Annotated in this window: 54 protein-coding genes (2 of these 54 only partly in view); 33 read left to right on the top strand and 21 right to left on the bottom strand. The window is 68.9% G+C overall.

Annotated elements, in window-relative coordinates:
- Both mreC and LRR16_RS13275 read right to left on the bottom strand, forming a co-directional pair.
- Positions 1-956: the 5' portion of a rod shape-determining protein MreC gene (mreC, locus tag LRR16_RS13280; RefSeq protein WP_064574865.1), read on the bottom strand. The gene continues 94 nt to the left of window position 1, outside the view; the window shows 956 of its 1050 coding nt (coding positions 1-956); its start codon is at positions 954-956; its stop codon lies beyond the left edge, outside the window.
- A gap of 214 nt (positions 957-1170) precedes the next feature.
- The gene (locus LRR16_RS13275; protein WP_023264573.1) at positions 1171-2214 is read right to left on the bottom strand and encodes a rod shape-determining protein; all 1044 of its coding nucleotides are present in this window, start codon (positions 2212-2214) and stop codon (positions 1171-1173) included.
- Between the two features lie 709 nt (positions 2215-2923).
- On the opposite strand from LRR16_RS13275, the gene gatC reads away from it, so the two are divergent.
- From gatC to LRR16_RS13245, 6 genes are all read left to right on the top strand, one after another.
- Entirely contained in the window at positions 2924-3223 is a 300-nt protein-coding gene (gene gatC / locus LRR16_RS13270; RefSeq protein ID WP_006580203.1) for an Asp-tRNA(Asn)/Glu-tRNA(Gln) amidotransferase subunit GatC, read from the top strand.
- A gap of 138 nt (positions 3224-3361) precedes the next feature.
- Positions 3362-4885 carry an Asp-tRNA(Asn)/Glu-tRNA(Gln) amidotransferase subunit GatA gene (gene gatA / locus LRR16_RS13265; protein ID WP_232206204.1) on the top strand — a complete coding sequence of 508 codons (1524 nt, stop codon included), beginning with the start codon at positions 3362-3364 and terminating at the stop codon, positions 4883-4885.
- Positions 4882-5382, top strand: coding sequence for a hypothetical protein (locus LRR16_RS13260; RefSeq protein WP_232206203.1), 501 nt, complete (start codon positions 4882-4884; stop codon positions 5380-5382). Before gatA ends, LRR16_RS13260 begins: the two co-directional genes overlap by 4 nt.
- Positions 5383-5496: 114 nt before the next feature.
- Positions 5497-6954, top strand: coding sequence for an Asp-tRNA(Asn)/Glu-tRNA(Gln) amidotransferase subunit GatB (gatB, locus tag LRR16_RS13255; protein ID WP_006577809.1), 1458 nt, complete (start codon positions 5497-5499; stop codon positions 6952-6954).
- Positions 6955-7260: 306 nt separating this feature from the next.
- A complete protein-coding gene (locus LRR16_RS13250; protein WP_232206202.1) occupies positions 7261-8019 on the top strand; it encodes a DUF484 family protein in 759 nt (252 codons plus the stop codon).
- A 23-nt stretch (positions 8020-8042) separates the two neighbouring features.
- A complete protein-coding gene (locus LRR16_RS13245; protein ID WP_232206201.1) occupies positions 8043-9104 on the top strand; it encodes a tyrosine recombinase XerC in 1062 nt (353 codons plus the stop codon).
- Positions 9105-9149: 45 nt separating this feature from the next.
- Here the strand turns inward: LRR16_RS13245 and LRR16_RS13240 are convergent, their stop codons facing one another.
- Positions 9150-10103: a transcriptional regulator GcvA gene (locus tag LRR16_RS13240; protein ID WP_023263526.1), complete on the bottom strand. Its 954-nt coding sequence runs from the start codon at positions 10101-10103 to the stop codon at positions 9150-9152.
- Between the two features lie 210 nt (positions 10104-10313).
- On the opposite strand from LRR16_RS13240, the gene LRR16_RS13235 reads away from it, so the two are divergent.
- The 4 genes from LRR16_RS13235 to LRR16_RS13220 all read left to right on the top strand — a co-directional run bounded on the left by LRR16_RS13235 (position 10314) and on the right by LRR16_RS13220 (position 13377).
- The gene (locus tag LRR16_RS13235; protein ID WP_006577813.1) at positions 10314-10676 is read left to right on the top strand and encodes a DUF2917 domain-containing protein; all 363 of its coding nucleotides are present in this window, start codon (positions 10314-10316) and stop codon (positions 10674-10676) included.
- A 189-nt stretch (positions 10677-10865) separates the two neighbouring features.
- Complete coding sequence (gene lipB / locus LRR16_RS13230; protein ID WP_232206200.1) at positions 10866-11681, top strand: lipoyl(octanoyl) transferase LipB; 816 nt, start codon at positions 10866-10868, stop codon at positions 11679-11681.
- Between the two features lie 36 nt (positions 11682-11717).
- Positions 11718-12716, top strand: a complete 999-nt coding sequence (gene lipA, locus LRR16_RS13225; RefSeq protein WP_006577815.1) for a lipoyl synthase — start codon at positions 11718-11720, stop codon at positions 12714-12716.
- Positions 12717-12771: 55 nt separating this feature from the next.
- Entirely contained in the window at positions 12772-13377 is a 606-nt protein-coding gene (locus LRR16_RS13220) for a MarR family transcriptional regulator (RefSeq protein WP_232206199.1), read from the top strand.
- Here the strand turns inward: LRR16_RS13220 and LRR16_RS13215 are convergent.
- The gene (locus tag LRR16_RS13215; protein WP_232206198.1) at positions 13374-15020 is read right to left on the bottom strand and encodes an alkaline phosphatase family protein; all 1647 of its coding nucleotides are present in this window, start codon (positions 15018-15020) and stop codon (positions 13374-13376) included. The two genes, LRR16_RS13220 and LRR16_RS13215, sit on opposite strands and share 4 nt — an antisense overlap.
- Before the next feature lie 35 nt (positions 15021-15055).
- The gene (locus LRR16_RS13210; protein WP_064574873.1) at positions 15056-16045 is read right to left on the bottom strand and encodes a tripartite tricarboxylate transporter substrate-binding protein; all 990 of its coding nucleotides are present in this window, start codon (positions 16043-16045) and stop codon (positions 15056-15058) included.
- A 284-nt stretch (positions 16046-16329) separates the two neighbouring features.
- Here LRR16_RS13210 and pxpB point away from each other — a divergent pair, with 284 nt between their 5' ends.
- The 3 genes from pxpB to pxpA are packed head-to-tail and all read left to right on the top strand — an operon-like array spanning position 16330 to position 18856.
- On the top strand, positions 16330-17028 hold the full coding sequence (gene pxpB / locus LRR16_RS13205; protein WP_006580169.1) for a 5-oxoprolinase subunit PxpB: 699 nt from the start codon (positions 16330-16332) through the stop codon (positions 17026-17028).
- A complete protein-coding gene (locus LRR16_RS13200; RefSeq protein WP_232206197.1) occupies positions 17025-18083 on the top strand; it encodes a biotin-dependent carboxyltransferase family protein in 1059 nt (352 codons plus the stop codon). The genes pxpB and LRR16_RS13200 overlap by 4 nt, the downstream gene beginning before the upstream one ends.
- Positions 18084-18121: 38 nt before the next feature.
- Positions 18122-18856 carry a 5-oxoprolinase subunit PxpA gene (pxpA, locus tag LRR16_RS13195; RefSeq protein ID WP_006580167.1) on the top strand — a complete coding sequence of 245 codons (735 nt, stop codon included), beginning with the start codon at positions 18122-18124 and terminating at the stop codon, positions 18854-18856.
- A 359-nt stretch (positions 18857-19215) separates the two neighbouring features.
- On the opposite strand, the gene LRR16_RS13190 is transcribed toward pxpA, so the two are convergent.
- The 5 genes from LRR16_RS13190 to LRR16_RS13170 all read right to left on the bottom strand — a co-directional run bounded on the left by LRR16_RS13190 (position 19216) and on the right by LRR16_RS13170 (position 24130).
- The gene (locus LRR16_RS13190) at positions 19216-20466 is read right to left on the bottom strand and encodes a VanZ family protein (RefSeq protein WP_043438033.1); all 1251 of its coding nucleotides are present in this window, start codon (positions 20464-20466) and stop codon (positions 19216-19218) included.
- A gap of 61 nt (positions 20467-20527) precedes the next feature.
- Positions 20528-21154 (bottom strand): ABC-type transport auxiliary lipoprotein family protein, encoded by a 627-nt coding sequence (locus LRR16_RS13185; protein WP_023263811.1) that lies wholly within the window; start codon positions 21152-21154, stop codon positions 20528-20530.
- Positions 21155-21183: 29 nt separating this feature from the next.
- Positions 21184-22143, bottom strand: a complete 960-nt coding sequence (locus LRR16_RS13180; RefSeq protein ID WP_006579623.1) for an MlaD family protein — start codon at positions 22141-22143, stop codon at positions 21184-21186.
- A complete protein-coding gene (locus tag LRR16_RS13175) occupies positions 22143-23009 on the bottom strand; it encodes an ABC transporter ATP-binding protein (RefSeq protein WP_232206196.1) in 867 nt (288 codons plus the stop codon). The genes LRR16_RS13180 and LRR16_RS13175 overlap by 1 nt, the downstream gene beginning before the upstream one ends.
- Complete coding sequence (locus LRR16_RS13170) at positions 23006-24130, bottom strand: ABC transporter permease (protein ID WP_006579621.1); 1125 nt, start codon at positions 24128-24130, stop codon at positions 23006-23008. The genes LRR16_RS13175 and LRR16_RS13170 overlap by 4 nt, the downstream gene beginning before the upstream one ends.
- 129 nt (positions 24131-24259) lie before the next feature.
- Here LRR16_RS13170 and LRR16_RS13165 point away from each other — a divergent pair, with 129 nt between their 5' ends.
- Entirely contained in the window at positions 24260-25174 is a 915-nt protein-coding gene (locus tag LRR16_RS13165; protein ID WP_052511289.1) for a biotin--[acetyl-CoA-carboxylase] ligase, read from the top strand.
- Entirely contained in the window at positions 25171-26046 is an 876-nt protein-coding gene (locus LRR16_RS13160) for a type III pantothenate kinase (protein ID WP_232206195.1), read from the top strand. Before LRR16_RS13165 ends, LRR16_RS13160 begins: the two co-directional genes overlap by 4 nt.
- A gap of 44 nt (positions 26047-26090) precedes the next feature.
- On the opposite strand, the gene rfaE2 is transcribed toward LRR16_RS13160, so the two are convergent.
- The 7 genes from rfaE2 to LRR16_RS13125 form a co-directional block, all read right to left on the bottom strand.
- Positions 26091-26585, bottom strand: a complete 495-nt coding sequence (rfaE2, locus tag LRR16_RS13155; protein ID WP_043440088.1) for a D-glycero-beta-D-manno-heptose 1-phosphate adenylyltransferase — start codon at positions 26583-26585, stop codon at positions 26091-26093.
- 25 nt (positions 26586-26610) lie between these two features.
- A complete protein-coding gene (locus tag LRR16_RS13150) occupies positions 26611-27474 on the bottom strand; it encodes a hypothetical protein (RefSeq protein WP_006579757.1) in 864 nt (287 codons plus the stop codon).
- Between the two features lie 174 nt (positions 27475-27648).
- On the bottom strand, positions 27649-28851 hold the full coding sequence (locus LRR16_RS13145) for a patatin-like phospholipase family protein (protein WP_232206213.1): 1203 nt from the start codon (positions 28849-28851) through the stop codon (positions 27649-27651).
- A gap of 47 nt (positions 28852-28898) precedes the next feature.
- A complete protein-coding gene (locus LRR16_RS13140; protein WP_232206194.1) occupies positions 28899-29927 on the bottom strand; it encodes a PhaM family polyhydroxyalkanoate granule multifunctional regulatory protein in 1029 nt (342 codons plus the stop codon).
- A gap of 67 nt (positions 29928-29994) precedes the next feature.
- Positions 29995-30870, bottom strand: a complete 876-nt coding sequence (locus LRR16_RS13135) for an enoyl-CoA hydratase/isomerase family protein (RefSeq protein ID WP_232206193.1) — start codon at positions 30868-30870, stop codon at positions 29995-29997.
- Between the two features lie 188 nt (positions 30871-31058).
- Positions 31059-32042: a fumarylacetoacetate hydrolase family protein gene (locus LRR16_RS13130; RefSeq protein ID WP_006579914.1), complete on the bottom strand. Its 984-nt coding sequence runs from the start codon at positions 32040-32042 to the stop codon at positions 31059-31061.
- 87 nt (positions 32043-32129) lie between these two features.
- The gene (locus tag LRR16_RS13125; RefSeq protein ID WP_232206192.1) at positions 32130-33170 is read right to left on the bottom strand and encodes a tripartite tricarboxylate transporter substrate binding protein; all 1041 of its coding nucleotides are present in this window, start codon (positions 33168-33170) and stop codon (positions 32130-32132) included.
- 256 nt (positions 33171-33426) lie between these two features.
- On the opposite strand from LRR16_RS13125, the gene LRR16_RS13120 reads away from it, so the two are divergent.
- The 4 genes from LRR16_RS13120 to LRR16_RS13105 all read left to right on the top strand — a co-directional run bounded on the left by LRR16_RS13120 (position 33427) and on the right by LRR16_RS13105 (position 36893).
- Entirely contained in the window at positions 33427-34260 is an 834-nt protein-coding gene (locus LRR16_RS13120; RefSeq protein WP_006580140.1) for an IclR family transcriptional regulator, read from the top strand.
- On the top strand, positions 34220-35314 hold the full coding sequence (locus tag LRR16_RS13115; protein ID WP_370646804.1) for a DUF3108 domain-containing protein: 1095 nt from the start codon (positions 34220-34222) through the stop codon (positions 35312-35314). The genes LRR16_RS13120 and LRR16_RS13115 overlap by 41 nt, the downstream gene beginning before the upstream one ends.
- Before the next feature lie 214 nt (positions 35315-35528).
- Positions 35529-36335 (top strand): 3-oxoadipate enol-lactonase, encoded by an 807-nt coding sequence (pcaD, locus tag LRR16_RS13110; protein ID WP_064574892.1) that lies wholly within the window; start codon positions 35529-35531, stop codon positions 36333-36335.
- A 300-nt stretch (positions 36336-36635) separates the two neighbouring features.
- Positions 36636-36893 (top strand): DUF3567 domain-containing protein, encoded by a 258-nt coding sequence (locus LRR16_RS13105; RefSeq protein ID WP_006579976.1) that lies wholly within the window; start codon positions 36636-36638, stop codon positions 36891-36893.
- A 105-nt stretch (positions 36894-36998) separates the two neighbouring features.
- Here LRR16_RS13105 and LRR16_RS13100 read toward each other — a convergent pair whose 3' ends face one another.
- Entirely contained in the window at positions 36999-37391 is a 393-nt protein-coding gene (locus LRR16_RS13100) for a rhodanese-like domain-containing protein (RefSeq protein ID WP_006579975.1), read from the bottom strand.
- Positions 37392-37558: 167 nt separating this feature from the next.
- Here LRR16_RS13100 and LRR16_RS13095 point away from each other — a divergent pair, with 167 nt between their 5' ends.
- The 3 genes from LRR16_RS13095 to LRR16_RS13085 all read left to right on the top strand — a co-directional run bounded on the left by LRR16_RS13095 (position 37559) and on the right by LRR16_RS13085 (position 42255).
- Positions 37559-38653, top strand: coding sequence for a homocysteine S-methyltransferase family protein (locus LRR16_RS13095; protein ID WP_023263508.1), 1095 nt, complete (start codon positions 37559-37561; stop codon positions 38651-38653).
- A 100-nt stretch (positions 38654-38753) separates the two neighbouring features.
- Entirely contained in the window at positions 38754-41501 is a 2748-nt protein-coding gene (metH, locus tag LRR16_RS13090) for a methionine synthase (protein ID WP_082928413.1), read from the top strand.
- Positions 41502-41751: 250 nt separating this feature from the next.
- The gene (locus LRR16_RS13085) at positions 41752-42255 is read left to right on the top strand and encodes a hypothetical protein (protein ID WP_023263509.1); all 504 of its coding nucleotides are present in this window, start codon (positions 41752-41754) and stop codon (positions 42253-42255) included.
- A gap of 113 nt (positions 42256-42368) precedes the next feature.
- Here LRR16_RS13085 and LRR16_RS13080 read toward each other — a convergent pair whose 3' ends face one another.
- Positions 42369-45197 (bottom strand): pentapeptide repeat-containing protein, encoded by a 2829-nt coding sequence (locus tag LRR16_RS13080; RefSeq protein ID WP_232206191.1) that lies wholly within the window; start codon positions 45195-45197, stop codon positions 42369-42371.
- 364 nt (positions 45198-45561) lie between these two features.
- Here LRR16_RS13080 and LRR16_RS13075 point away from each other — a divergent pair, with 364 nt between their 5' ends.
- The 3 genes from LRR16_RS13075 to LRR16_RS13065 all read left to right on the top strand — a co-directional run bounded on the left by LRR16_RS13075 (position 45562) and on the right by LRR16_RS13065 (position 46978).
- Positions 45562-46194, top strand: a complete 633-nt coding sequence (locus tag LRR16_RS13075) for a response regulator transcription factor (protein ID WP_006579377.1) — start codon at positions 45562-45564, stop codon at positions 46192-46194.
- Between the two features lie 97 nt (positions 46195-46291).
- Positions 46292-46699 (top strand): response regulator, encoded by a 408-nt coding sequence (locus tag LRR16_RS13070; protein ID WP_023263511.1) that lies wholly within the window; start codon positions 46292-46294, stop codon positions 46697-46699.
- Positions 46700-46834: 135 nt separating this feature from the next.
- Entirely contained in the window at positions 46835-46978 is a 144-nt protein-coding gene (locus tag LRR16_RS13065; protein ID WP_006579379.1) for an entericidin A/B family lipoprotein, read from the top strand.
- A gap of 48 nt (positions 46979-47026) precedes the next feature.
- Here LRR16_RS13065 and LRR16_RS13060 read toward each other — a convergent pair whose 3' ends face one another.
- Positions 47027-48550, bottom strand: coding sequence for a CHASE3 domain-containing protein (locus tag LRR16_RS13060; protein WP_232206190.1), 1524 nt, complete (start codon positions 48548-48550; stop codon positions 47027-47029).
- A gap of 272 nt (positions 48551-48822) precedes the next feature.
- Between LRR16_RS13060 and LRR16_RS13055 the strand changes: the two genes are divergently transcribed.
- From LRR16_RS13055 to LRR16_RS13040, 4 genes are all read left to right on the top strand, one after another.
- Positions 48823-48996 carry a DUF1328 family protein gene (locus tag LRR16_RS13055; RefSeq protein ID WP_006579617.1) on the top strand — a complete coding sequence of 58 codons (174 nt, stop codon included), beginning with the start codon at positions 48823-48825 and terminating at the stop codon, positions 48994-48996.
- 81 nt (positions 48997-49077) lie between these two features.
- Entirely contained in the window at positions 49078-49245 is a 168-nt protein-coding gene (locus tag LRR16_RS13050; protein WP_006579618.1) for a DUF1328 domain-containing protein, read from the top strand.
- A gap of 142 nt (positions 49246-49387) precedes the next feature.
- Positions 49388-49849 carry a DUF883 family protein gene (locus tag LRR16_RS13045; protein ID WP_023264146.1) on the top strand — a complete coding sequence of 154 codons (462 nt, stop codon included), beginning with the start codon at positions 49388-49390 and terminating at the stop codon, positions 49847-49849.
- A gap of 108 nt (positions 49850-49957) precedes the next feature.
- Positions 49958-50551 (top strand): bacterioferritin, encoded by a 594-nt coding sequence (locus LRR16_RS13040; RefSeq protein WP_006579440.1) that lies wholly within the window; start codon positions 49958-49960, stop codon positions 50549-50551.
- A gap of 212 nt (positions 50552-50763) precedes the next feature.
- Here the strand turns inward: LRR16_RS13040 and LRR16_RS13035 are convergent, their stop codons facing one another.
- Positions 50764-51099, bottom strand: coding sequence for a DUF1840 domain-containing protein (locus tag LRR16_RS13035; protein WP_232206189.1), 336 nt, complete (start codon positions 51097-51099; stop codon positions 50764-50766).
- Between the two features lie 225 nt (positions 51100-51324).
- Between LRR16_RS13035 and argS the strand changes: the two genes are divergently transcribed.
- The 4 genes from argS to LRR16_RS13015 all read left to right on the top strand — a co-directional run.
- Positions 51325-53112: an arginine--tRNA ligase gene (gene argS, locus LRR16_RS13030; RefSeq protein WP_064575139.1), complete on the top strand. Its 1788-nt coding sequence runs from the start codon at positions 51325-51327 to the stop codon at positions 53110-53112.
- 109 nt (positions 53113-53221) lie between these two features.
- Positions 53222-53926: an SPOR domain-containing protein gene (locus tag LRR16_RS13025; RefSeq protein WP_064574896.1), complete on the top strand. Its 705-nt coding sequence runs from the start codon at positions 53222-53224 to the stop codon at positions 53924-53926.
- A gap of 85 nt (positions 53927-54011) precedes the next feature.
- Complete coding sequence (locus tag LRR16_RS13020) at positions 54012-54647, top strand: thiol:disulfide interchange protein DsbA/DsbL (protein WP_053820872.1); 636 nt, start codon at positions 54012-54014, stop codon at positions 54645-54647.
- A gap of 95 nt (positions 54648-54742) precedes the next feature.
- A protein-coding gene (locus tag LRR16_RS13015) for an SDR family oxidoreductase (protein WP_232206188.1) crosses the window boundary here: on the top strand, positions 54743-55164 show its 5' portion. 418 nt of this gene lie beyond the right edge of the window; only the first 422 of its 840 coding nucleotides appear in the window; the start codon lies at positions 54743-54745; its stop codon lies beyond the right edge, outside the window.

Here is a 55164-nt window from a genome sequence, read left to right as displayed (position 1 = left end):
TCGGGCTTATCGGCCTGATCGGCCTTATCCGTCCTGGCGGCCTTGCCCGCCTTGTCCGTCTTGCTGGCCTTGCCGCCGGCGTTCTTGCCGTCGGCCCCGGCCGGCAGGTCGCGCGAGGGCTTCTCGGCCTCGTAGCGCACCACCAGCAGTTGCCGATGCGAACGCACGCCCGCGACCGGCTCGCAGTAGACGCGCGAGAACGCGGTATCGGCCTTGCGTTCGATCTGCACGATGCGCGCGACCGGCAGCCCGGCCGGATAGACGCCGTCCAGGCCGGAGGTCACCAGCAGGTCGCCCTGCTGCAGATCGGCGGACGCCGCCATGAAGCGCAGATCCAGCATGCCCGCCTTGCCGCCGCCGAAGGCGATGCTGCGCAGGCCGTTGCGTACCACCTGCACCGGGATCGCCTGGTCCTTGTCGGTCAGCAGCGTGACTTCGGACTGGAACGGCGTCACGCGCGTGACCTGGCCGACCACGCCGCGATCGTCGATCACCGGATAGCCGGCCCGCACGTCGTGCTGGCTGCCGCGGTCGATCACGATGCGCTGGCTGTACGGATCGCGCGCGTCGTACAGCACCTCGGCCGCGGTGACCGGCGTGGCCGATTGCTCCTTCAGGTCAAGCAGCTTGCGCAGCTGGCGGTTCTCGGCCTCGAGCTGGGCCTGGCGCAGCGCGTCATCGGCCTGGGCCACCGCGCGCCGGCGCAGCTCGCGGTTCTCGCTGGCCAGCGCGGCGGACGACTGCAGATAGTCGAACGCGGTGCGCGCCATGTCGCGCGGCACCAGCACCGCGCGCTCGACCGGCATCAGCACGGTGGCGGCGACCTGCCGGACCGTGGACAGCGCATCGAAGCGGGCGTCGACGACCAGCAGCACCAGCGCCATCGTGACGAAGATGACCAGGCGCGCGAACGCGGACGTGCCCTGCTTGAATAGCGGTGGCGGCGTGTAATCCATTTAGCCGTACGCAGGCGGTGGCGGTCCGCGTCGCCGGCACGCCGCGCGCGGGCGTCCGGGGGCGGACCGGAATTGGCAAAGTCGCACGGGCCGCCGGTGGGCGGCGGCCGGCTTGGCCAGGGTGGCGCGGCGGCGGACCTGCCCGTGGCCGGCGTCGGCCAGCGGTGCGGGCAGGGCGCGCTTCGCCACGGGAACGATCCTTTGCCGGACCGGCTTACTCGTAGGCGAAGATGCTGCCCAGCTTGTCCATGCGCTCCAGGGCCATGCCCGAGCCGCGCACCACGCAGGTCAACGGATCCTCGGCGACCAGCACCGGCAGGCCGGTTTCCTCGGCCAGCAGGCGGTCCAGGTCGCGCAGCAGCGCGCCGCCGCCGGTCAGCGTGATGCCACGCTCGGCGATGTCCGCGCCCAGTTCGGGCGGGGTCTGCTCCAGGCCGATCTTGACGGTGGAGACGATCTGGTTCAGCGGATCGGTCAGCGCTTCGAGGATCTCGTTGGACGAGACCGTGAACGCGCGCGGGATGCCCTCGGACAGGTTGCGGCCCTTGACCTCCATCTCGCGCACTTCCGAACCCGGGAAGGCGGAGCCGATTTCCTTCTTGATCGCTTCGGCGGTCTGCTCGCCGATCAGCATGCCGTAGTTGCGGCGGATGTAATTGACGATGGCCTCGTCGAACTTGTCGCCGCCGACGCGCACCGAGCCCTTGTAGACCATGCCGCCCAGCGAGATGATGCCGACTTCGGTGGTGCCGCCGCCGATATCGACGACCATCGAGCCCGACGGCTCGGACACCGGCAGGCCGGCGCCGATCGCGGCGGCCATCGGTTCCTCGATCAGGTAGACCTGCGAGGCGCCGGCGCCCAGCGCCGACTCGCGGATCGCGCGGCGCTCGACCTGGGTCGAACCGCACGGCACGCAGATGATGATGCGCGGCGACGGACGCAGCAGCTTGCTGTCGTGCACCATCTTGATGAACTGCTTGAGCATCTGCTCGGTGACGGTGAAGTCGGCGATCACGCCGTCCTTCATCGGGCGGATCGCCTCGATGTTGCCCGGCACCTTGCCCAGCATCTGCTTGGCTTCCTTGCCGACTGCCTGAATGGTCTTCTTGGCGTTCGGGCCGCCGCCCAGGTGGATCGCGACCACCGACGGTTCGTCCAGCACGATGCCCTTGTCACGCATGTAGATCAGCGTGTTGGCGGTGCCGAGGTCGATCGCGAGATCGTTGGAGAAGTAGCTGCGGAGAAATCCGAACATCAGGAGTCCTGTTTTCTGGTGGGTTCGCAGGTATGCGAAGCGGCCGGCGCCAGTCGTTGGCGCCGGCCGCGAAATTCATATGTCGTCGATGGAAACGGCGCGCGTCGTCCGCGCATCCACGGTCCCGCCCATGCCGTTGCGGTGCGCCAGGCGAACCGCGACAGTGCTGGGGGAATGGGCCCGCCGAGCCGGCGGAACGCACTCCCACGGGAACCTTTGATTAGACGGCGCCAGAAAGTTCGCCAAACTTCATTTGGCGGATGGCCGGACGGTGGTCCGGGCGCCACAGACCCGGCACCCAAGATGGGGCAGCAGCGAGTCGGTCTAATCGGAGGATCCTGGTCCGGGCCCCGCGGGCAGTCGGGTCCGGCATCCTTCAGCGGCCGGGTCCTGGGTCCCAAGCGGCGAAGGCGCCGCCAGGGGCGGCGGCAAAACGGAATGATACCTTATAATTCCGCGTGTTTCGGCGGCAAATTGCCCTGAAAAAACCTGTAATTCTGACGATTGTGGGGCGCCGCGCGCGGCACATTCTCCGGGCTGACGCCGGGCCGGCAAGGGCCCCGACAGGGCGCTGCCCGAGGCGCGCCGGCCCGGCCCGGTTCAGCGCCTCCCGACTATCTCCGTACGGTCGCCACGGTCGTCATTCTCCCGGTTCGTCCCGGCCTGTCGCCGGACTGCCGGGCCCTCTGGAATTCCTCGCACCCACGCCATGGCACTCGAGCTATCCGACGTCAAGCGCATCGCCCATCTTGCCCGCATCGACATCAGCGATGACGAAGCCGGCCAGACGCTCGGGCAATTGAATCAATTCTTCTCGCTGGTCGAGCAGATGCAGGCGGTCGACACCAGCGGCGTCGCACCGCTGGCGCATCCGCTGTCGGCGGTACGCGAAATGCAGCAGCGGCTGCGCGACGACGTCGTCACCGAGCCCAACCGGCGCGACGACTACCAGCGTCCGGCCCCGGCCACCGAGGCCGGCCTGTATCTGGTGCCAAAGGTGATCGAATAACGGTCCCACGCCCGGCTCGCCGACGTCGTCCGGCCTTTCCGTATCGGCGTACCGGTACGCACGGCGGCGTCTCCTGAATAGATCCGGCCCGCGCAGCGATGCGCCGCGGGCCGTTCTCCGAAGCTCTTCCGACACTCCATGTCTTCCTCCGCTTCCTCCTTCCCGGTCGGTTCGACCGTGACCTCGCTGCGCCAGATCGCCGATGCGCTCGCCGCCGGCGCGGTGTCGGCCGAAGAACTGGCGCGCGACTATCTGGCCCGCATCGAGCAGGCCAGTGCGCTGAACGCCTACATCCATGTCGACGCCGAACTGACGCTGGCGCAGGCCCACGAGGCCGATGCGCGCCGCGCGCGCGGCGAGGCCGGTCCGCTGACCGGCGTGCCGATCGCCCACAAGGACGTGTTCGTCACGCGCGGCTGGCGCTCGACCGCCGGCTCGCGCATGCTGGCCGACTACGAGAGCCCGTTCGATGCCACCGTGGTCCAGCGGCTCGCCGCCGCCGGCATGGTGACGCTGGGCAAGACCAATATGGACGAGTTCGCAATGGGTTCGTCCAACGAGAACTCGCACTTCGGCCCGGTGCGCAACCCGTGGGACGCGTCGCGCGTGCCGGGCGGCTCGTCGGGCGGCTCGGCCGCGGCGGTCGCCGCGGGTCTGGCGCCGGCCGCGACCGGTACCGATACCGGCGGCTCGATCCGCCAGCCGGCCGCGTTCTCGGGCATCACCGGCATCAAGCCGACCTACGGCCGCGTGTCGCGCTTCGGCATGATCGCGTTCGCCTCGTCGCTGGACCAGGCCGGCCCGATGGCGCGCAGCGCCGAGGATTGCGCGCTGCTGCTCAATGCGATGGCCGGTTTCGACGAGCGCGATTCGACCTCGCTGACGCCGGCCCAGGGCGGCGTGGACGAAGACTTCACGCGGCTGCTGGGCCAGCCGCGCGGTGGCGCCAGCGCGAAGCAGCCGCTGGCCGGCCTGCGCATCGGCCTGCCGCGCGAGTACTTCGGCGCCGGCCTGTCGGCCGATGTCGAGGCCGCGGTGCGCGCCGCGCTGCGCGAATACGAGAAGCTGGGCGCGACGCTGGTCGAGGTGTCGCTGCCCAAGACCGAGCTGTCGATCCCGGTCTACTACGTGATCGCGCCGGCCGAGGCCTCGTCCAACCTGTCGCGCTTCGATGGCGCGCGCTACGGCCATCGCGCGGCCGAGTACCGCGACCTGCTCGACATGTACAAGAAGACCCGCGCCGAGGGCTTCGGCTGGGAGGTCAAGCGCCGCATCCTGGTCGGCACCTATGTGCTGTCGCACGGCTACTACGACGCCTACTACCTGCAGGCGCAGAAGATCCGCCGCATCATCGCCGACGACTTCCAGCGCGCCTTCGGCGAGTGCGACGTGATCATGGGGCCGGTGGCGCCGACGGTGGCGTGGAAGCTCGGCGAGAAGAGCGCCGATCCGGTGCAGATGTACCTGGCCGACGTCTTCACGCTGTCGACCAGCCTGGCCGGCCTGCCCGGCATGAGCGTGCCCTGCGGCTTCGGCGAGGGCGGCATGCCGGTTGGCCTGCAGATGATCGGCAACTACTTCGGCGAGGCGCAGCTGCTGCAGACCGCGCACGCCTTCCAGCAGGCCACCGACTGGCATCTGCGCCAGCCCTCGCAGGGATGATCATGAACGCGCTGCTTTCGATCCGCCCGTCCCGCCCGTCCCGCCTCTCTGCCGGCCGCCTGGCATTGACGGCCGTGCTGCTGGCCGCGCTGGCCGGGTGCATTCCGCTGCCGCGCATCGGCGGTCCCACGCCGATCGCCGATCGCGACATCGACCTGGCCGGCGACTGCCGCCGTACCGAGGAAGACGGCTTCCGCGAGGACGCACAGCTGCGCGTGGCGGACAACAACGTGCAGCAGCTGTCGTGGAAGCTGTGGGTCGGCAAGCGCGGCTCGTGCAGCTTCGACCTGGCCGAGTTCCGCCAGACCCGCCGCAAGCCGCATATCGAACTGGCCGCGCGCGACGGCAGCGCGTGCAAGCTGCTGGTCTGGCAGGACCCGCGCCGCGTCACGCTGGCGCACGCCAATTGCCAGAGCCGCTGCACGCCGGGCATCTATGAAGAGGCGTGGCCGGTCATGTTCGAACCGGGCACTGGCACCTGCGCGCGCACGCAATAACGCGGCCGCACGCACCGCCACAGAGCACAACGCAGAACGCAACGCAGAACGCGAAAGCACACGGCGGCGCGGCCCAGGCCGGCGCCGCCGCAAGGAACCAACAGGAATACCGCCATGCAATGGGAAGTGGTGATCGGTCTCGAAACGCATACGCAGCTTTCGACGGCCTCGAAGATTTTTTCCGGCGCCTCCACCGCGTTCGGCGCGGCGCCCAATACCCAGGCCAGCCCGGTCGATCTGGCGCTGCCCGGCACGCTGCCGGTGCTGAACAAGGCCGCGGTCGAGCGCGCGATCCAGTTCGGCCTGGCGATCGGCGCCCATGTCGCGCCGCATAGCGTGTTCGCGCGCAAGAATTACTTCTACCCCGATCTGCCCAAGGGCTACCAGATCAGCCAGTACGAGATCCCCGTGGTGCAGGGCGGCAGCCTGACCTTCCAGGTCGAGGGCCGCAAGGGCGAGTTCTACGAGAAGACCGTGCAGCTGACCCGTGCCCACCTCGAGGAGGACGCCGGCAAGTCGCTGCACGAGGACTTCGCCGGCATGACCGGCATCGACCTGAACCGCGCCGGCACCCCGCTGCTGGAGATCGTCACCGAGCCCGACATGCGCAGCGCCGCCGAGGCGGTCGCGTATGCGCGCGCGCTGCATACGCTGGTGGTGTGGCTGGGCATCTGCGACGGCAACATGCAGGAAGGGAGCTTCCGTTGCGACGCCAACGTGTCGGTGCGGCCGGTCGGCAGCGACAAGCTGGGCACGCGCCGCGAAATCAAGAACCTGAACTCGTTCCGCTTCCTGCAGCAGGCGATCGAGTACGAGGTGCGCTGGCAGATCGCCGAGATCGAGGATGGGCGCGAAATCCAGCAGGCCACCGTGCTGTTCGATCCGGACACCGGTGAGACGCGCGCGATGCGGACCAAGGAAGACGCGCACGACTATCGCTACTTCCCCGATCCGGACCTGCTGCCGCTGGAGATCGAGCCGGCCTGGGTCGAACGCGTGCGCGCCGCGATGCCGGAGCTGCCGGCCGCGATGCAGGCGCGCTTCGTCTCGCAATACGGGCTGCCGGCCTACGATGCCAGCGTGCTGACCTCGTCGAAGGCGCTGGCCAACTGGTTCGAGCAGGTCGTCGCCGAGGCGGGCGCGGCCAACGCCAAGCCGGCGGCCAACTGGCTGATGGGCGACGTCGCCTCGCAGCTGAACCGCGAGGGCATCGAGATCGATGCCGCGCCGATTCGCCCGGCACAACTGGCGCTGCTGCTCAAGCGCATTGCCGACGGCACGGTGTCGAACAACACCGCCAAGAAGGACGTGTTCCCGGCGATGTGGGCCGGCGAGTGCGACGGCGACGCCGACGCGATCATCGCCGCCAAGGGCCTGAAGCAGATGTCGGACACCGGCGCGCTAGAGGCCATCATCGACGAGGTGCTCGCCGCCAACGCCAAGTCGGTCGAGGAGTTCCGCGCCGGCAAGGAGAAGGCGTTCAACGCGCTGGTCGGCCAGGCGATGAAGGCGACCAAGGGCAAGGCCAATCCGGCCCAGGTCAACGAGCTACTGCGCAAGAAGCTGGGCTGATCGGCTCGGCGCAGTCAGATCGGGAACCCGCGCCCTGGCGCGGGTTTTTTGATGGCGTGACGGGATTGGGCGATATGGGTCGATCGATCGCCCCGCCCTCTCCCCGGCCCTCTCCCCGGCCCTCTCCCCCGCCCTCTCCCCGGCCCTCTACCGCAAGCGGGAGAGGGAGAACACCGTGCGGGATGGCCGACCGCTTCCGTTTTCGCCCCTCCCCCGCTTGCGGAAGAGCGGCCGGGGGAGAAGGCAGCCGGCCCACCCCGAACAGCGTTTGCTACACTCCAGCGCAAATCGTTCGATGACCCGCCAATGAATCCGCAAGACGTCGCCGCCTATCTGCAAAGTCATCCCCAGTTCTTCGAGGACCACGCCGAGCTGCTGGCCTCCGTGCAGCTGACGAGCCCGCACAGCCATCGCGCGGTCTCGCTGCAGCAGCGCCAGATGGAAATCCTGCGCGAGAAGAACAAGGGCCTCGAACTGAAGCTGGCCAATCTGATGCGCCACGGCCACGACAACGACCGCACGCAGAACCGCATGCACGCGTGGCAGCTGCGGCTACTCGGCGAGGCCGATGCGCTGGCGCTGCCGATGGCGGTCAGCCAGGGCCTGCAGCAGGTCTTCGATGTGCCGGCCGTCGCGCTGCGGCTGTGGCAGCTGGCCGAAACGCACGCCCCGCTCGATCTGCTGCGCGGCGAACAGGCCGCCGCCAGCGAAGCCGCGCGCCGCTTTGCCGAGGGCCTGCAGACGCCGTATTGCGGCGCCAATCCGTGGGCCATCGCGCCTGCCGTCGCCGAAGAGGGCGCCCCGCCTGTGCCGGCGGCAGTGCCCGACACGCTTGGTGAAGGCGGCAAGCAGGCGGTCGACTGGCTCGAGCGCGATGACATCGCGTCGCTCGCGATCGTCGCGCTGCGTGCCCCCGCCGGCCAGGACGCCGAAACGGGTCCGACCTTCGGCCTGCTGGTGCTCGGCTCGCCCGATGCGCGCCGCTTCCACGAAGGCATGGGCACGGCCTACCTGAGCCGCATCGGCGAACTGGCAGGCGCGGCGCTGGCGCGCCTGCGCGGTTGATCGAAGGACTCGGGCGGCAACGGATGGCCCGCGCCAGCGAACCGGCGTCCGCGGCGAACGCGACGGACGCGCCCCCACCGGCCCTCGATCCGCTGCTGCTCCGCTATCTGGACTGGCTGGCCAGCAGCCGCAAGCTGGCCGAGCACACGCTGGTCGGCTACCGGCGCGACCTGTCGGTATTGCAGGCGCAGGCCGCCAGGTTCGCCCCCGGTACCGCGCTGACCGCGCTGCGCACCGACCAGATCCGCAGCTTCGCCGCGCGGCTGCGCGGCAGCGGTCTCGCTTCGACCAGCATTGCCAGGGCGTTGTCGGCCTGGCGCGGCTTCTACCTGTGGGCCGCGCGGCACGGCCACGGCGTCGAGGCCAATCCCGTCGACGGTGTGCGTGCCCCCAAGGCCGGACGGCCGCTGCCCAAGGCGCTATCGGTCGAGCACGCGGTGGCGCTGGTCGGCCAGCCGGCCGGCGAGGGCGCCGAGGGGCTGCGCGACCAGGCCGTGTTCGAGCTTGGCTATTCGAGCGGCTTGCGCGTGTCGGAGCTGGTGCAGCTCGATTTGCGTTACGTGGAAGAGGACGGCTACCGCTCGTCGGGCTGGATCGACCTGGCCGCGGGCGAAGTCACGGTGCTCGGCAAGGGTTCGCGCCGCCGCAGCGTACCGGTCGGCAGCAAGGCGGTGCAGGCGCTGCGCGCGTGGCTGGCGGTGCGCGACGACTGGGTCAAGGCTTCGGCCGTCGCCGACCATCGGTACGCGCTATTCCTGTCGCGGCGCGGCGAGCGGCTGTCGGACCGGACCGTGCGCGCCCGCATCAAGCAGCAGGCGATCCGCGCCGGCGTGCCGGCCGATGTGCATCCGCACATGCTGCGGCACTCGTTCGCCAGCCACGTGCTGCAGTCGTCGGGCGACCTGCGCGCGGTGCAGGAGATGCTGGGCCACGCCAGCGTGGCGACGACGCAGATCTACACCGCGCTCGATTTCCAGCATCTGGCCAAGGTCTACGACCAGGCCCATCCCCGCGCACGGTTGGCCGAGCGCGACACCCCCGCCGCGCCCGCTGCCACATCGAAGCCGGACGACGAGCCCGCCTGAGGCCCCGCCAGCCCGCCTGAGGCCCCGCCAGCCCGCCGTCCCTGCCTACGCCCACTGCGACAGGATCTGCCGGAACGCCGCGATCTCGGGCAGCAGCCAGTTGCGGAAGGCCTGCACCTTCGGCGTCTCGAGCATCGCGGGCGTGCAGACGAAGTACAGCAACCACGGACACGGGATGCTGACGTCGAACAGCCGCACCACCCGCCCGGACAACAGATCGTTGTAGGCCAGCGACGAGCGGATCAGCGCGATGCCCTGGCCCTCCGCCGCGGCCTGCAGCAGCAGCGACGAATCCTCGAACATCAGGCCCTTGCGCGGCTCGGGCCAGTCGAGTCCCGCCGCCTCGAACCATGGCCGCCACGGATCGCCTTCGCCGCGGAGCAGCGTCAGCCCCTGCATCTGCTCGGGGCGCTGCGGCAGCTTGCCGCCCAGCAAGGTCGGGCTGCAGACCGGGAAGAACACGTCGTCGAGCAGCCGCTCGACATAGAGCCCCGGATAGTCGCCGCTGCCCATGCGCAGCGCCACGTCGACCTCGTCGCGCGCGAAATCGACCAGCGTGTTCGACGACATCAGCTCGACGTCCAGCTCGGGATGCCGTTCGATAAAGCTGCCGATGCGCGGCGTCAGCCAGCGGGCGGCAAACGACGGCATCGTGCTGATGGTCAGCCGCTTGTCGCGCGTGCCTGACTGCAGCGCGCGCGTCGCTTCGGCGATCTGCAGCAGCGCGTCGCGCACGCGCTCGGCGTAGACGCGGCCGGCCGGCGTCAGGCTGACCCGCTTGCCGTTGCGGGCGAACAACGGCTGGCCCAGTTCTTCCTCCAAGGCACGGACCTGATGGCTGACGGCCCCATGGGTGACGAACAGCTCGGTGGCCGCGCGCGAGAAGCTCTCATGCCGCGCGGCGGCTTCGAACGCGCGCAGCGCGGTCAGCGCCGGCAGCCGTGGCAGCTCGCGATGCCAGGCGCGCGGCAGTTCGACGGGATTACGCTTCAGGGTCATCGCAACAGCGTCGCTATGTGAGATTCGCTAACAAGGGAAATCAATATATATCGTTTTGGAGGTGGTCGGGCAATCACTAGAATGCAATGCATCGGGACCGCAACAGCGAGCGCGCCAGGCCAACCCAGGCCAGACACGGTAAAGCGCGACGCCAGCCGCGCGAAACTCGCGTGCCGGACGGTACCGTCACCTTAGTGAAGGAAGTCCAAAATGGAAACCCTGCTCACAACGACCGTCTTCAGCCTGAACCCGGGCGAGGTCGCGCCGCTGTCGGTACACACCGCGCAACGGCTCTATGTGGAAGATGCCGCCGGCCTGAACCTGTGGGTCACCCGCGACGGCGACTCGGAAGATTACTGGCTGCGCTGCGGCGCCAGCCTGCAGCTGAACCGCGGTGACGAAGTGGTGCTCAGCGTCGATCCGCGTGCCGAGCGCCCGGTACGGCTGGCGCTGATCGCCGAAGCCCGCCGCCCGGCCGCCACCAACCTGCCGCATCTGGTGAACCGCATCGTGCGGCGACTGGTCCGAGGCACGCAATGGTCGCCTAACCAGGACGTCGTCGCGGCGTCCTGAGCCGAAAGCCGATGCGCCGGGCCGGCGCCATCTGCGGCTGGTCTACAGCCGGCCGCCGGCGCGCCCGGTCTCCGGCGAAGATCGTCCCAAACCAGACCACACCAGCGGACAACCCTGACGGCGCCAGGGTGACAGCCGCCAGCGAAGCAGGGGCCGGTGCGAACCGGCCCTTTTCGCTACACTCTCGGCATGCAAGCAATCGAAGTCATCGAGCGGGGCCGGGAGGACTACGCGCCCTGTTTCGACGCGATGCGCGCCTACACCGCCGCGCGCACCGCCGAATCCCCCGACCAGATCTGGCTCGTCGAGCATCCGCCGGTCTACACGCTGGGCCAGGCGGGCGATCCCTCGCATCTGCTGTCGCCCGATCCGGCGATCCCGCTGGTGCGGATCGATCGTGGCGGACAGATCACCTATCACGGTCCCGGCCAGGTCGTCGCCTACCTGCTGCTGGACCTGCGCCGCCGCGGCCTGATGGTGCGCGAGCTGGTCCATGCGATCGAGCAGGCGGTGCTGGACACGCTCGCGGCGTATAATCTGCCCGCCGAACGCAAGCCCGGCGCCCCCGGCATCTATCTGTCCGACGGTCCGCACCGCGGCGCCAAGATCGCCGCGCTGGGCCTGAAGATCCGCAACGGCTGCAGCTACCACGGCGTCAGCCTGAATGTGCGGATGGATCTGGACCCGTTCCTGCGTATCAATCCGTGCGGTTATGCCGGCCTCGAGACGGTCGACATGGCCCGCGCCGGCGCGACGGTACCGGCGAGCGATGCAGACGACGGCGTGCGCCGGGAACCGGTCGACGCCGGGCACCAGCCGGAGATCGCGCGACGCCTGGCGGCGGCATTGTGCGACGTGCTGGCGGCGGCGCAGCTGCGCGCCGCGGCCGGCGAACCGGCCGCGAACGAGCAAGCAAACCAGCAAGCGAACCGGCAAGCGAACGAACAAGCGAACGAACCAGCCGCCACGGCCCCTGGCCACCTGACACCCCTGACTACGGCCTAGCCGACCTATGCGCGCGGGGAGCGCGCGGAGAACACCATGAGCGACGCCCTGATCGCCACCTCGAATCCCCAAGGCGACGCCGCCCAAGGCGCGGCCTACGACCCGACCCGCAAGCAGAAGTCGGCCGACAAGACCGCCCGCATTCCGATCAAGATCGTCCCCGCCGAAAAGCTGAAGAAGCCGGACTGGATCCGCGTGAAGGCGGCGACCGGCAATTCGCGCTTCTACGAGATCAAGGACATCCTGCGCGCCAACAACCTGGTGACGGTGTGCGAGGAAGCGAGCTGCCCGAACATCGGCGAATGCTTCGGCAAGGGCACCGCGACGTTCATGATCATGGGCGACAAGTGCACGCGCCGCTGCCCGTTCTGCGACGTCGGCCACGGCCGCCCGGACCCGCTCGACGTCAACGAGCCGCTGAACCTGGCCAAGACCATCGCCCAGCTGAAGCTGAACTATGTGGTGATCACCAGCGTCGACCGCGACGACCTGCGCGACGGCGGCGCCCAGCACTATGTGGACTGCATCAGCAAGACCCGCGAGCTGTCGCCGATCACCCGCATCGAGGTGCTGGTGCCCGACTTCCGCGGCCGTCTCGACAAGGCGCTGGACATCCTGCAGGCCTGCCCGCCGGACGTGATGAACCACAACCTGGAAACGGTGCCGCGCCTGTACAAGCAGGCCCGTCCCGGCGCCGACTACGCGCACTCGCTGAAGCTGCTGCAGGAGTTCAAGCGCCGCAATCCGGACGTGCCGACCAAGTCGGGCCTGATGGTGGGCCTGGGCGAGACCGACGAGGAAATCCTCGAAGTCATGCGCGACATGCGCGCGCACGACATCGACATGCTGACCATCGGCCAGTATCTCGCTCCGTCGAACCACCATCTGCCGGTGCTGCGCTACGTCCATCCCGACACCTTCAAGATGTTCGAGGAAGAGGCCTACAAGATGGGCTTCACCCACGCCGCGGTCGGTGCCATGGTGCGCAGTTCCTACCATGCCGACCAGCAGGCGCACCAGGCCGGCTTCGCCTGATCCCGCCCGGCGCCCGTTCGCGGCGCCGGATGTTGCCTTGCCTTCTTCCGATCCCGTGGCAGACGACGCAGGCGCCAGCCGCCTGCGCGCGCCGCGCGATATCACCGATCTGCTCAATTTCCGTCTCGCGGCGCTGGTTGGCGCCAGCGGCGCGGCGGTGATCCGCCTGTGCGAAGGCCAGTACGGGGTGTCGCGCCGCGAGTGGGCGCTGCTCGGGCTGCTGGCCATGCGCGGCGCGCAGGCGCCGTCGGAGATCGCCGACCAATGCCATCTGGACCGCACGCGCGTATCGCGGGCGATCACGCGCCTGACCGCCAAGGGTTTGATCCGGCGGCAGACGCTCGACGGCGACCGCCGCCGCGCCAGCGTCGCGCTGACGCCGGCGGGGCAGGCGCTCTACCGGCAGCTGTTCGACGAGGTGGCGGCGATCAATCGGCGCCTGGTCGAGACGCTATCGAATGAAGAACTGGCGACGCTGGACACGCTGTTGACCGCGCTGACCGAGCAGGCCGTCCGCGTCAAGCGGCAGGTCGCCACCACGGTCAGCACCAACCGCTGGCGTGGCGGCGGCGCGCGGCGTCAATGGACCGCGCCGGAAGACGAAGCCGAGGCTGAGTCGGAGATGGACCCCGCCTCGGACGAAGACAGCGCCGCCCGCTAGCGCAACGCCTCGCGCGCGCCGCGCCATTTCTCGTGCAGCAGCTCCTCCGGCAGCTCGCTCTCGTCCCAGAATCCCAGCAGGATGCCCTTGCGCACCGATGCGCCGCGCATCGCGGCGATGCGTTCATCGCTGATCGCGGTTCGCTGCGACTGCCGTAGTCCCCATTGCGCCAGCGCGAGATACATGCGCTCGCATTGCGCCTGGTGGGCGGGATCGGCGCCGAGGTCGTGCAGCTCGTGCGGGTCTTCGGCCAGATCGAACAGCATCGGCCGGAAGCCGGGCGCGTGAATGTACTTCCAGCGTGCGTCGACGACCATGAACAGCCGCGCATCGAGCGGCGCGACGCCGAGCGATACCGCGGCACCGGTCGCCGAATAGTCGTATTCGCTGATCGCGTAGCGGCGCCAGTTCGCCGGCGCCTGTCCGTGCAGCCAGGGCTGCAGCGCACGTCCCTCGAGCCGGTGCGGTTGCGGCGCGCCGCCGCAGGCCTCGACGAAGGTCGGCACCAGGTCGATCGCCTCGACCAGCGCATCGCAGACCGAGCCGCGCGTCGCGTCGGCCGCCGGAGAAGGATCGACGACGATCAGCGGCAGCCGCACCGACGGCTCGTGGAACAGGTCCTTCTCGCCCATCCAGTGGTCGCCCAGGTAGTCGCCATGATCTGACGTGAACACGATCATGGTGTCGTCGAGCAGCCCCTTGTTCTCGAGGAAGCGCATCAGCACGCCGATCTGATCGTCGATCTGCGTGATCAGGCCCATATAGGCGGGAATCACCGCCTCGCGCACCTCGTCGCGCGAAAACGCCCGGCTGACGCGCGAATTCAGGAAGGCCTGATAGATCGGATGCGGCTGCGCGCGCTCGCCCTCGTTGCGCACCGGCGGCGGCACGTCGGCGGCCCCGTACATCGCGTGATAGGGCGCCGGCGCGATGCAGGGCCAGTGCGGCTTGATATAGGAAAGATGCAGGCACCACGGCGCGTCGCCGGCCTGGTCGATGAACTCCATCGCGCGCCGCGTCATGTACGGCGTTTCCGAATGCTCCTCGGCCACGCGCGCGGGCCGGCTCGAATTGCGCAGCAGCCAGCCCGACAGCAGATTGCCGTTCTCGTCCTCGCCGGCGTTGGCCCAGTCGTCCCAGCCGTCGTCGCCGGCATAGCCGAGCTCGCGCAGATAGTCGTTGTAGCGCACCGGCTTCGGATCGTAGCGGCCGGCCGGGCCGCTGCCATGCAGGCCGTCGTCGCGCTCGTACGGATCGAAGCCGCACTCGGCCACGCGCGTGCCGATCAGCGAGATCGGATCGATGCCGAGCCGCGCCATGCCCTCGGTGTCGGCCGCCATATGGGTCTTGCCGACCAGCACGGTCTGCCGGCCGAGCGGGCGCAGATAGTCGCCCAGCGTCATCTCGCCGACCTTCAGCGGGAAGTTGTTCCAGGCGGCGCCGTGCGAATCGACATACCGGCCGGTGTAAAAGCTCATCCGCGACGAGCCGCAGATCGTCGATTGCGCATAGGCGCGCGAGAAGCGTACGCCGCGCGCGGCCAGTGCGTCGATGTTGGGCGTGCGGATGGTCGGATGCCCGGTGCAGGACAGGTAGTCCCACCGCAGCTGGTCGCACATGATGAAGAGAATATTGCGGGCCATCGCCGTCACTCCTTGCTGTTGCGTCCGGCCGGACCTTATTGCTGGAAGCCGCTGCGCTTGACCACCGGCTGCCACTGGGCCTTGTAGGCCTTCAGCATGTCCGCGGTCTGCTGCTGCGTGCTGGCCACCGGCTGCATGTTGGCGGCGACGAAGCGCTGCTGCACCGCCGGGTCGGACATCACGCTGTGGATCGCCGCCGACAGCGCCTTGACCTTGTCCGCCGGCATCGACTTGGGCGCGAAGAACGCGTTCCAGCCGTCGGCGGCCAGATCGATGCCGGTCTCCTTCAGCGTGGGGATGTCCTTGGCGAACGACGAGCGCGTCTTGCCCGAGACCGCGAGGATCTTCAGCTTGCCGCTCTGATGCAGCGACAGCACGGCGTCGAGCGTGTCGACGCCGACCGGCACCTGGCCGCCCAGCATGTCGGTGGCCAGCGGCGCCGAGCCCTTGTAGCCGACCACGTCGCCCTTGACGCCGGCGCGCTCGGCCAGCATCAGCGCGAAGAAGTGGGGCAGGCTGCCGGTGGCCGGCACGCCGAAGAACGCCTTGCCGGGATTGGCCTTGAGCCACGCCACCAGGTGCGACATCTCGCGCACCGGCACCTGCGGGCCGGTGATCACGGCGAAGTCGTAGGTCGAGACCTGCGACACCGGCACGAAATCCGCGTCGGGATCGTAGCTGGTGTCCTTGAACACCAGCGGGGCGACCGTCATCACCGCGGGATTGCCAAGCATCAGCACGTTGTCGGCGGGAGCGGCGTGCTTGAGCTGCTGCGCGGCGAGCCGGCCGCCGGCGCCGGCCTTGTTCTCGACCACCACGGTGACGCCGTACTTCGCCTGCAGCGCCTGGCCGACGATGCGCGCGGCGCGGTCCGAGGCGCCGCCCGGCGCATACCCGACGACAAAGCGCAGCGGCCCGTCGATCTTGTCGATTTTCTGTGCCAGCGCGGCGGGCGCGGCCGCGCTCAGCAGCGCGACGGCCAGCGCCGCGCGGCGGGCCTTGCGGGCCAAGGTTGCGAATGTCATGGCGTCTCCGTGAGGGTCCTTTCTGCGAGGATGCGGGCAAATTTAAGCGGGACATCGACGATTGATCTAATCAACTATCGTCGCGTGCCGCTATGGAAAACCCTAGGCGTCGGCATGGCGGCACAGGTTTCGCAAAACTCACTTTCTCGATAAATTGCCGATAAGACGCATCGGGCGCTCCGCCGCGCATATTGGAGGTGCATTCCGGAGCTGCATTCCGGAGTTGAATTCCAACGACATTCCCGGACCCCGCGCGCCTCCTGAATTCCGGACCGACCACCATCATGGCTAGTTGCACGATCCACCGCCTTGCCGAGCGCGCGCTGCTGTGCAGCGTGCCGCCACCCGCGTCGCTCGACGTGCAGCGCCGTTTCTGGGCGATGGCCGATGCCGCCGGCGCCTGGCCCGGCGTCGTCGATGCCTATCCCGGCATGAACAGCCTGACGGTGCTGTTCGATGAGGGCGCCGACCCGCTCGCGCTCGAAGCGCGGCTGGCGCAGGCGTGGGAGCGCGCCGACAGGGAAGGCGACGGCAGCAACGCCAGCAGCCATGTCGGCGGCCGCGTCGTCGAGATCCCGGTCCGCTACGGCGGCGACGATGGCCCCGACCTGGCCGACGTGGCCGCGCATACCGGCCTGACGCCCGAGGAGGTGGTGCGGCGGCACAGCGCGGGCAGCTATACCGTCTACTTCCTCGGCTTTCAGCCCGGCTTCGCCTATCTGGGCGGGCTCGACCCGGCGCTGGCCACGCCGCGGCGCACCGAGCCGCGGCTGGTGGTGCCGGCCGGTGCGGTCGGCATCGGCGGCGAGCAGACCGGCGTCTATCCCGCAGCCGCGCCCGGCGGCTGGCAATTGATCGGACGTACCGAGTTGCCGCTGTTCCTGCCCGAGCGCGATCCGCCCTCGCTGCTGGCGCCGGGCGATACCGTGCGCTTCGTTGTCGCATCGGTTGCCGAGCCACTCGCCAAATCGGTGCGCCCATGATCGAGATCCTTCGCCCCGGCGCGCTGGCGTCGATCCAGGACCTGGGCCGCAACGGCATGCGGCGGTTCGGCGTCGGCGGGGCCGGCGCGCTCGACACCGTCGCGCTGCGGGTCGGCAATCTGCTGCTGGGCAATGACGCCGGCGCGGCGGCCATCGAATTGACGCTGGGCCGCGCCACGGTCCGCTTCCACGCTGACCTGCGGATCGCGCTGAGCGGCGCCGAATGCCGTGCCGACCTCGACGGCGAGCCGGTCTGGTGCTGGCATGCGTTCGACGTGCGCGCTGGCAGCACGCTGACGCTGCCGGCGCCTCGCGGGGGCACCCGTACCTTTCTGTGCGTGGCCGGCGGCATCGACGTGCCACTGGCGATGGGCTCGCGCAGCACCGATCTGAAGGCTGGCTTCGGCGGATACCAGGGCCGCGCGCTGCGGCGGGGCGACCGGTTGGACGCGACGCGGCGCGACTCGGTCACGGCGCCATCGCCCCGGATCGGCGTGCTGTCGCCCGCGTGGGCGTTGCCGTTGCCATCGGTCGCTGACGGCCGCGCGCTGCCGATCCGCATGCTGCCCGGGCTGGAGTACGATCAGTTCGAGACCGAGGCCCAGCACGCGCTGTGGCAGGCCGACTGGACCGTCACGCCGAACAGCAACCGCATGGGGTTCCGGCTCGAAGGGCCGGCGCTGGCCCGGCGGCGCGGCGCACCGGAACTGCTGTCCCATGGCGTGGTGCCGGGCGTCATGCAGGTGCCGCCGGGCGGCCAGCCGATCGTGTTGATGGCCGATGCCCAGACCACCGGCGGCTATCCGAAGATCGGCGTCGTCATCGAGGCCGATCTGTGGCGCCTGGCGCAGGCGCCGCTCGGCGCGGCGGTGCGCTTTCACCGCGTCGGCCTCGAGGAGGCAGAGGCCGCGCGCATGCAGGTGCAGACCTATCTGCGCCAGGTCGCGCAGGCGGTGGCATGGCAAGGCGAGGCGCGGGCCGGGGGACAGGCGCTGGCCGCGCGGCGGCGGGCGATGACGCGCCAGCTGCCGTCGGCCGACGCCACGCTGCCGTGATGCAAACCAGCTCAACGAACCCTTCCGGGAGATCCGCCATGCAGATCGATCTGAACGCCGACCTCGGCGAAGGCTGCGGCAGCGACGAAGCGCTGCTGGCATTGATCAGTTCGGCCAATATCGCCTGCGGCTGGCATGCAGGCGACGCGGCCACCATGCTGCAGACCGTGCAGTGGGCACTGGCCAAGGGCGTCGCCATTGGCGCGCACCCCAGCTATCCCGACCGCGAGAATTTCGGCCGCACCGAGATGCGGCGCGACCCGCGCGACATCTATGCCGACGTGCTGTACCAGATCGGCGCGCTCGCGGCGATCGTCAAGGCCCAGGGCGGCCGCCTTGCCCACGTCAAGGCGCATGGCGCGCTCTACAACCAGGCCGCGCGCAACCGCGCGCAGGCGCAGGCAATCGTCGACGCGGTACGCGACTTCGACCCGCAACTGGTCTTCTTCGGCCTGGCCGGCAGTGTGATGATCGAGGTCGCGCGCGAGGCCGGGCTGACGGTCAAGGAAGAGGTCTTCGCCGATCGCGGCTACAACCCCGACGGCTCGCTGGTCCGCCGCGGCACGCCCGGTGCGCTGCTCGACGACGACGAGGCCGTGCTGGCGCAAACGCTGTCGATGGTCCGCGAGCGCAAGGTCCGCGCGATCGACGGCCAATGGATCCCGATCCAGGCCGATACCGTCTGCCTGCACGGCGACGGGCCGCATGCACTGGCCTTCGCCCAACGGATCCGCGATCGTCTGCGGGAAGAGGGGATTGCGGTGCGGGCTTAGGCAGGCGATATTCTTGCTCGAATTGCCCTGGACTTGCGCGGCGGGTCGAACGGCTGTTGCCTGTGCCGATTTGCCACTTAAACTTCGTACGTTGCAGACAAGCGCGGACGATTGTAGAGGTCGTCAGTATGACGGCAGCCTCGACAGGTGGGCTCCTCGAGTCCGGGGTCTGCAACACTTCCTCCAACGCCCCCGATACAAGCACGATTTGAAGGGCGATCTCTGCTCAGTGCTGCGATGACGCGCCGACATTCGCGTTGGCTGCCGAAACAGTCGCAGGCTGCTGCCGTCTTCCGGTTCTGGAATATGTGAAAACGGTGACGTCGCAGGAAGGGCAATGGGGGACAGCGCGACGTCGTCTAGCCGTCTGCCCGCGGCGCCCCGCGCTGCCTCCGCCGCTCCCTTCGCCGCGTGAGCCCGAACTGCTCGACGCGCCAGGCCAGATAGCAGAAGGCCAGAAACGGCCACAGCCATCCGAGCCATTGGGCCAGGCCGTTGAAATGGACGAAGCGGCCGAGCCGCCAGCCCTGTTCGGAGACCCAGGCATAGGGATTGGGCGGCAGCACGTTGGTCAGGATCACCAGCGTCAGCAGCGCGCTCATCGCCAGGATGCCGCGCAGCGGACGCGGCAGGCGCACCAGCAGCACCAGCGCCAGCGTGCCGGTCACCAGTGCGTAGCGGCCGCCTTCGGACAGCCAGTTGAAGGCGTTGTCGGCGGGAAACTGCAGTTCGGCGGCGAGCCCCTTGAGCAGCAGCGTGGCGGCCAGCAGGCCGGCGAGGATGCGCAGCGTCGGGGCCTGCCGGCGCATTGCCACCGAGGCGAACAGGCCGGTGCCGACCCACGCGCAGCCGGTTACCAGCGATTCGAGCAGCTGGTGCTGCTGCATGTCGTCGGGGCGCAGGCCGATGTCCTCCTGCAGCCGCAGGAAGCCCGGAAACACCCACTGCACCAGCTGCATCGGCCACGACTCGGGATTGGTCAGCCATTGCCGCACCAGCCCGCCCATGCCGAACAGATGCTCCTGCGGAAAGATCTGCGCGAACGGCCACAGCAGGATCAGGATGATCGCGAAGCTGGCGTGCGACTCGAACCAGGCGATGCGCAGGCGCCGCAGCGTGCCGCGATCGATCATCGCGCTGGCGAACGGCGCCATCATCGTGCCACCGAGCAGCGCGCCCAGCGCATTGGTCATCAGATCGATATTCGATGGAATGCGGTTCGGCAGCCAGGTCTGCAGCGCCTCCATCGCGCCGGACAGCACGATGCCGGCAGCGAACGCCAGCAGCGCGGCGCGCGCGCCCGTCACGCGCGGATGCAGCGACAGCACCACCAGCGCGCCGAACGGGCAATAGCCCAGCACATTGGTCAGCAGATCGAAGTCGGTGATGTAGCGCGGCTTGGGCGCGTTGAGGAAGGCCCACGGCGAGATGCCGTTGTCGGTCCAGCCGGTGAACGGATACAGGCTGGCGTAGATCATCAGCAGCGTCAGGCACAGCAGGCCGAAGCGCGCCAGCGGCGAATGGCGCAGCATGGCCGCGTTCTCCGGCGGCACCGCGCCGAGGCGCGGGTCCGGAGGAACGGGAGACGGTGGCAGGTCGTGCTGTTTCATGATGCTGCTTGCGGGCGTACCGGCCCGGCGTACCGGCTGGCGTACCCGCTGATGTATCGGCTCATCGTACCGGCAGCGTCGCCACCCAGTCGATGATCGCCGCGATCACGGCATCGGTGCTGCCGGCCAGCGCGCGCACGCCGCCGGCGCCGTCGGCGCTAGGGGCGGGCTGCTCGGCGGTGAAGGTCTTCTGGCCGACCATGCCGTTGCGCATCACGGTGGCGCGCACCTGCACCACGCCCCGGCTGCTGTCGGCGCTGTCGAAGACCTGCTCGAAGTCGACGATATCGACCTTCAGCGCGGGCGCCTGCGTATCCCCGGCCCAGGTCAGTTCGCCGCGTGCCGACACCGCTTCGCGCAGCCGTTCGTCGAACAGCCGCACCGGCGACATGATCCAGCGCTGCGTCGCATAGGGCTGCAGGCGCTCGGCCTGCGCATAGCGCAGCCGGTAGTGGATCGCGTTGCCGTCCAGCCAGGACGGGCCATCGGTGGACAGCACGCGCAGCCGCGGCAGCGTCTTGCCCTGTGCCGGCGAGGCGGCCGGCGGGCCGAGATCGTAGGTCGTGCTGTGCGGCGTGGCCGGCAGCAGAGAGCAGCCGGCCAGCAGCGAGGCGGCCAGCATCGCGCCGGCGCCCGGACGCAGCAGCGCGGAAAGGTTGGCGAGGCGGGACAGGACGGCGTCGGTCATGGGCATCGGTTCCCGGTGCAGGATTGGATTCACGGTGCGGTCCCCGCCGAGGGCGCGCTGAAGCCGTCCTCGCCGGGACCCGGCGGGGTCGCCGAGCCGCCGAACAGCACGCTCTGCGGCCGCTCGTTGAACTGGCCGGCGGCGCGGTCCAGGCTGCGCACCGTCTGCCGCGCGTCGCGCGCGAGGCCGTTGAGCTGCGGCAAGGTCTGGTCGTTCAGATTGTTGGCCGCGTGCTCGACCGAGCCGGCCGCGGCGCGCAACTGCTGGCCGACGCCGTCGACCGTGCGCATCAGCGTGCCGTCGGGGCTGCCGAGCTCGCGGGTCAGCTGTTGGGTCGACTTCAGCGTCGCATTCAGGTTCGCGGTTACCTGCGGCAACTGCCGCGCGGCCGGTTCGATCGCACGGGCCACGCGCGCATAGTCGTCAACGCCCTCCTTGATCGAGCGGATCGTCGTCATCAGCTCGCGCCGGTTCTCGCCCTGGAACATGTCGTTGAGCGAGGCCATCAGCGATTCGACCTGCGTCAACAGCGAGTCGCCGCGCCGCTCCAGTTCCTCGAAGAAGCCCGGCCGCATCTGGATGCGGGCGACCGCGCGCGGCGAGGTCTCCAGCGGCGGCGACGGCGCGGTGCTGCCTTCCTGCGCGGCGGTATCGTCCAGCTGCACGTAGGCGATGCCGGTCACGCCCTGCAGGCCCAGCGTGGCATAGGTGGTGCGCGTGATCGGCGCCTCCTTGTCGACGCTGATGCGCACGATGATCTGCCCCGGCACCGACGCATCGAAGCGGATCGACTCGACCCGGCCCACCGTCAGGCCGCGGTACTTGACGTCCGCCTGTGGCCCGAGCCCCGTCACGGTCGAGCGCGTGACCAGGTCGTAGGGCACGCGTTCGGTGTGGTCGGTGCCGAACCAGAACAGCGCGAACAGCACCAGCACGGCCAGGCCGATGGTGAACACGCCGGCGAGAAAGGCGTTCGACTTGTTTTCCATCACGACTCTCCAGCGTGGCCGGACACGGCCGCCACGTCCGATGCAGGGTGGGCGCCGCCGGGCAGCGCGCTGAGCGCACGCTGGCCGCGTTCGCCGAGAAAATATTCGCGGATGAAGGGATGGTCGATCTTCACCAGCTGCGGGATCGGCAGCGCCGCCAGCACCTTGCGGTCCGCCAGCACCGCGACGCGGTCGGACAGCGCGACCAGCGTGTCCAGATCGTGCGTGACCATCACCACCGTCAGCTTCAGCTCGCGCCGCAGTTCGCGGATCAGCGCGACATAGTCGTCCGATGCCATCGGGTCCAGGCCCGCGGTGGGCTCGTCCAGGAACACCAGTTCCGGCTCGAGGGACAGCGCGCGCGCCAGCGCCACGCGCTTGATCATGCCGCCGGACAGATCGGCCGGCATCTTGTCGGCGTCGCGCGCCGACAGGCCGACCAGTTCGAGCTTGAGCAGCGACGCCTCGCAGATCAGATTGTCGGGAAGGCAGCGAAGTTCACGCAGCGGCAGCGCGATATTGTCGATCACCGACAGCGACGAGAACAGCGCGCCGCGCTGGAACTGCATGCCCCAGCGGTTGCGCATCCATTGCAGCCGCGCGGGGTCGAGGCCGGCGAGGTCTTCGCCGAACAGCCGGATGGTGCCGGCGGTGGGGCGCTCCAGGCCGACGATCTGGCGCAGCAGCACGGTCTTGCCGGTGCCCGAGCCGCCGACGATCGACAGCACCTCGTCGCGATAGACCTCCAGATCCAGGCCGTCGTGCACGACGGTATCGCCGAAGCGCTTGACCAGGCCCCGTACCTCGATGATCGGCGTGCGACCCCGTTGCACCGTGTCGCGGCCGGTATCGACGATCGCCGTCATATGCCGACATCCTTGAACAGGATCGCGAAGATCGCATCGGCCACGATCACCACGGTGATGGCGGTGACCACCGACGCGGTCGTGCCTTCGCCCAGGCTCTGCGTATTGGGCTTGATGCGCAGGCCGAAGTGGCACGCGGTCAGCGCGATCAGCATGCCGAAGGCCACGCCCTTGCCCAGGCCAAGCCACAGGTTGGCGACCGGCACCGCGTTGGGCAGCTCGCGCAGGAAGAACACCGGGCTCAGGCCCAGCTGCATGTTCGAGGCCACCATGCCGCCGATCAGCGCCAGCAGCGCGGTCCAGGCGACCAGCAGCGGCATCGCCACCGCCAGTGCGATCGCGCGCGGCATGATCAGCCGGAAGCTGTGCGAGATCCCCATCACCCGCATCGCGTCGAGTTCCTCGGTCACGCGCATCACGCCGATCTGCGCGGTGATTGCGGAGCCCGAACGGCCGGCCACCAGGATCGCGGCCAGCACGGGCCCGAGCTCGCGGATCACCGACAGGCCGAGGATATTGACGATGAAGACACTGGCGCCGTAGGTGCGCAGCTGGTTCGCCAGCAGATAGGCCAGCACCACGCCGATCAGGAAGCCCACCAGCGCGGTGATGCCCAGCGCCTTGTAGCCGATGCTGTAGACGTTGGCCGAGATCTCGCGCCACGGGCCGCGCCGCGGCGCGGCGGCGAAGCGCAGCAGGTCCAGCGACAGCTGGCCCAGCATCGCGACGCCGTTGCCGAGCTGCGAGAACAGCGACAGCATCGACGCGCCGAGCAGCGTGACCGGGTTGAAGCGGTCGACCATCCGTTTTTTCCAGCCGTGCCGCCGCACCGCGGCGATCCGCTCGAACGCGCGGCGCTGGCCGTCGGTGGCCTCGAGATGGGCCGGAAAGCGCTCGCCCCAGGCCTGCCACAACAACTGCGCGCCGATATGGTCGAGCCGGCCGATGCCGCCCAGCTGCCAGCGCGCCGTGCCGGGAACGAGGGCCTGCAGCTGCCGGCGCAGGTCATGGGCGCAGCGCTCCTGCGCCAGCGACAGCGCGGTCCAGTCTCCCTGCAACTGCACGGCGGCGGTGCCGTCCTGTTGCGTGACAGCGATGTCCGGCTTCGTATAGCGTTCCAATGGCTGACCGATGTAAGGTGCGAAAGCCGATTTTAAGCCACGCGCCGGCGGGCGCCAAAGTGGACGCGGCTACAATGCGCATGGCCCGATATCGTCGGCCGCCGCCGATTTGCTGCCTCCTCCGCCCGCATGACCGCCGCCCCCACCGATTTTTCGGCCGATTCCTCCGCCGATCTCCCCACGCCTTCCCTCTCGTTGCCGCCTGCCTGGCGCATCGATCCGGTACGCCTGCGGGCCGCACTGGTCGAGGACGCGGCGCAGTGGCAACTCGAGATCGTGGACGAGACCGGCTCGACCAACGCCGACCTGGTTCAGGCCTGCCGGCGCACGCCGTGGGCCGAGGCAGACATGCTGCCGGCCGGCATGCTCCGGCTCGCCTACCGGCAGACCGCCGGACGCGGGCGCCAGGGACGGCCCTGGCAGGGCCAGGCGGGCATGACGTTCTCCGTCGCGCTGCCGCTGGCGCTGCCGCCGGCGCGGCTGGCCGGGCTGAGCCTCGCGGTCGGGCTGGCGCTGGCCGAGGCGCTGAACGACGTCGACGCGCGGCTGGGCAAGGCGGTCGGCCTCAAATGGCCGAACGATCTGCAGATCGACGGCCGCAAGCTGTCGGGCATCCTGATCGAGTCGGTGCCCGCGGGTCCGCAGCGGGTATGGGCCGTGGTCGGCATCGGCCTGAACCTGGTGCGCGATGCCGCGATGGAGGCCGCGCTCGGACGGTCTCTGGCAGGCGTCACCGAATGCATGGACCGATTCGATCCGAAGCATGGGCCGACCGATCTGCTGGCCGCGGTGCTGAACCGGCTGGCCGCGATGCGGATCGCGTTCCTTGCCGACGGCTTCGCGCCGATGGCGCGGCGCTGGTCGGCGCGCGACGCCTATCGCGACCAGCCGGTGCGGCTGCTGCACGACGGCGCGGTGCAGGCCGAGGGCATGGCGCGCGGCGTCGATGGCGAAGGTCATCTGCTGCTGGAGACGGCAAGCGGGTTGCAGCGGATCGCCTCTGGCGAACTGTCATTGCGGCCTGCCGGCGAGGGGACGCGATGAGCGCGAACCACGATGCGCAAGCCAAGGCGAGCGGCACCGTGCTGCTGATCGATATCGGCAATACGCGCCTGAAGTGGGCCTGGTGCAGGGCGGCCCCGCTCGGTGCCGCGCCCACCGGCGCGCTGCCGGTGCCGTGGCGCGCGGGCGGCGCCGGCGTCCATGAAGCGCTGCCCACGCTGGCGGCGGACTGGCGCCAGCTGGCCGATGCCGAAGGCGCACCGCGCGGTGTCTGGATCAGCAACGTGGCCGGCCCGGTCATTGCGGCCGAGGTCGACGCCTTGCTGGCCGATGCCTTCGGCACTCCGCCGGCGGTGCACTGGGCCCGCGCCACCGCGTCGCACGGCACGCTGGACAACGGCTATCGCGAACCGAGCCAGCTGGGCGTCGACCGCTGGATCGGCGCCATCGGCGCGCGCCACCATCTGCCCGACGGCCATCTGCTGATCGTCACGGCCGGCACCGCGACGACGATCGACGTGGTGCTGGCTCCGGATGGCAGTGGCAGCGGCGAAGGCACGCCAGCGCGCTCGCGCTTCGCCGGCGGCATGATCCTGCCGGGCCTGGCGCTGATGATGGGATCGCTGGCGCGCAATACCGCGCAGCTGCCCGCGGTCGAGATTTCCGAGGCCCAAGCCGCCGCGGCGTGGGCGGACAACACCCGCGACGCGATCGCCGCGGGCTGCCTGGCGGCGCAGGCTGGCGCGATCGAACGGGCCTGGAGCGCGCTGACGCGGCGCGGTCCGGCCCGCTGCCTGCTGTCGGGCGGCGCGCGCGAGGCGCTGGCGGGCGCGCTGACGCTGCCGTTCGAGCGGCACGAGAACCTGGTGTTGCTGGGTTTGTCGGTGATGGCCGCGCAGCAGCGCGCGATTTGAAGGCCCACGCCGCTCGATGGGCGTGAGACCGGCAGCGGGCGGCCTCAGCCGCCTTGCCGGACCTTGTGCAGCAGCTTGGTGGTCGAGCGGTCGTGCAGGAAGGGGATCGCGTGGGCCTGGCCGCCCCAGCCGCGCACCAGCCGGGTCTCTTCGAGCGTATCGATGTCGTAGTCGCCGCCCTTGACGTAGATGTCGGGGCGTACCAGCCGGATCAGCTCGACCGGCGTCTTCTCGCCGAACATCAGCACCAGGTCGACCGATTCGAGCGCGGCCAGCAGCGCCATGCGGTCGGCCTCGCCATTGAGCGGGCGGTCGTCGCCCTTGCCCAGCATCCGCACCGAGGCATCGCTGTTGACGCCGACCACCAGGCAGGCGCCAAGCTGGCGCGCCTGGGCCAGATAGGTGGCATGGCCGCGATGCAGGATGTCGAACACGCCGTTGGTAAACACCATCGGGCGCGGCAAGGCCGCCAGGCGCCGTTGCAGCGCCTGGGGATCGTCGGTCGAGGCGAGCTTGGCCTCGAAGGCCGGAGGGGACAGCGTCATCGCAAGGACGGCGCCGGCGTCAGGCTTCGGCGGCGGTGGTGCCGCCATTGGCCTGCAGCCGCGCGTTCAGTTCCTTGCGATAGCGGTTCAGGTCCTGCACGGTCTCGAAGGTGCGCTCGAACAGCAGCGACATGTTGTGCAGGATGCGTTCGATGACCTTCTTCTCCCAGCCTTCGTCGAAGCGGATCTGCTTGTCCAGCCAGTGCTCGAGCCAGTCCGGGTCGGGCAGGCGCGACTGCACGGTGTCGTTCGGGAACAGCGCCTTGTTGACGTGCAGGTTGGTCGGGTGCAGCGGCTTCTCGGTGCGGCGCGCCGACGCCATCAGCACGCCGATCTTGGCGAAGGCCGAGCGCGCGTTGTCGCCGAACTGGTTCAGGTACTTCTTCATGTAGCGCAGGTAGGCGCCGCCATGGCGCGCCTCGTCCTGCGACAGCGTGCGGTAGATATGCTTGATCACCGGCTCGGTGTGCCATTCGGCGGCACGGCGATACCAGTGGTTCAGGCGGATTTCGCCGCAGAAATGCAGCATCAGCGTTTCGAGCGGCGGCGCCGGATCGAATTCGAAGCGCACGGCGTGCAGTTCTTCCTCGGTCGGAACCAGATCCGGGCGGAAGCGGCGCAGGTACTCCATCAGCACCAGCGAATGCTTCTGCTCCTCAAAGAACCACACGCTCATGAACGCCGAAAAGTCGGAGTCGTGGCGGTTGTCGCGCAGGAACATTTCGGTGGCCGGCAGGGCGGACCACTCGGTGATCGCATTCATGCGGATGGTTTTCGCCTGATCGTCCGTCAGCAGGCTGGCATCGAAGGAATCCCAGGGGATGTCCTTGTCCATATGCCATCGGACCGCTTCCAGCGATTTGAACAGTTCGGGGTAGAGCATGGTAAGCCTTTGAAATTACGGGCAGATTCTACCAGATGCGAATCATTCCTATAGACCTTTTGCTGGCCGTTCGCAAGTTGCCGTGCGACCGGTTCGATGCCGCCTCCCAATGGCGGACCGGGCAGCAGCCTGCCACAGTCAGCTGTCGCCACTGTGAAAACCGCGAAAACGGCGTCAGGCCAGCGCCGAGGCGGGCGGGGAGCCTGCCTCGCTGATCGCCGGCGCGCTGCTCGCGGCCGGCGTGCCGGGGATCACGCCATAGAGGAAAGCGGCCAGTTCGTCGCCCTGCGCCTGCGCATCGCGCTCGCCGAGTGCGATCAGCGCCTGCGTGAACTCGGGCTCGAACAGCAGGTAGCTAGCAAATGCCGCGCCTTTCGCCTCGGTGCCGCCCAGCGGGGCCAGCAGCGCGCGCACGGTGCGGGGCAGCCGCTTGACGTGTTCGATCGCCAGCGCCTCGATCGGCTCGCTCGGCGCGATCGTCATCACCTGCACCGGCCGCCACCCTTCGCGATCGTTGGCGATCTCGGGCATGCGCGAGAGCAGCGTGTTGATGTGCTGCAGCCGCTCGAGGTCGGTCGACAGGCCGTCCAGGAAGATGCTGGCCAGCGCCTGGCCGCCGACCTGCGCCAGCGACGGATAGCCGCCCGCCGGCACGGTGTCGTACCAGCCGGCGCGCGGCGCCGAGGCCGCGCCGATGGCCAGGATGCGCGAGGCGCCGAGGTGGATCGCCGGGGACAGCGGCGACATCTGCCGCATGGTGCCATCGCCGAACCACTCATGATGGCCGTCCAGCTCCAGCGGCGTGGCGGGAAACAGGAAGGGGATCGACGACGAGGCCAGCAGATGGTCGACGCCGATGCGCGCCTCCACCGCCAGTCGCTGGCTGCGGCGCCAGGGCTGGATGCGGCGGTGCGACTGGTAGAAGGTCACGTGCCGGCCGGTCGAATACGACAGCGCGGTGATCGCCAGTGCCTGCAGGTGTCCGGCGTCGAGGCTGGCCTGCACGCGCTCGGGATCGAACAGTTCGCTGAGCAGGCTGTCCAGCGGCTTGTTGTCGAACAGCGCGCGCGGCGCGTGCTGCAGCGCCCAGCCGACCGCCAGCGCCGACAGCCAGCGTGCGCCCGAGATGCCGACGCGCAGCACGTCGGTGCGGTAGACGTCCTCGGCATGGATGCTGGACCACAGCGCGGCCAGCGTTTCGGTGGCGCGATCGAAGTCGCCGGCATCGATCGCCAGGCCAGCGCCGTTGATCGCGCCGGCCGAGGTGCCGCAGACCACGTCGAAGGGATTGCGCGTCCCCACGCCATGGCGGGCGGCGATGCGCGCGATGCCGCGCAGCACGCCGGCCTGGTAGGCGGCGCGCGCGCCGCCGCCCATCAGGATCACCGCGGTGGTCTTGCTCGCTGCCAAGGCGCCTCCGGGTGTCAGTGTCCGTTGTTGGCCTTGCCACGGCGCGCGGGCTTCGCGCTCTTGCCGGCCGGCGCCGCGCCATTCGAGGGGCCATTCGAGGGGCCATTGGTGGCGCCGTTGGTGGCGGCATTGGTGGCGGCATTGGTGGCGCCATTCGTGCCGGCATTCGCGCCGGCCTTCGCACCGCGGCCTGTCCCGCCCGTGGTGCCGTCGTTTGCCGCGCGTGCCGCCCTGCTGCCCGCGGCCTTCGCCGCCGTCCTGGTGCGGCCCTTGGCCGTTGGCTTCGCGGAGCCCTTGCCGGACTGCGCCGGCTGTTCCGGTTCGCTCGCGCCCGCGGTACCCGCCTGGCCGCTGCCCTGGGCCGCCGCGCCGGTGCCCGCCTGGCCGGCGCCGAAGGCGCCCAGATTGTTCAGCGACGCGAGGCTCGCGGCGGCGGCGCTGCTGGCGATCTGGTTGAACTGCTGCTGCAGCATGTCCCACCACAGATTGGCCTGCGGCGGGGGCGAGGCATTGGCGGACTGCGATGCGCTGGCTCGTTGCGCGCCGGGTTCAGGCGGCGCTTCGTGGTCCGGCGCAGCCTGGTCGCCATCCTCGTCCTGATCCGGCGTCGCTTCCATCTCCGCCATGTCCGCCAGATCGCTCGGATCGATGCCCTCCGCGCCCGCCGCCGGCTGGGCGGGGGGCGCTGAAGCCGGACGCCGCGGCGGCGCCGCGCTCGGGGCGTTGGCCGCGCGGGCGACGTTTTCCATCGCGCTTTGCAGCGCCTCGGGCGACAGCGCCTCGCCGACCGTCTTCAGCGCGACCAGCGTCGCGCGCTGGACCTCGAGCCCCTGGATCGTGGTCCGCAGCAGGTTCGCGTTCAGCTGCAGCCAGCTTTCGACCGCCTTCAGGTCATGGATGCGCTTGTCGACCTCGTCCAGATCCATCGGCGGCGTCATCGCCTGCAGGCCCGGCATCAGCCCGGTCGGCATGCCCGCCGCGTTGCCCCACATCTTGCGCAGAAATTCGAAGCCGTCGTTGAAATCGGGTATCTGTCCAAACATGGTCTGTGCTCCGCGGTGGGGCCATCGTCATTGGGGGCGCGCTGCCTGTCCGGCTGCACGCTCCGGCTTACCCGCCGAAGCGCGGCGGCCGTTTCTCGCGCAGGCTGGCCACGCCTTCGCGGACATCGGGTCCGGCGAAGCCCATGAACTCGAGCGCCAGCGAGGTATCGAAGGCGGGCCCGGCCATGCGCAGCCAGTTGTTCAGCGCGTACTTGGTCCAGCGGATCGCGCTCTGCGATCCTTCGGCGAGCCGGTTGGCGATCTCGAAGGCCTTGGCCACCAGCTCGCTCTCGTCGACCGCCAGCGAGACCAGGCCGATGCGCTCGGCTTCCTCGCCGCTGACCGACTCGCACAGCATCAGATAGTACTTGGCCTTCGCCATGCCGCACAGCAACGGCCAGACGATCGCGGCGTGGTCGCCCGCGGCAACGCCCAGCCGCGTATGGCCGTCGACGATGCGCGCGGTGCGCGCCGCGATCGAGATATCGGCCAGCAGGCCGGCGACCAAACCCGCGCCGACCGCGGGACCGTGCATCGCCGAGACCACCGGCTTGTCGCAATTGATCACGTTGTAGACGAGGTCGCGCGCCTCGTGCCAGACGCGCGAGCGGGTCTCGAAATCGTTGGCCATGTCCTCGACCAGCGCCAGGTCGCCGCCGGCCGAGAAGCCCTTGCCCTCGCCGCGGATCAGCGCGACCCGGATCTCGGGATCGGCCGACACATCGCGCCAGATCTCGGCCAGCTCGCGGTGCATGTTGGCGTCGGCGGTGGCCAGCTTGCGATTGGCCGATTGCTGCGCGCCCATCACGATTTCGAGAATGGGGCCGTGCTGGCGCAGCGTCAGCGCCTGATAGCGGTCGTAGCGCGAGGAAGGGGCGGTGCCGGTAGTGGCGGGATCAGTGGCTGGATCGGCGGCTGGGGTGGCGGCTGGGGTGGTGGACATCGCGGGTGGGCTCCTGGCGGGTGGAGGAAGGCGCGGCAAGCCGCCGCGCGCACCCGGCAGGGGGAAAATCGCCGCCCGCTGAAGGCCTGCGCGAATTCCCCAACCGGGCGGTCGGGGAATTATAGGCTGATCGCCGCGGCGATCGGCCGCCAGCTGCCGTCAACTGGCGCCAGCTGCCGAGCCCGCGCTCAGGCCGGCGCCGCCACCACCTGGTCGATCGCGCCAAAGATCGAGCGGCCCTGGGCGTCGAACATCTCGATCTTGACCGCGTCGCCGTACTGCATGAAGGGCGTCACCGGCGCGCCGCTCTCGATCGTTTCCAGCGTGCGCTTCTCGGCGATGCAGCAGTAGCCCTTGCTGCGGTCGACGTTGGAGATCGTGCCCGAGCCGACGATACTGCCGGCCCGCACATTGCGCGTCTTGCAGATGTGGGCGATCAGCTGGCCGAAATCGAACACCATGTCGGTGCCGCAGTCGGGCCAGCCGACCTTCCTGCTGTTCCACCAGACCGTCAGCGGCAGATGGACCTTGCGTTCGCGCCAGGCGTCGCCCAACTCGTCGGGCGTCACCGCGACCGGCGAGAACGCGGTGGCCGGCTTGCTCTGGAAGAAGCCGAAGCCCTTGGCCAGTTCGGCCGGGATCAGGTTGCGCAGCGACACGTCGTTGGCCAGCACCAGCAGCCGGATGCCCTCGGCCGCCTGCTCGGGCGTGGCGCCCATGCGTACGTCGCCGGTGATCACCGCGACCTCGGCCTCGAAGTCGATGCCCCAGGCCTCGCTGGCGCAGACGATGTCGTCGCAGGGGCCGAGCAGATCGTCGGCGCCGCCCTGGTACATCAGGGGGTCGGTCCAGAACTCCGGCGGCATCTCGGCGCCGCGCGCGCGGCGCACCAGCTCGACGTGATTGACGTAGGCGGAGCCGTCGGCCCACTGGTAGGCGCGCGGCAGCGGTGCCATGCATTGGCGCGGATCGAATGCGAACGGATGCCGGGCGCGGCCGGCGTTCAGCGCGTCGTACAGATCCTGCAGCTGAGGCGCGAGGAAGTGCCAGTCGTCCAGTGCGGTCTGCAGCTTGCCGGCGATGTCGGTGGCATAGTGCGCGGTCTTCAGGTCGCGCGACACGACCACGAGCTGTCCGTCGCGCGAGCCGTCCTTCAGGGTGGCCAGTTTCATCGGGATTCCTGCATCAAGAACGACGCCGGCATGGCGCCGGCGTCCGGATGGGGGATGGCGCCGGCTGTGCCGGCCGCCGCGAGGCCGTCAGTCTACCGTGATGCCCTTGGCCTTGATCAATTTGCCCCAGCGCTCTGCCTCGCCGCGCGCATACTGCGCGAACTCGTCGGGCGTGCTGGAGACCGGCTCGACGCCGATGCCCTCGAAGCGCTTCTGGACCTCGGGCTGCTTCAGCGCCTTGACCAGCTCGGCGTTCAGCCGGCTGACCACCGGCTGCGGCGTGCCGGCCGGCGCGACCACGCCCTGCCAGGCATAGGCCTCGAAGCCGGCGACACCGCCCTCGGCCACCGTCGGCACCTGCGGCAGCGCGGCCAGGCGCTTCGGCGTCGCGCTGCCGAGCGCGCGCAGCTTGCCGCCGAGCACATTCTGCTGGCCGGCCGCCAGATCGAGGAACATCAGGTCCACCTGGCCGGCCAGCAGATCCTGCACGGCGGGCGCCGCGCCCTTGTACGGCACGTGGGTCATGCGGATGCCGGTCTGCTCCATGAACAGCTCCATCGCCAGGTGGTGCGGGCTGCCGGCGCCCGGCGAGGCGAAATTGACCTTGTCCGGGTTCTTGCGCGCGTAGTCGACCGCCTCCTTCAGCGTGCGCGCCGGGAAGTTCGGATTGGCGACCAGGATCAGCGGGAAGCGGGCGATCATGCCGACATGGACGAAGTCCCTGGCGGGGTCGTACGGCAGCTTGCGGTACAGCGACGGATTGGCGGCCAGCGTCGCGGTGTCGGCGGTCAGGATCGTGTAGCCGTCCGGCTTGCTGTGCGCGACGGTGTCGGCGCCGACGATCGTGGCCGCGCCCGGCCGGTTGTCGATCACCACCTGCTTGCCCAGCGCGGGCGAGACCGCCTGGGCCAGCGTGCGCGCCACCACGTCGGTGCCGCCGCCGGCCGGATAGGGCACGACCCAGCGCACCGGCTGGCTCGGCCAGGCAGGCTGCGCCGCGGCCGGGCGAGGCAGGGCGGCGGCGATGGCCGCCAGCGCGCCGGCGCTCAACACGGCGGCGTTCAGCAGGCGACGCAGGATCGGCAGGGAAAGGCGCGCGGTGGGCGCAGCGGCGAGCGGGGCTGGCATGCGGGTCTCCGGGATGTTGTTGTACGGGCGTGGTGCCGGTTCGGCGTGGTCGGGCACGCCTTGCGCAGTCTAGCGACGGATTAAAAACTGGTAAATCGATTTCGCTATAGTAAATTTACGGATCGAGGCGTAGCGCGACGTGACGGAATCGAACTATATTGCCGCGCTTGCCTGCCGCTCGTTTGGCAAGGCGCCGCATGCCGGCGCGGCAAACGCGCCCTGATTCCCGTCCATCCCGCCCGTCCCGATTCGACGCATGACCGACCTAGAAGAAGACGACGCCAAGCTGCGCACCGGCATCCAGTCCATCGAAGTGGGCTTCCAGCTGCTCAAGGCGCTGGCCGCGTCGCCGCGCGCGATGATGCTGCGCGACCTGGCCGCCGCGGCCGACATGAATCCGGCCAAGGCGCATCGCTATCTGGTCAGCTTCCAGCGTCTGGGCATGGTCGCGCAGGACCCGGTCAGCGGCCGCTACGACCTTGGCCCCTTCGCGCTGCAGCTGGGGCTGGCCGGTCTGAACCGGCTCGATCCGGTCAAGAAGGCGCGGCCGATCCTGTCCCAGCTGCGCGACGACATCGACCAGACCGTCGGCATCGCGGTCTGGGGCAACCACGGCCCGACCGTGGTGCACTGGGAGGAGTCGAGCCATCCGGTCACCGTCAGCCTGCGCCTGGGCGACGTGATGCCGATGCTCAATTCGGCCACCGGACGGCTGTTCGGCGCCTATCTGCCGCGCCAGCAGACGCTGCCGCTGATCGAGCGTGAGCTGAACGAGCGCCGCGACGACAATCTGCCGGACCTGCCGCGCTCGCTGGCGGACTACGACGCGGTGTGCGCCGACGTGCGGGCGCACGGCGCGGCGCGCACGCTGGGCGGCGTGCTGCCCGGCATCAACGCGATCTCGTTTCCGGTATTCGATGCCAGCGGCCATGTCTCGATGGCGCTGATCGTGTTGGGCGCGCAGACGGTATTCGATGCAGAATGGGGCGGAGCGATCGACCGCCAGGTGCGCGGGATCGCACACCGGATCTCGACGGAGCTTGGATATCTTGGCGGGACCCCGCCGACCGGAACCGCCGGTCACGCCTGACGCAAAACGCGCGCGCCGCCTGCGCTGGGCGGTCGCGCTGGCCGTCGTGCTGATCGCCCATGCGGTGGTGCTGATCGGACTGGTGCGGATGCCCGGCCCGCTGATTCCGCTGGACGCGGTCGACACGCCGGCCCTCGAGGCGATCCTGCTGCCGCCCAAGCCCGTTGCCGTGGCACCGACCCCGCCGCCGCGTCCCCGCCGTCCCCCTCCCAAACCCGCTCCCGCGCCGGCTGCCACGCCGGAACCTGAACCCGCTGCCGAACCGGCGCCTGGTCCGCCGGCGCCGACCGAAGCGCCGCCGCTGGCGACCTCGCCGGGCGGTGCGGGCAGCGTCGCGGCCGGAGGCGGCGCGGGCGGGACGGGCGGCACGGGTACGGGTCCGGGTTCGGCCCCGGCGCCGGCCCCGGCCGATGCGCTGCGCTACGCCGCGCCTCCGTCGGCGACGCTGCGCTACGCCAGCTTCGTCAACGGCGTCGAGAACCCCGACGGCACCATCCGCTGGCAGCACGGCGGTGGGCGCTACCAGCTGTCGGTCGAAACCCGCATGCTGTGGTTCCGCTTCGCTTTCCACAGCACCGGCGCGCTGGGCGAGCAAGGGCTGGCGCCCGAGCGCTACGTCGAGGAGCGCCGCAAACGCAGCCAGGTGACGCGCTTCGACCGCGCCGCCAACGCGATCGTGTTCGAGTCGCGCGGCGGCCAGGCGCCGCTGCCCGACGGCGCGCAGGACCGCTTCAGCGTGTTCCTGCAGCTGGTCGGCCTGGTGCGCGGCAATCCGCAGCGCTATGCCGCGCCGCGTGTCACCGAGACGTTCCAGGTCGCCGACACCAGCGATGTCGAGCCGATGCGGGTCCAGTATGTCGGCGAGGAGGACATCGAGACCGGCGCGGGGTTTGTGCGCGCCAAGCACTTCATCCGCCTGCCGCGGCGCGCGGACGACCGCCGCCGCGTCGAGGTCTGGCTGGCGGAATCGGTCGGCTGGATGCCGGTCAAACTGCGGCAGACGGAGCCCGACGGCACGCAGATCGATCTGGTACTGCGCGGCGCCGAGCCCTAGTCTGGAAGGATCGGAGCCGACCGGCGTGCCTGCCGCGACGCTCCCGCGCGATGCGTCGCCGCCGACCCACCCCGACAGGAGGACACCGATGACCGACACCTTGCCGCCCACCGCCACGCCTGACGCGGCTGCGGGATCAAGCCCGGGATCAAGCCGGGAATCAAGCGCGGGCTCCAGCTCCGCCGCCCACCCGCCGGCCTCCGAAACCCATCGCGTGATCGCCGGCGACGTGACGCTGCACGCCCGCATCGACGGCACCGAAGGCCCGTGGGTCGTGCTGTGCCACGGCCTGGCCTGCGATCACACGCTGTGGGATGCCACCGCGGCCCATCTGGCACCGCGCTATCGGGTGTTGCGCTACGACCTGCGCGGCCACGGCCGCAGCGACGCGCCGGTCGGGCCCTATTCGATGCTGCGCATGGCCGACGACGTGGCCGCGCTGATGGACGGACTGGACGTGCCGCAGGCGCATTTCGTCGGCATTTCGCTGGGCGGCATGATCGGCCAGACGCTGGCCGTGCGCTATCCGGAGCGGCTGCACTCGCTGACGCTGGTGGACACGGTCTGCCGCACCCCGCGCCAGGCCCATCCGATGTGGCACGAGCGCATCGGCCATGTGGAGGCACACGGGATGGCCGGAGTGCTTGATGCGACGCTCCAACGCTGGCTGACCGCCCCGTACCGGGCCGCGCACCCCAATCAGGTCGAGCGGATCCGGCAGATGGTGCTCGCCACGCCGGTCCGCGGCTATGTCGGCGCCTGCCTGGCGATTCTTGGCTTCGACCAGGCCGATGCGCTCGCCCGCATCCATTGCCCGACGCTGGTGGTGGTCGGCGACAAGGACCAGGGCTGTCCCGTGGCCGACTCCAGGGCCATTGCCGATGGCATCCCGGCCGCCCAGTTCGAGGTGCTGCCGGACGCCGCCCATTTGTCGCCGATCGAGCAAGCGGAGCGGTTTCATGCCGTTCTCGACGCTTTTCTGTGCAAGGCGGCATGCGGGGCACAGTGCGACACGCCGTGAGCGTCGCCGGACCTGTCGAGCGGTCGTTCCGGCGGCCTTCGTAGGCGTCGAGTACACGCTTCGTAGGACAAACCCTCTTTTCGGCAGAGGAAACGAACTTGCCGCCTCGGGGACGGCTCCAACCTGATGAGCGGGCGCAACGGCAACGGGCACCACGCCAGCGCCCAGCGAGGCATGCGCTTGAAAAGCGTCTTCATGCCCTCAGCTTGGAGGTGAAATCGCGGAAGGAAGCCGGCGCTCCCACCGGCTGCCGCAAGAATCAACAAACCTTCCGCCCGTCCCATAGCCCGGAGGTGCGCCATGCAAATGATCTATAACAGCGACAACTACTGCATCGTGGAGTTTGGTGCCGACGTCGAGCATGCCCCCCTTGCCTCCGGCGGTTACGAGATCGTCGACAAGAACATGAAGCGCGAGATCTTCCTTGGCGGCCAGTTGGCCGAGCATTTCCGCGCCGATGTGCAACGTCTGATCGAGAGCGAACCGTCCGTGGAAGAGGTCGACGAATTTCTTGGCAAGTTCGATACGGTAATGACGCACTCGCTGGCGATGCACTGACGACGCACCGCTGCTGCAAAAAACCCGCGCCACGGCGCGGGTTTTTTTATTGGGGACGCGCATGCGGTGGGGGTCGGCACGCCGCCGCCCCGCCCGGCCGGTCCCTCAGTACTGTTCCCACGGCAGTCCTTCGAAGCGCCAGCCGTTGACCGTATTGCGGTGCCGCTGCGCGTCCAGATCGCCCTCGAAGCCGTGCAGCACGTTATAGACGGTGGTGAAGCCGGCGCCTTCGAGCGCCTGCGCCGCGGCCGTCGAGCGGTTGCCGCTGCGGCAGATCAGCAGCACCGGCCGCGCCGACGCCTGTCCAGCCAGCTTCTTGACCGCCTGCACGAAGTGCGGATTGACCTCCCAGTCCGGACCGTCGTTCCACGGCACGTTCAGGGCACCGGTCGGATGGCCGACGAACAGGTATTCCATCTCGCTGCGGCAGTCGATGAACAGGGCGTCGGGGTGTTCGGCCAGCAGGGCCTGGGCCTCTTGCGGGGCAAGGTGTTGCATGTGGTGTCCGGCGGTGCCGGTCGGTGGGTCGATCTGCCCGAGTGTAGGCGCGGGCAAGGAAGCCCGGCAAGGGCCGGCAAGATGCCGTAACTGATAAAATCGACCACTTTTCCCGCATCACCGAGGCCAGTGAAGCCATGAGCGCTGCAACCATTGAATCGTCCGGCATGGCGTCCGCCAATGCATCGGGCTCGCAGGCAGGCCCGCAGGCCGGTCCCCCGGCGCGGCCGTACACCCGCGCCGCGCAACTGCCGCGGCTGCTGCGCGAGCGCATCCTGATCCTGGACGGCGCGATGGGCACCATGATCCAGCGCTACAAGCTCGGCGAGGCGGAATACCGCGGCGAGCGTTTCGCCGCGCATCCGGTCGACGTCAAGGGCAACAACGAACTGCTGCTGCTGACCCGCCCGGCGGTGATCCGCGAAATCCACGAGCAGTACCTGGCCGCCGGCGCCGACATCATCGAGACCAATACCTTCGGCGCGACGCGCGTCGCGCAGGAGGACTACAAGATGGCGGACCTGGCCTACGAGATGAACGTGGCCGCGGCCCGGCTCGCGCGCGAGGCCTGCGATCGCTACAGTACGCCCGACAAGCCGCGCTTCGTCGCCGGCGCCTTCGGACCGACGCCGAAGACCGCCAGCATCTCGCCGGACGTCAACGACCCGGGCGCGCGCAACGTCAGCTTCGAGGAGCTGCGCGATTCGTACTACGAGCAGGGCAAGGGTTTGCTCGAAGGCGGCGCCGACGTGTTCCTGGTCGAGACCATCTTCGACACGCTGAACGCGAAGGCCGCGCTGTTCGCGATCGACCAGCTGTTCGAGGACACCGGCGAACGGCTGCCGGTGATGATTTCGGGCACCGTCACCGACGCCTCGGGCCGCATCCTGTCGGGCCAGACCGTCGAGGCGTTCTGGAACAGCCTGCGCCACGCGCGCCCGATCACGTTCGGCCTGAACTGCGCGCTGGGCGCGACGCTGATGCGGCCGTACATCGCCGAGCTGGCCAAGCTGTGCGATACCGCGATCTCGTGCTACCCGAACGCGGGACTGCCGAACCCGATGAGCGATACCGGCTTCGATGAGACGCCGGACGTCACCTCGTCGCTGGTCGACGAGTTTGCCGCCTCGGGGCTCGTCAACCTGGTCGGCGGCTGCTGCGGCACCACGCCCGAGCATATCGCCGCGATCGCGCAGCGCGTCGCCAACCGCAAGCCGCGCGCCTGGCCCGGCCAGTACCGCGACGAAGCGGCCGCGGCCTGACCGGCAGCCCGGTCGTCCCGCCGCCCACGCCTTACCGGCGCGCCGCCGAACGGATCCGTCCCCGGCGCGCCGCGCATCCGATCCCGAACCTGAGTCCGCCATGTCTACCGATACCCGTCCCGCTCGTCCGATGCGCCTGTCCGGCCTGGAGCCGTTCACGCTTGGCGAGGGCAGCCTGTTCGTCAACGTCGGGGAACGCACCAACGTCACCGGCTCCAAGGCCTTCGCCCGGATGATCCTGAACGGCCAGTTCGACGAGGCGCTGGCGGTCGCGCGCCAGCAGGTCGAGAACGGCGCGCAGATCATCGACGTCAACATGGACGAGGCGATGCTCGACTCCAGGGCCGCGATGGTGCGCTTCCTGAATCTGATCGCGTCCGAGCCCGATATCGCGCGCGTGCCGATCATGATCGATTCGTCCAAGTGGGAGGTGATCGAGGCCGGCCTGCAATGCGTGCAGGGCAAGGCCGTGGTCAACTCGATCTCGCTGAAGGAAGGCGAGGAGCAATTCCGTCACCACGCCACGCTGATCCGCCGCTACGGCGCGGCCACCGTGGTGATGGCCTTCGACGAGCAGGGCCAGGCCGATACGTTCGCGCGCAAGACCGAGATCTGCAAGCGCAGCTACGACATCCTGGTCAATGAGGTCGGCTTCCCGCCCGAGGACATCATCTTCGACCCGAACATCTTCGCGGTCGCGACCGGCATCGAGGAACACAACAACTACGCGGTCGACTTCATCGAGGCGACCCGCTGGATCAAGCAGAACCTGCCGTACGCCAAGGTCAGCGGCGGCGTGTCGAACGTCTCGTTCTCGTTCCGCGGCAACGACGTCGTGCGCGAGGCCATCCACACGGTGTTCCTCTATCACGCGATCGCGGCCGGCATGGACATGGGCATCGTCAACGCCGGCCAGCTCGGCGTCTACGACCAGCTCGACGCCGAGCTGCGCGAGCGCGTCGAGGACGTGGTGCTGAACCGCCGTGCCGACGCGACCGACCGCCTGCTCGAGATCGCGGACCGCTACAAGGGCGGCGGCGCGAAGCGCGAGGAGAACCTCGAATGGCGCGGCACGCCGGAGAAGCCGGTGCCGGTGGCCGACCGCCTCGCGCATGCGCTGGTGCACGGCATCACCACCTTCATCGTCGAGGACACCGAGGAGGCGCGCCAGCAGATCGCCGCGCGCGGCGGCCGCCCGATCGAGGTGATCGAGGGCCCGCTGATGGACGGCATGAACATCGTCGGCGACCTGTTCGGCGCCGGCAAGATGTTCCTGCCGCAGGTGGTCAAGAGCGCGCGCGTGATGAAGCAGGCGGTGGCGCATCTGCTGCCCTTCATCGAAGAGGAGAAGCGCCTGCTGGCCGAGGCCGGCGGCGACGTGCGCGCGCGCGGCAAGATCGTGATCGCGACGGTCAAGGGCGACGTGCACGACATCGGCAAGAACATCGTGTCGGTCGTGCTCCAGTGCAACAACTTCGAGGTCGTCAACATGGGCGTGATGGTCCCGTGCAACGAGATCCTGGCCAAGGCCAAGGTCGAGGGCGCCGACATCATCGGCCTGTCCGGCCTGATCACGCCGTCGCTCGAGGAAATGGCCTACGTCGCCTCCGAGATGCAGCGCGACGACTATTTCCGCGTCAAGAAGATTCCGCTGCTGATCGGCGGCGCGACCACCTCGCGCGTGCACACCGCGGTCAAGATCGCGCCGAACTACGAAGGGCCGGTGGTCTACGTGCCCGATGCCTCGCGCTCGGTCAGCGTGGCCTCGAGCCTGTTGTCCGACGAGGGCGCGACGCGCTATCTGGACGAGCTGCGCGCCGACTACGAGCGCATCCGCACGCAGCACGCGAACAAGAAGGCCGTGCCGATGGTGACGCTGGCCGAGGCGCGCAAGAACAAGACGCCAGTCGACTGGAGCGGCTACGTGCCGCCGAAACCGAAATTCATCGGCCGCCGCGTGTTCCGCAACTACGACCTGGCGGAGCTGGCCAACTACATCGACTGGGCGCCGTTCTTCCAGACCTGGGATCTCGCGGGCAAATTCCCGGCGATCCTGAACGACGAGATCGTCGGCGAATCGGCGCGCCGGGTGTTCTCCGACGGCAAGGCGATGCTGGCGCGGCTGATCCAGGGCCGCTGGCTGACCGCCAACGGCGTGATCGCGCTGCTGCCGGCCAATACCGTCAACGACGACGACATCGAAATCTACACCGACGAGAGCCGCAGCCAGGTCGCGCTGACCTGGCACAACCTGCGCCAGCAGAGCGAGCGGCCGGTGGTCGACGGCGTGCGCCGGCCGAACCGGTGCCTGGCCGACTTCGTCGCGCCGAAGGACAGCGGCATCGCCGACTATGTCGGTCTGTTCGCGGTGACCGCCGGCATCGGCGTCGACAAGAAGGAAGCCCAGTTCGAGGCCGACCATGACGACTACAGCGCGATCATGCTGAAGGCGCTCGCCGATCGTCTCGCCGAGGCCTTCGCCGAATGCCTGCACGCGCGCGTTCGCCGCGACCTGTGGGGCTACGCCGCCGATGAATCGCTCGACAACGAACAGCTGATCGCGGAAGCCTATCGCGGCATCCGGCCCGCGCCCGGTTATCCCGCCTGCCCGGAGCACACGGTCAAGGGCCCGATGTTCCAGGTCCTCGATGCCGGCGAGATCGGCATGGGCTTGACCGACGCGCTGGCGATGACGCCGGCGGCCTCGGTCAGCGGCTTCTATCTGGCACATCCCGAAGCGACCTACTTCTCGGTCGGCAAGATCGGGCAGGACCAGCTGGAAGACATGGTGGCGCGCCGGCACGAAGACCGGACCGCGCTCGAGCGCGCGCTCGCGCCGAACCTGTAACGGTGTGCGAAGCCGCGCGGCCACGGCAGGCGCCGTCGGCGCGCGGCGCCACGCCGCAAGTCGTTGACGGGACTGGCGAAAGCCGCCATCGCGAGCGTGCCGCGGCCGGTGTGCCCGCTCACGACTCCTTACAGCGCATTACATCTCCTCACAGCATCGCGGTGGGGTGCTCCCTAGACTGAGGTCTCGCTCTCCAGGCGACAACCCGCGGCGAAAGCCTCGCCGCACAGTCATTCGAAAGGAGTACTCCATGAAGAAACTGCTGATCTCGCTGTCCGCCCTGTCGATCGCCGCCGCCTCGTCGCTGGCCATGGCGCAAGGTACGCAAGCCGGTGCGACCGGCGGCGCCGCCGGCTCGCTGACCGCGCCGACGGCAACGGCTCCGTCGGCCGGCGCCAACGCCGGCGTGAATGCGGGCGCTGAAGTCGCAGGAAGCCGCGCGAACATGGATACCGGCGTCAAGGCGGGCCTGAACGACAAGGCCGGCGAAATCGACGACACCCGCAAGAGCGCCAAGGACCGTGCGGCCACCGCCGGCAGCAAGGCCAAGTCGAAGGCCCACGACGCGCACGGCAAGACCAAGAGCAAGGCCAAGGACACGGTCGGCGCGGTGGAAGGCACCGCCGACAAGACGGTCGGCGCCGTTGGCGATACGGTCAGCGGCACCGCCGGCAAGGTGGGCGGCCTGGTCGGTGGCGCGACTGGCGGCACCTCGGCCACGGTCGGCGCGGGCGCGTCGGCCAAGGTTCAGTAAGTTCGCTGGATCCAGTAGATTCAGTAGAGGGATCGCCCGCGAGCAAGCGGGCCAGCGCGGCGTCGAATCGCCGCGCTGCCGGGGGGCGGAGGATCGAGGATCTCCGCCCTTTTTTATTGTTGCCTTGCGCGTGCCAACACGTTGCGCAAATGAGGGCGCCACTTCGATGGCCACACGGTATCGAAGATGGCCATTTCGCGCGTGTTGTCGGTCTGTTTCAAGGACAAGTCGAGCAGCATGTGCGTGGACAGCTCGTCGGTACATCTGTCCGAAAGCAGCCGCTCGATGTAGTTGCGGCGCACGGAGGCCATGGACGCGTCGATGCGGATGGCCGCATTGCCCAACGCCGCCGCATAGCGCCTCAGCGCAAACGGGCCATCATTGCTGGTGCCCAGGAATGCGTCGGAAGACAGCCGGGCCAGCACGGCGGCAACACACCACAGGAAATGCGATTGGCATGCCGGGTCCTCGCGATGGGACGGCATGGTGTCGAGCAGCGCCTCCAGATGGGCGGGGGTGGGTTGGACATCCTTTCCCTCGCCGATCAGCACCTCGTTGGAACGATACGCCAGCGCCTGCTGGTGTTCATGATCGACAAGCCGTCGGACGGCATGGTTGTCCGCGATTGCCGACCGGAAATCGGTCAGGTATTCACTGCCAAATGGCAGGACGGCAAGAAGCCCGTCATGCCATTGGTGCGACCGATTAGCTCCGGCGTAGGCGTTGTGCAGCAATGGGCAGGCGGCCAGATCCTTCCCGATGTCCGCAACGCCGCCAACGTCATAGCGTTGCGCGCCGGTATTCCCCGGCTCGGCAACCGCGGTCAGCCGGAGCATCGATTGCCAGGTCGGGGGCAGCGCCCCCTGACTTGACGACACGCCACTCTGCTCGAGGGACTCGCCGCGAATCAGGCAACCATAGTATTCCGGCGCCACCAGCAGCGCATATTGGCCTGCATCGCCGACGATCGGGAAGAACGTTTCGCCCTCGTCTTTCTCGAGCCGGGCCACCGTATCGGCGAGGGCGGGCGGCAATGTCGCGCGGTACGCGTCCATCAGCGCGGTCTTTCGTTGCGCCACCGATGCCGGCGCATCGGGCCGCGCGGCGAGAAAGACGAGCTGCATCACCAGCCCCGCGTGCTTGCGCGCCCAGGCAGCCCGGTTGCCCTCGCCCAGCGAGGCGATGGCGTCGTGCATCAATCCCGGCAGCAATGGGGCCGTTTCCGGCCACGCCAGCGGGCGGGAGTCGGCCGATCGTTCGGCTTCCCAATAGAGGCGCCGCAGGACCTGCCGCGCCGCCTCGGCTTCGTACTGCGGATGCTCCAGCAGCCAGTTGCGCAACGCGGCGCAACGCCGCACGTCGTCCCGGCAGCCGCAGGCGAGCTGGAACAGATACTCCGAGATCGTGCGCCGGGCGCGCGGAGACGGCGGCAGATCCCGCAACGGCGCGCCTGTTGTCAATTGCGCCAACGCTTCGTCGACGTCGCGGATCCGAATGGAAAAGTCGCTGCTCGCCTGCAGCGACAGTGTCAGCAGACACTTGCCATCGCCGACGTCGACGCGACTGAATCGTGCCCCCTCGACGGCGGCCCCGCCGAAGTCGGCGCCGCCAAGACCGGCTTCATTGAAGTGCGCATTGTGCAAGGTGGCGTGGTGAAAGGTCGTGCCCGCGAGGTCGACATTGTCGAAGCGTGCATCCGGCAGACAGGCGTAGCCGAACTCCGCGTTGGTCACCTTGGCACGGACGAAAATCGGCGTGGTGCCGTAGCAGCCCGTCAGCGCCGCGCCATCCATCTGCGCCCCCGCAAAAAGCGCGAACGACACGATAGCCCTCGACAGATTGGCGTGTTCGAGCCGTGCCTCGCGCAGCGTCGTGCCGATCAGACTGGCTTCGGTCATGTTCGCCTGCGACAGGTCCGCCCCGGGCAGCGCGGCCCTGGACAGGCGTGCCTTCGCCAGATTGGCGTGGCGCAGGTTGGCGCGGGCCATGCGCGCATCCTCCAGATCGGCGTTCGCCAGATTGGCGCCGGACAGGTCGGCGGACGCGAGCGTGGCACTGCCTAGCAGCGCGCCCTCCAGGTCGGCGTCAGCCAGGAGCGCGCCGCTCAGATCCAGTTTCGTCAGGTCGGCGCGGGCCAGTTTTGCGCCTCGCAGATCGGGGACCGTGCTAGGCGCGACACGCCTGGCGACTTCGGTCGCCCGCAGCGCGGCCTCGACCCGCGCACGGCCGGCGGCCGGAGACGGCGAGTCGGCCGATGCGCCGTCGCCCGCATGGCAGGTGCGCAACGCGCGCGTCAGCAGCTGTTCGATCGTTCGAACCGGCGGCGGCGACGACGAATTGCGAAACAGGTTGCGCAGCGCCTGCAGCAGCCGCGCCAGCGGCGTCGTCGGCTGCCCGATCGGCACCAGGCTTGCGGTGGCGTCGGCCATGCCCCGTTTGCCAGGCTCCACGTGCACGTAGTAGTCCTGGCCGTGATAGCGCAGCTTCGCCCCGTCCTTGCATTTCGCCAGGAACTCCTTGAACGGCAGCACGTTCAGATCGCGGCTGATGGCGAAGGCGCGGCACAGTTCGACCAGATGGCGATCGCTGGTGAAGCGGTGCACGCGGTCCGCCAGTTGCGCGTGGCGATTGGCCAGCCGCGTCGCCAGCATGGCGGCCTGGGCCTGCCGGCTCGCTTCCGCTGCCGGGGTCATGGCGCGCTCGCCGCTCCCCGATCGCGCCAGCGCCTGCACGACGTAGCGCGGCTTGTCCGCTGCGTTGTCCAGTCGGACGCTGAAGGCCTGCTTGCCTATCATCAGGTTTCCACCGAGGCGCAGCGCGCTCATCGTCGTCGCATCGAGATGGCTGACGTCGCGCACACTCTTGCAGCGCAGGGTCGCGGCGGTGGGCGCGAGGCGGGGCGAAGGCGCGGCAGGTGCCGGCGGGTGGGCGGGCACTGCCATGGAAGTGGTCTGGGCGGGCATGTCGTAAAGGAGTGGGATTGCCGGGGAGGGATGGCGGGAGCAGGGATTGGAGCGCGCTCCCCGGGAGGCTGCGAGATTGCCATCGGAAAACGCGGCACCGATATCAAAAAAATCCCCGGTTTGAACACCTGCTGACTCTGTTCCGCGAGATATGCCGGGCCAGTCATGCCGCCCGCCGCGATATGTCGTTTGGAAAGAAACGCCGTCGTGCCGGGCGCCATTGGCACGCCACATTGTCAGCCTGACACCGACATTCCCGGTGCTTTGTAATGACTACAATGCAACAGGCCAAACACAGCCTGGCCCCGGCGTCCGGGCAATACCATCGCAGGGGGGAAACTTCATGATTCGCGTCCTGATCGCCGACGATCACCAGATCGTCCGTGCCGGTCTGCGCCAGTTCATTTCCGACGAACCGGATATTCGCGTCGAAGGCGAGGCGGCCAGCGGCGACGAAGTGATGGCGCGGCTGCGCGAAACCGAGTTCGACGTGGTGGTGCTCGACATCTCGATGCCCGACCGCAACGGCATCGACGTGCTCAAGCTGATCCGCCAGCGGCATCCCGACCTGCCGGTGCTGATCCTGTCCACCTATCCCGAGGACCAGTACGCGATCAATCTGATCCGCGCCGGCGCGTCCGGCTATCTGACCAAGGAAAGCGCGCCCGACGATCTGGTCAAGGCGATCCGCACCGTCGCGCAGGGCCGGCGCTATGTCAGCCCGACCGTGGCCGAACTGCTGATCGGCGGGCTGGAGAAGCCGACCGACCAGCCGCTGCACCAGACCTTGTCGAAACGGGAATTCCAGATCTTCTGCAAGCTCTCGCGCGGCCAGTCCGTTTCGGTGATCGCCGACGAGCTGTTCCTCAGCGTCAAGACGGTCAGCACCTACCGCTCGCGCATCCTGGAGAAGATGGGCATGAAGACCAATGCCGATCTGACCTATTACGCGATCAAGAACGGCCTGGTCGAATAGACGGCAAGCCGTTCGTGCCCGCAACGAAGGGGCCGGCGGCGGTGCTGTAGGACGGACCCGGATACCTGGCCCCTGGCCCCATTGCTACCATCGAACCATGTTGGATCAAGCCGCGGCAACTCCCTACCGTACGCTGCGGGTCTTACTGATCGAGGACTCGGCGGTCCTGCGGAGCATGTTGCTGGAGTACTTGAACGCATTCTCCTTCGTCGAGACCGTCGATTGGGCGGATACCGAAAGCACTGCCATCCGCCTGTTCGAAAGCGGCAGGTATGAGGTCGTCATCGTCGACCTGCAATTGCGACAGGGCAACGGTATCAACGTGCTGCGGGCGATCCAGAAGGCGCAGGCGCCGGGCATCCGGATCGTCTACACCAATCATGCGCAGGTGCCTACCTACCGGCGTCAGTGCGCCGAAGCGGGGGCCGACTATTTTTTCGACAAGTCGCTCGAGCTCGAACAGGTATTCCGCGTGATCGAGGAATACGCGCAGGCACCGTCCTGAGTTCGGCCGAATGGCTTGAGGCTGGCGGCCGGCGACGACGATTCGTGCTGAGCTCCATCGACCGATCCTTGAGCAGCAAATTTTTTTTCCGTCGCGGCAACGCGCCGCACCCCTCGCCAAGCAAAGGAGATCGTCATGAAAAAGCTGATCGCGCTGTTCGCACTTGCCGGTGTCACGCTGATTACGGGTTGCAACACCATCGCCGGTGCCGGCAAGGACATCGAAAGGGGCGGCGAGAAGATGCAGGGCTCGGCGGAGGAAACCAAACGCAAGATGTAATGCGTCCCGGCGCAGCCATCGACAAGGAGCCTTTCCAGGCTCCTTTTTTCATGCGCCGTGGCCGTGCTGCGGCGCTCCGGTGGGGCGGGCCGGCGACGGCTCGGTGCCGGGGGCGGCCGGCCGCGGCGGCGTCGCTTCGGCCTGCGCCGGCGCCGCCATCGGCAGTTCGTGCGGCAGCGGCGCGTCGTCCTCGTCCAGCGACGGCGGCGGGGCCACCACGGCGTCGGTCAGCGGCACCTCGACACGGATCGTGACGCCTGCCCCGGGCGTCGACTCGATCTGCAGCGTGCCGCCCAGCGCGATCACCCGCTGCTCCATGCCGAGCAGGCCATGGTGGCCCGAGGTGCGGCGCGTCTCGATATCGGCCGGCAGGCCGCGGCCGTTGTCGCTGACCTTCAGCAGCAGATGATCGTCGGTGCGGGTCAGCGCGACCGACACGCGGCTCGCTTCCGCGTACTTGGTCGCGTTGGTCAGCGACTCCTGCACGATGCGGTACAGCGCGATGGCGGCGGCATCGCGCAGCGGCGGCACCGACGGATCGAGTTCGACCTCGGTCTGCCAGTGGTTGCGCGTGCCGACTTCCTCGACCAGCTGGGCGATCGCTTCCTTCAGGCCGAGGTTCAGCAGCACGGTGGGGCGCAGGTCCTCGATCAGCCGGCGCTTGATCTGGATGCCCTGGTCCACATGCAGCATCACGCGCGTGATCTTTTCCTGGATCTCGGGATAGTCGTTCTGCAGGCGCCGGCGGATCCAGTGCATGTCGAGCTTGGTGGCGGTCAGGATCGCGCCGAGTTCGTCGTGCAGCTCGCGCGCCAGCCGCGTCTTCTCGTCCTCGGTGACGCGCTGCAGGTGCGAGGCCAGCGCCGACAACTGGCGCGTGCGCGCGCGCACCATGCGGTCCAGCCGCGCGCTTTCCTCCTCGAGCTCGCTGCGCGCGGCCTCCGACACCGCCAGCCGGCGCGAATGCTGGAAGCCGACGATGACCAGCAGCACGATGTTGATCGCGGTCAGCAGGCCGATGCCGTAGCGCGACAGGTTGATGTCGCGGTCGGCGTTCTCGAGATTGCGCGACACCGACGCGGCGGAGCGCGCGCGCAGCGTCTCCAGGCCGAGCCGCGCCTTCTCCATCGTCTGCTTGCCGAAGTCGGTGCGGATCAGATCGAGCGCGACCTCGACATCGCGCTTGCCGTAGATCAGCGTCAGCTCCATTTCCGTCAGCTTGCGGCTGATCAGCAGCGACGCCTCGCCGAACTGCTTCAACGCCTCGGGGTCGTCGGCGAAGCGGTTGCGGATGTCGTTCATCAGCGTGTTGATGCGCGGGATCGCGCGATGGTACGGCTCCAGATAGCTTTCCTTGCCGGTCAGCAGGTAGCCGCGCTGGCCCGCCTCGGCGTTGACGAGTTCGGCCAGCAGCGCGCTGATGTCGCTCTGCACGTTCTGCGAGCGGATGACTTGCGAATACCCCTGGCGCAGCCGGATATTGCCGGCCTCCGAGGCGATCAGCACGACCACCGTGAGCAGGATGCCACCCGCGAGCAGCACGGTGGACCGCAACGACGATAGCTTCAACATGATGGAATTTCCTGGATTGCGCGCTCGCGGTCGCGCGCGGTGACTGCGCCGATGGAATCACAACGGTTGCGCCCGGTCAACCGATCCACGGACCCGCCCGGAGGCTTCGCAAGGCGGTGCTTCGCACGAGACCTGGCGCCGCGCCGGAGCTGTAGGAAACCGCTGACAGGGGAATCGGTGCAAGGTCGGTGCCTCGCCGAAGTGGCGATTCCTACCATGCTTGCATGGCCTGGCGCACCGAAGCACCGAGCCGCGAGAACAGGAGAAACACCATGCTGAAATGGGCGCTGATCTTTGCCGTGATTTCCATCGTCGCGGGACTGCTCGGTTTCACCGGCATCGCGGCGGGCGCGGCGGGCATCGCCAAGGTTCTGTTCTTCCTGTTCCTGATTCTGTTCGTGCTGTTCCTGGTGCTTGGGGTAACGATCTTCAAGTCGGTCAAATGACGGCCTACCCGACGATCCACCGCTCGCGTTTTCACGCGCCGTTGTGCTGAGGCAGTTCGATCCATCTAGGGGAGTTTCACCATGCTTTACTACGCACTGGTCTTTTTCATCATCGCCCTGGTCGCCGCCGTGTTCGGCTTTGGCGGCATCGCTGCCGGCGCGGTCGAGATCGCGAAGATCCTGTTCTTCATCTTCCTGGTAGTGGCGCTGGTGACCTTCGTCATGAGCCTGGTCCGCAAAGGCCGATGAACGGTCGATGAGCGGCCGATGAACGGGCCGACGATGGCCCGTCGATCGTCGGCCGGCCCTGCGCCAGGTCGCCTGCATTGCGTCGGCCAAGCGCGGCGCGTCGCGCCGCGCGTTGGCCGACGCGCGTCTTAAGGAGAGTCCCATGCTGACCCACAATCCGAAGGTGAAGAAGGAAGTCCGCCATCTTGCCGATTGCGCCAGCGATACGGTGCGCCAGCTGCGCCATGCCGCCCGCGATACCAGCGGCGCCGCGCGCGAGGCCGCCACGCCGGTGGTGGACGAGGTGAGGGGACTGATCTCGGCACTGGAACACACGATCGAGGTGCTGGCGCGCGAAGGCTCGTCCGAGGCCGCGCAGGCCAGCCGCCGGCTGCAGACGCGGGCCCGCATGCTGGCCGACCAGGCACGCGAGGCCACGATGCAGAGCGCGGGACGTGCGCGCGAGCGCGTCGACCAGGCCGTCGTCGGCGTGCAGCATCGCGTCGCCGAGTCTCCGTTCCGCGCCATCGCGATCGCCGCGGCTGTCGGTGCGATCGCCGCGCTGCTGCTGGTGGGCGGCAGCAGCCGCCGCCGCAGCGAGGACGGCCACTACGACGGCAACTGAGGGCCAACCCGGCGACGCAAGCCGAGCCGCGGCAACCAGCGACGGCAACGGAGGCAACGCACCTCCGGCCCGAACCCCACAAAGCAACCTGACAGGAGAACCGCACACATGGACACCCAGACCACGGGCGCCGCCTCTTCCCGCACCGATGCCTCCTCCGCCGGCAAGGGGCCGACCCAGGGCTTTCTGTCGGATGTCGCCACCATCCGCGCACGTGCCCGCAAACATATCGAGGACGGCGCGGTCACCGAAAACTACGACGCGGACCGTGCGACCGTGCTCAAGCTGCTGAACGAGGCGCTGGCCACCGAGCTGGTCTGCGTGCTGCGCTATCGGCGCCACCACTTCATGGCCAAGGGCATCCACGCCGAGCCGATCGCGGCCGAGTTCAAGGTCCACGCCGATGAAGAGCAGGCGCACGCCGACCGCATCGCCGCGCGCATCGTGCAGCTGGGCGGCGAGCCGGATTTTTCGCCCGACGGCCTGTCGGCGCGCAGCCATTCGGAATATGTCGCGCCCAACGGGCTGACCGACATGATCCGCGAGAACCTGATCGCCGAACGGATCGCAATCGAGAGCTATCGCGAGATGATCCAGTACATGGGCGAGCGCGACCCGACCACGCGGCGCATCCTCGAGGAGATCCTCGCGGTCGAGGAGGAGCACGCCGACGAACTGGCCGACATGCTCAGCAAGGAATAGCGGTCGCGCTCAGCGGTGGCGCATGCCGCCATCAAGAATGTCGCCGGCGCTGCCGATGTCGCCATCGGCGGCGCCGGACAAGGAATTGCGGTGCCTCCCCCGACGCCGCAATATCGCAGTACCCCCCTTCGGATCCCCCCTGGTCCGGTGCCCGGTCCGCCCCCAGCGGCCGGGCTGTTTTTTTTGGGGGAGGGGGGAACGCCTGACTTGCGTCAGACGCCCCACAACACGTCGCAGCCCTCGCGCTGCGAGGCCCGCAGCATGTCCAGGAAGGGATAGGCGCGCTGTCCCAGGTGCAGCGGCTCTTCGTCGTCGTCGTCGTAGTCGTCGCCCTTGCCGCGCTGTTCCTCGGGCAGCTGGCTCTGCGCCGGGGACTGCTTTGCCTGCATCACCGCGGCCTCGAGCCGGTGGATCGCGCGCGGCAGCTCTTCCTTGGTGATCACCCCGCGCTCGCCGACGTGCTTGCCGATGATGCCGAGCAACGTGACGGCGAGATCGTTCATCATGATCAGGTCTTGCGCCGCGTGGGATTTGAAGGTGATCAGCATGGTGGTTCCTTGTCAGCCATGTTGGGATGGTAGCCGTCCTGCTCCGGCGTGCCGGGAGCCGGCCGACTGGCTCCTGCGGATGATGTCAGCATAGCACCTGATAAAATCCGCGTTCTGCAATCGATTGCCCGTGCCGCGCTGCGGCATCGCCACGCTGCCGGTGACGGCACCGCCACTATGGCCGAAGCCATCGCGGTCCTGTGTGGCGCGCGGGCCCAGACATTCATGCTGCCTGTTCAGACCTCCAAACTTGCCGCCGCGTTCACCGATGCGGTACGCGCACTGGCGCCGGCCGATGCCGTGCTGCCCGCTGTCGCCTTCGAACGGCCCAAGGTGGCCGCCCACGGCGATCTCGCCTGCAATCTGGCGATGCAGGTGGCCCGCACGCTCAAGCGCAATCCGCGCGAGCTGGCGCAGCAGATCGTCGACGCGGTGAAGGCTGATGCGCGTACCGCCTCGCTGGTGGCAAGCCTGGAGATCGCCGGCCCCGGCTTCATCAACCTGCGGCTGACCCCGGCGGCCAAGGCCGAGACGCTGCGCGCGGTGCTGCAGCAGGGCGATGGCTATGGCGCCCAGCAGCAGGGCGCGCGCGGCCAGGTACTGGTCGAGTTCGTGTCGGCCAACCCGACCGGCCCGCTGCACGTCGGCCACGGCCGCCAGGCCGCGCTGGGCGACGCGCTCGCCAACCTGCTGTCGTGGCAGGGCTACGCCGTGCACCGCGAGTTCTACTACAACGACGCCGGCGTGCAGATCCAGAACCTGGCGATCTCGGTGCAGGCGCGCGCCCGCGGCCTGAAGCCGGGCGAGGCCGGCTGGCCAGAGGCCGCCTACAACGGCGACTACATCGCCGACATCGCCGCCGATTTCCTCGCCGGCAAGACCGTGCGCGCCTCCGACGGCGAGCCGGTGACCGCCTCCGGCGACGTCGAGGATCTGGACTCGATCCGCAAGTTCGCCGTCACCTACCTGCGCAACGAGCAGGACATCGACCTGCAGGCGTTCGGCGTCAAGTTCGACCGCTACTATCTGGAGTCGTCGCTGTACACCGACGGCAAGGTCGAGGAGGCCGTGCGCACGCTGATCGCCAAGGGCAAGACCTACGAGAGCGAAGGCGCGCTGTGGCTGCGCACCACCGAAGACGGCGACGACAAGGACCGGGTGATGCGCAAGGGCGATGGCAGCTATACCTACTTCGTGCCGGACGTCGCCTATCACACCACCAAGTGGCAGCGCGGCTTCCACAAGGTCATCAACGTGCAGGGCAGCGACCACCACGGCACCATTGCGCGCGTGCGGGCCGGCCTGCAGGGGCTGGAAATCGGCATCCCGGCCGGCTATCCCGACTACGTGCTGCACAAGATGGTCACCGTGATGAAGAACGGCGAGGAGGTCAAGATCTCCAAGCGCGCCGGTTCGTATGTCACGGTGCGTGACCTGATCGAATGGAGCAATGGCGGCGACGAGACCATCCGCGGCTGCCTGGAGACGGGCGTGGCCGACTGGCCGGCCCACTTCACGCGCGGCCGCGACGCGGTCCGCTTTTTCCTGCTGTCGCGCAAGGCCGATACCGAGTTCGTCTTCGACGTCGACCTGGCGCTCAAGCAGAACGACGAGAACCCGGTGTACTACGTCCAGTACGCGCACGCCCGCATCTGCTCGATCTTCGAGTCGTGGGGCGGCGAGGGGTGGCAGCAACGCCTGGCCGAGCTGGCGGGGGCCGACCTGGAGCCGGTGACCGGCGCCGCGGCGAGCCCGCAGGCGCTGGCGCTGGGACAGCGGCTGGCCGAATTCCCCGAGATGCTGGCCCAGGCCGCCAACGAGCTGGCGCCGCATGCGGTCGCCTTCTATCTGCGCGACCTGGCCGGCGACTTCCATGCCTTCTACAACGCCGACCGCGTGCTGGTCGACGACGAGCCGGTCAAGCTGGCGCGGCTCGCGCTGCTGGCGGCGACCCGCCAGGTGCTGCGCAACGGCCTCGCGGTGATCGGCGTGTCCGCGCCGCAGCGCATGTAAGGGGGGCAGCGCGGCCTGCCGGTGTCCCCACCGTCTGCGGGCCGCGGTGACCGGGCCGCCCGGCCGGGCACTGGCTCTATAATCTTCCGGCAATATCCAAGAGGACTCCATGCAACAGCAACGCAAGCGTGCCCCGCGCAAGGCCAGCCGCGCCCAGCAGCGCGGGGGTACGTTTCTCGGCCTGGTGCTCGGCCTGATCATCGGCCTGGCCATCGCGGTGGTGGTGGCGCTGTATATCACCAAGGCGCCGACGCCGTTCCAGCGCAAGGGCACGCCCAAGCCGGCCGAATCCGGCAACGTGGTCGGGACGCTGCCGTCGCCGGTGCAGGAGGCGCCGTCGGACCCGAACAAGCCGCTGTGGAGCAAGACCCCGCCCAAGCCGGTCGGCCCGCCCGCGGAGCCGGCGCATCGGGAGCCCGCCGCGCCGCCGGCGGCCAGGCCCGCGCCGACGCCGGAGGAAGCCGTCAAGCCCGCGCCGAAGACCGCGGAGAAGCCGGCCGAAAAGCCCGCCGAAAAGCCCGCCGAGCGTGCCGTGGCCGATCCGATCGCCGAGATTGCGCAGGCCGACGCCAACAAGGTCGGCTATCTGCTGCAGGTCGGCGCCTTCCGCTCGCAGGACGACGCCAACCGGCAGAAGGCCAACCTGGCGATGCAGGGCTTCGAGGCCAGGGTCACCGACCGCGAGGTCAATGGCGTCAAGCTGTACCGCGTACGGCTCGGCCCGTACAACAAGATCGAAGACATGAACCGCGCGCGCGACCGCCTGCAATCGGCCGGTTTCGAGGCGTCGGTGATCCGCTTCACCAAGCAGTAAGCCAGGAGGCGGCGGCGCCGGGGCGGGCTGAACCCGCGCGGCGCATCGCTGTCATACGCACACCGTTTCACTTTTCTCTCGCGCCATGAAGAAAATCGCCGCCTTGTTCGCCACGCTCGCCGCCGCCGCGGGACTGATGATGGCATCGCCCGCCCAGGCCGCGCCGGCCGAAGGCAAGGAATACCAGGTCCTGAAGGCGGCCCAGCCCGTCACCGCGGGCAAGATCGAAGTCACCGAGTTCTTCTGGTACGGCTGCCCGCACTGCTACGACTTCGAGCCCGAGATCGAAGGCTGGGTCAAGAAGCAGGGCAAGGACGTGGTCTTCAAGCGCGTGCCGGTGGCCTTCCGCGACGACCTGCTGCCGCATACCCGCATCTATTACGCGCTCGAATCGATGGGCAAGCTCGAGGCCATGCACGGCAAGGTCTTCAGCGCGATCCACGCCGAGCGCAAGCGCCTGCTGGACCCGAACGAGATTGCCGATCTGATGGCCAAGAACGGCATCGACCGCAAGGCCTTCCTGGAGGCCTACAACTCGTTCTCGGTGTCGACCAACACCACGCGCGCCAACAAGATCGCCGACGCCTACAAGATCGACGGCGTGCCGACCATCGTGATCCAGGGCAAGTACGTGACCTCGCCGTCCATCGCGGGCAGCAAGGGCGCCGCGCTGCAGACGATGGACTACCTGGTGACCCAGGTCCGCGACAAGAAGCTGTGATGACGTTGCGCGCCGCCGTTGCCGCCGCAGAACGGCCGGCCAACGGCTGAGCGCGCATTGCTTCCGCTTCGTCCTTCTCCTTCCCCCGCCGCCCGATGCGACCCGTCAAAGTCTTTCTCACCGGCGCATCGAGCGGAATCGGCCAGGCCTTGGCGCGCGAATACGCCCGGCAGGGCGCGATTCTCGGCCTGGTCGGCCGCCGCGACGATGCCCTGCGCGCGTTCGTTGCCACCCTGCCCAATCCCAATGCCGCTCGCGTCTATGCGGCCGACGTGCGCGATGCCGATGCGATGCTCGCCGCCGCGCAGGACTTCCTCGACCACTTCGGCTGTCCCGATATCGTGATCGCCAACGCCGGCGTGTCGGTCGGCACGGTGGCCAGCGAACGCGAAGACCTTGAAGCCTTTCGCGCGGTGATGGACACCAACTGGTTCGGCGTGCTGACGACCTTCCAGCCGTTCCTGGCGCCGATGCAGGCGAGAGACGTGGGGCCGCGCGAGTGGCGCGGCACGCTGGT

Source organism: Cupriavidus sp. UGS-1, assembly GCF_021213615.1.
GTDB lineage: Bacteria > Pseudomonadota > Gammaproteobacteria > Burkholderiales > Burkholderiaceae > Cupriavidus.
The sequence above is the reverse complement of the archived record's forward strand: the minus strand, read 5'-3'. Positions and strand labels throughout refer to the sequence as shown.

Coding starts and splice junctions, on each gene's coding strand:
- LRR16_RS13275 (WP_023264573.1), bottom strand. CDS start 2,214: ATGTTCGGATTTCTCCGCAGCTACTTCTCCAACGATCTCGCGATCGAC.
- gatC (WP_006580203.1), top strand. CDS start 2,924: ATGGCACTCGAGCTATCCGACGTCAAGCGCATCGCCCATCTTGCCCGC.
- gatA (WP_232206204.1), top strand. CDS start 3,362: ATGTCTTCCTCCGCTTCCTCCTTCCCGGTCGGTTCGACCGTGACCTCG.
- LRR16_RS13260 (WP_232206203.1), top strand. CDS start 4,882: ATGATCATGAACGCGCTGCTTTCGATCCGCCCGTCCCGCCCGTCCCGC.
- gatB (WP_006577809.1), top strand. CDS start 5,497: ATGCAATGGGAAGTGGTGATCGGTCTCGAAACGCATACGCAGCTTTCG.
- LRR16_RS13250 (WP_232206202.1), top strand. CDS start 7,261: ATGAATCCGCAAGACGTCGCCGCCTATCTGCAAAGTCATCCCCAGTTC.
- LRR16_RS13245 (WP_232206201.1), top strand. CDS start 8,043: ATGGCCCGCGCCAGCGAACCGGCGTCCGCGGCGAACGCGACGGACGCG.
- LRR16_RS13240 (WP_023263526.1), bottom strand. CDS start 10,103: ATGACCCTGAAGCGTAATCCCGTCGAACTGCCGCGCGCCTGGCATCGC.
- LRR16_RS13235 (WP_006577813.1), top strand. CDS start 10,314: ATGGAAACCCTGCTCACAACGACCGTCTTCAGCCTGAACCCGGGCGAG.
- lipB (WP_232206200.1), top strand. CDS start 10,866: ATGCAAGCAATCGAAGTCATCGAGCGGGGCCGGGAGGACTACGCGCCC.
- lipA (WP_006577815.1), top strand. CDS start 11,718: ATGAGCGACGCCCTGATCGCCACCTCGAATCCCCAAGGCGACGCCGCC.
- LRR16_RS13215 (WP_232206198.1), bottom strand. CDS start 15,020: ATGGCCCGCAATATTCTCTTCATCATGTGCGACCAGCTGCGGTGGGAC.
- LRR16_RS13210 (WP_064574873.1), bottom strand. CDS start 16,045: ATGACATTCGCAACCTTGGCCCGCAAGGCCCGCCGCGCGGCGCTGGCC.
- pxpB (WP_006580169.1), top strand. CDS start 16,330: ATGGCTAGTTGCACGATCCACCGCCTTGCCGAGCGCGCGCTGCTGTGC.
- LRR16_RS13200 (WP_232206197.1), top strand. CDS start 17,025: ATGATCGAGATCCTTCGCCCCGGCGCGCTGGCGTCGATCCAGGACCTG.
- pxpA (WP_006580167.1), top strand. CDS start 18,122: ATGCAGATCGATCTGAACGCCGACCTCGGCGAAGGCTGCGGCAGCGAC.
- LRR16_RS13190 (WP_043438033.1), bottom strand. CDS start 20,466: ATGAAACAGCACGACCTGCCACCGTCTCCCGTTCCTCCGGACCCGCGC.
- LRR16_RS13185 (WP_023263811.1), bottom strand. CDS start 21,154: ATGACCGACGCCGTCCTGTCCCGCCTCGCCAACCTTTCCGCGCTGCTG.
- LRR16_RS13180 (WP_006579623.1), bottom strand. CDS start 22,143: ATGGAAAACAAGTCGAACGCCTTTCTCGCCGGCGTGTTCACCATCGGC.
- LRR16_RS13175 (WP_232206196.1), bottom strand. CDS start 23,009: ATGACGGCGATCGTCGATACCGGCCGCGACACGGTGCAACGGGGTCGC.
- LRR16_RS13165 (WP_052511289.1), top strand. CDS start 24,260: ATGACCGCCGCCCCCACCGATTTTTCGGCCGATTCCTCCGCCGATCTC.
- LRR16_RS13160 (WP_232206195.1), top strand. CDS start 25,171: ATGAGCGCGAACCACGATGCGCAAGCCAAGGCGAGCGGCACCGTGCTG.
- LRR16_RS13150 (WP_006579757.1), bottom strand. CDS start 27,474: ATGCTCTACCCCGAACTGTTCAAATCGCTGGAAGCGGTCCGATGGCAT.
- LRR16_RS13145 (WP_232206213.1), bottom strand. CDS start 28,851: ATGGGCGGCGGCGCGCGCGCCGCCTACCAGGCCGGCGTGCTGCGCGGC.
- LRR16_RS13140 (WP_232206194.1), bottom strand. CDS start 29,927: ATGTTTGGACAGATACCCGATTTCAACGACGGCTTCGAATTTCTGCGC.
- LRR16_RS13135 (WP_232206193.1), bottom strand. CDS start 30,870: ATGTCCACCACCCCAGCCGCCACCCCAGCCGCCGATCCAGCCACTGAT.
- LRR16_RS13130 (WP_006579914.1), bottom strand. CDS start 32,042: ATGAAACTGGCCACCCTGAAGGACGGCTCGCGCGACGGACAGCTCGTG.
- LRR16_RS13125 (WP_232206192.1), bottom strand. CDS start 33,170: ATGCCAGCCCCGCTCGCCGCTGCGCCCACCGCGCGCCTTTCCCTGCCG.
- LRR16_RS13120 (WP_006580140.1), top strand. CDS start 33,427: ATGACCGACCTAGAAGAAGACGACGCCAAGCTGCGCACCGGCATCCAG.
- LRR16_RS13105 (WP_006579976.1), top strand. CDS start 36,636: ATGCAAATGATCTATAACAGCGACAACTACTGCATCGTGGAGTTTGGT.
- LRR16_RS13100 (WP_006579975.1), bottom strand. CDS start 37,391: ATGCAACACCTTGCCCCGCAAGAGGCCCAGGCCCTGCTGGCCGAACAC.
- LRR16_RS13095 (WP_023263508.1), top strand. CDS start 37,559: ATGGCGTCCGCCAATGCATCGGGCTCGCAGGCAGGCCCGCAGGCCGGT.
- metH (WP_082928413.1), top strand. CDS start 38,754: ATGTCTACCGATACCCGTCCCGCTCGTCCGATGCGCCTGTCCGGCCTG.
- LRR16_RS13085 (WP_023263509.1), top strand. CDS start 41,752: ATGAAGAAACTGCTGATCTCGCTGTCCGCCCTGTCGATCGCCGCCGCC.
- LRR16_RS13080 (WP_232206191.1), bottom strand. CDS start 45,197: ATGGCAGTGCCCGCCCACCCGCCGGCACCTGCCGCGCCTTCGCCCCGC.
- LRR16_RS13075 (WP_006579377.1), top strand. CDS start 45,562: ATGATTCGCGTCCTGATCGCCGACGATCACCAGATCGTCCGTGCCGGT.
- LRR16_RS13070 (WP_023263511.1), top strand. CDS start 46,292: ATGTTGGATCAAGCCGCGGCAACTCCCTACCGTACGCTGCGGGTCTTA.
- LRR16_RS13065 (WP_006579379.1), top strand. CDS start 46,835: ATGAAAAAGCTGATCGCGCTGTTCGCACTTGCCGGTGTCACGCTGATT.
- LRR16_RS13060 (WP_232206190.1), bottom strand. CDS start 48,550: ATGTTGAAGCTATCGTCGTTGCGGTCCACCGTGCTGCTCGCGGGTGGC.
- LRR16_RS13055 (WP_006579617.1), top strand. CDS start 48,823: ATGCTGAAATGGGCGCTGATCTTTGCCGTGATTTCCATCGTCGCGGGA.
- LRR16_RS13050 (WP_006579618.1), top strand. CDS start 49,078: ATGCTTTACTACGCACTGGTCTTTTTCATCATCGCCCTGGTCGCCGCC.
- LRR16_RS13045 (WP_023264146.1), top strand. CDS start 49,388: ATGCTGACCCACAATCCGAAGGTGAAGAAGGAAGTCCGCCATCTTGCC.
- LRR16_RS13040 (WP_006579440.1), top strand. CDS start 49,958: ATGGACACCCAGACCACGGGCGCCGCCTCTTCCCGCACCGATGCCTCC.
- LRR16_RS13035 (WP_232206189.1), bottom strand. CDS start 51,099: ATGCTGATCACCTTCAAATCCCACGCGGCGCAAGACCTGATCATGATG.
- argS (WP_064575139.1), top strand. CDS start 51,325: ATGCTGCCTGTTCAGACCTCCAAACTTGCCGCCGCGTTCACCGATGCG.
- LRR16_RS13025 (WP_064574896.1), top strand. CDS start 53,222: ATGCAACAGCAACGCAAGCGTGCCCCGCGCAAGGCCAGCCGCGCCCAG.
- LRR16_RS13020 (WP_053820872.1), top strand. CDS start 54,012: ATGAAGAAAATCGCCGCCTTGTTCGCCACGCTCGCCGCCGCCGCGGGA.